General features: G+C 38.1%; 55 protein-coding genes (2 of these 55 cut by a window edge). 28 read left to right on the top strand and 27 right to left on the bottom strand.

Annotated elements, in window-relative coordinates:
• The 7 genes from nagZ to FXW34_RS16455 form a co-directional block, all read left to right on the top strand.
• Positions 1 to 845: the 3' portion of a beta-N-acetylhexosaminidase gene (nagZ, locus tag FXW34_RS16485; protein WP_246141122.1), read on the top strand. Its footprint begins 457 nt before the window's first position; 845 of the gene's 1,302 nt are visible here — the last part of the coding sequence; the start codon falls outside the window, past its left edge; it ends in the stop codon at positions 843 to 845.
• Between the two features lie 256 nt (positions 846 to 1,101).
• On the top strand, positions 1,102 to 1,371 hold the full coding sequence (locus FXW34_RS16480) for a CD3324 family protein (RefSeq protein WP_147535127.1): 270 nt from the start codon (positions 1,102 to 1,104) through the stop codon (positions 1,369 to 1,371).
• Positions 1,372 to 1,542: 171 nt separating this feature from the next.
• Positions 1,543 to 2,193: a FusB/FusC family EF-G-binding protein gene (locus FXW34_RS16475; protein WP_147535125.1), complete on the top strand. Its 651-nt coding sequence runs from the start codon at positions 1,543 to 1,545 to the stop codon at positions 2,191 to 2,193.
• A 325-nt stretch (positions 2,194 to 2,518) separates the two neighbouring features.
• Positions 2,519 to 4,030, top strand: a complete 1,512-nt coding sequence (locus FXW34_RS16470; protein ID WP_147535123.1) for a sodium-dependent transporter — start codon at positions 2,519 to 2,521, stop codon at positions 4,028 to 4,030.
• Positions 4,030 to 4,134: a methionine/alanine import family NSS transporter small subunit gene (locus tag FXW34_RS16465; RefSeq protein ID WP_147535122.1), complete on the top strand. Its 105-nt coding sequence runs from the start codon at positions 4,030 to 4,032 to the stop codon at positions 4,132 to 4,134. The genes FXW34_RS16470 and FXW34_RS16465 overlap by 1 nt, the downstream gene beginning before the upstream one ends.
• 145 nt (positions 4,135 to 4,279) lie before the next feature.
• On the top strand, positions 4,280 to 5,482 hold the full coding sequence (locus FXW34_RS16460; RefSeq protein WP_147535120.1) for a benzoate/H(+) symporter BenE family transporter: 1,203 nt from the start codon (positions 4,280 to 4,282) through the stop codon (positions 5,480 to 5,482).
• Positions 5,483 to 5,868: 386 nt separating this feature from the next.
• Positions 5,869 to 7,383, top strand: a complete 1,515-nt coding sequence (locus FXW34_RS16455) for a malate:quinone oxidoreductase (protein WP_147535118.1) — start codon at positions 5,869 to 5,871, stop codon at positions 7,381 to 7,383.
• 116 nt (positions 7,384 to 7,499) lie between these two features.
• Here FXW34_RS16455 and FXW34_RS16450 read toward each other — a convergent pair whose 3' ends face one another.
• Positions 7,500 to 8,435, bottom strand: coding sequence for an AEC family transporter (locus FXW34_RS16450; protein WP_147535116.1), 936 nt, complete (start codon positions 8,433 to 8,435; stop codon positions 7,500 to 7,502).
• Positions 8,436 to 9,061: 626 nt separating this feature from the next.
• Here FXW34_RS16450 and FXW34_RS16445 point away from each other — a divergent pair.
• Both FXW34_RS16445 and FXW34_RS16440 read left to right on the top strand, forming a co-directional pair.
• Positions 9,062 to 9,748, top strand: coding sequence for a response regulator transcription factor (locus tag FXW34_RS16445; RefSeq protein WP_147535115.1), 687 nt, complete (start codon positions 9,062 to 9,064; stop codon positions 9,746 to 9,748).
• Positions 9,723 to 11,792, top strand: a complete 2,070-nt coding sequence (locus FXW34_RS16440) for a HAMP domain-containing sensor histidine kinase (RefSeq protein ID WP_147535114.1) — start codon at positions 9,723 to 9,725, stop codon at positions 11,790 to 11,792. The genes FXW34_RS16445 and FXW34_RS16440 overlap by 26 nt, the downstream gene beginning before the upstream one ends.
• A gap of 86 nt (positions 11,793 to 11,878) precedes the next feature.
• Here FXW34_RS16440 and gnd read toward each other — a convergent pair whose 3' ends face one another.
• The 4 genes from gnd to FXW34_RS16420 all read right to left on the bottom strand — a co-directional run bounded on the left by gnd (position 11,879) and on the right by FXW34_RS16420 (position 17,020).
• A complete protein-coding gene (gnd, locus tag FXW34_RS16435) occupies positions 11,879 to 13,279 on the bottom strand; it encodes a decarboxylating NADP(+)-dependent phosphogluconate dehydrogenase (protein ID WP_147535113.1) in 1,401 nt (466 codons plus the stop codon).
• Between the two features lie 106 nt (positions 13,280 to 13,385).
• Positions 13,386 to 14,732: a GntP family permease gene (locus FXW34_RS16430; RefSeq protein WP_147535112.1), complete on the bottom strand. Its 1,347-nt coding sequence runs from the start codon at positions 14,730 to 14,732 to the stop codon at positions 13,386 to 13,388.
• Between the two features lie 22 nt (positions 14,733 to 14,754).
• Complete coding sequence (gene gntK, locus FXW34_RS16425; protein WP_147535111.1) at positions 14,755 to 16,296, bottom strand: gluconokinase; 1,542 nt, start codon at positions 16,294 to 16,296, stop codon at positions 14,755 to 14,757.
• Entirely contained in the window at positions 16,289 to 17,020 is a 732-nt protein-coding gene (locus FXW34_RS16420; protein ID WP_147535109.1) for a GntR family transcriptional regulator, read from the bottom strand. Before FXW34_RS16420 ends, gntK begins: the two co-directional genes overlap by 8 nt.
• A 207-nt stretch (positions 17,021 to 17,227) precedes the next feature.
• On the opposite strand from FXW34_RS16420, the gene FXW34_RS16415 reads away from it, so the two are divergent.
• Positions 17,228 to 17,503 carry a hypothetical protein gene (locus FXW34_RS16415; RefSeq protein WP_147535107.1) on the top strand — a complete coding sequence of 92 codons (276 nt, stop codon included), beginning with the start codon at positions 17,228 to 17,230 and terminating at the stop codon, positions 17,501 to 17,503.
• Positions 17,504 to 18,423: 920 nt separating this feature from the next.
• Here the strand turns inward: FXW34_RS16415 and FXW34_RS16410 are convergent.
• The 4 genes from FXW34_RS16410 to FXW34_RS16395 form a co-directional block, all read right to left on the bottom strand.
• Positions 18,424 to 19,434: a FecCD family ABC transporter permease gene (locus tag FXW34_RS16410; RefSeq protein ID WP_147535105.1), complete on the bottom strand. Its 1,011-nt coding sequence runs from the start codon at positions 19,432 to 19,434 to the stop codon at positions 18,424 to 18,426.
• On the bottom strand, positions 19,431 to 20,438 hold the full coding sequence (locus tag FXW34_RS16405) for a FecCD family ABC transporter permease (RefSeq protein WP_147535103.1): 1,008 nt from the start codon (positions 20,436 to 20,438) through the stop codon (positions 19,431 to 19,433). Before FXW34_RS16405 ends, FXW34_RS16410 begins: the two co-directional genes overlap by 4 nt.
• Before the next feature lie 62 nt (positions 20,439 to 20,500).
• Positions 20,501 to 21,427, bottom strand: a complete 927-nt coding sequence (locus FXW34_RS16400) for an iron-hydroxamate ABC transporter substrate-binding protein (RefSeq protein WP_147535102.1) — start codon at positions 21,425 to 21,427, stop codon at positions 20,501 to 20,503.
• Positions 21,378 to 22,223 (bottom strand): ABC transporter ATP-binding protein, encoded by an 846-nt coding sequence (locus tag FXW34_RS16395; protein ID WP_147535100.1) that lies wholly within the window; start codon positions 22,221 to 22,223, stop codon positions 21,378 to 21,380. The genes FXW34_RS16400 and FXW34_RS16395 overlap by 50 nt, the downstream gene beginning before the upstream one ends.
• 273 nt (positions 22,224 to 22,496) lie before the next feature.
• On the opposite strand from FXW34_RS16395, the gene FXW34_RS16390 reads away from it, so the two are divergent.
• Positions 22,497 to 23,723, top strand: a complete 1,227-nt coding sequence (locus FXW34_RS16390) for a sensor histidine kinase (protein ID WP_187118993.1) — start codon at positions 22,497 to 22,499, stop codon at positions 23,721 to 23,723.
• Between the two features lie 75 nt (positions 23,724 to 23,798).
• On the opposite strand, the gene gdhA is transcribed toward FXW34_RS16390, so the two are convergent.
• The gene (gdhA, locus tag FXW34_RS16385) at positions 23,799 to 25,181 is read right to left on the bottom strand and encodes an NADP-specific glutamate dehydrogenase (RefSeq protein ID WP_147535096.1); all 1,383 of its coding nucleotides are present in this window, start codon (positions 25,179 to 25,181) and stop codon (positions 23,799 to 23,801) included.
• A 418-nt stretch (positions 25,182 to 25,599) separates the two neighbouring features.
• Here gdhA and gltC point away from each other — a divergent pair, with 418 nt between their 5' ends.
• The 6 genes from gltC to FXW34_RS16355 all read left to right on the top strand — a co-directional run bounded on the left by gltC (position 25,600) and on the right by FXW34_RS16355 (position 31,427).
• Positions 25,600 to 26,502 carry a glutamate biosynthesis transcriptional regulator GltC gene (gene gltC / locus FXW34_RS16380; protein ID WP_147535094.1) on the top strand — a complete coding sequence of 301 codons (903 nt, stop codon included), beginning with the start codon at positions 25,600 to 25,602 and terminating at the stop codon, positions 26,500 to 26,502.
• 284 nt (positions 26,503 to 26,786) lie between these two features.
• Positions 26,787 to 27,065, top strand: a complete 279-nt coding sequence (locus FXW34_RS16375; RefSeq protein ID WP_147535092.1) for a zinc ribbon domain-containing protein — start codon at positions 26,787 to 26,789, stop codon at positions 27,063 to 27,065.
• Positions 27,066 to 27,927: 862 nt separating this feature from the next.
• Positions 27,928 to 29,220, top strand: coding sequence for a right-handed parallel beta-helix repeat-containing protein (locus FXW34_RS16370; protein WP_147535090.1), 1,293 nt, complete (start codon positions 27,928 to 27,930; stop codon positions 29,218 to 29,220).
• Positions 29,217 to 29,798, top strand: coding sequence for a nitrous oxide reductase accessory protein NosL (locus tag FXW34_RS16365; RefSeq protein ID WP_147535088.1), 582 nt, complete (start codon positions 29,217 to 29,219; stop codon positions 29,796 to 29,798). Before FXW34_RS16370 ends, FXW34_RS16365 begins: the two co-directional genes overlap by 4 nt.
• A gap of 97 nt (positions 29,799 to 29,895) precedes the next feature.
• Positions 29,896 to 30,714, top strand: a complete 819-nt coding sequence (locus tag FXW34_RS16360) for an ABC transporter permease (protein WP_187118992.1) — start codon at positions 29,896 to 29,898, stop codon at positions 30,712 to 30,714.
• Positions 30,711 to 31,427, top strand: coding sequence for an ABC transporter ATP-binding protein (locus FXW34_RS16355; protein WP_147535084.1), 717 nt, complete (start codon positions 30,711 to 30,713; stop codon positions 31,425 to 31,427). The genes FXW34_RS16360 and FXW34_RS16355 overlap by 4 nt, the downstream gene beginning before the upstream one ends.
• Positions 31,428 to 31,615: 188 nt before the next feature.
• Here the strand turns inward: FXW34_RS16355 and FXW34_RS16350 are convergent, their stop codons facing one another.
• Both FXW34_RS16350 and FXW34_RS16345 read right to left on the bottom strand, forming a co-directional pair.
• The gene (locus FXW34_RS16350) at positions 31,616 to 32,275 is read right to left on the bottom strand and encodes a response regulator (protein WP_147535082.1); all 660 of its coding nucleotides are present in this window, start codon (positions 32,273 to 32,275) and stop codon (positions 31,616 to 31,618) included.
• A gap of 3 nt (positions 32,276 to 32,278) precedes the next feature.
• Entirely contained in the window at positions 32,279 to 33,103 is an 825-nt protein-coding gene (locus FXW34_RS16345; protein WP_147535080.1) for a sensor histidine kinase, read from the bottom strand.
• A 230-nt stretch (positions 33,104 to 33,333) separates the two neighbouring features.
• Between FXW34_RS16345 and purU the strand changes: the two genes are divergently transcribed.
• Entirely contained in the window at positions 33,334 to 34,233 is a 900-nt protein-coding gene (gene purU, locus FXW34_RS16340; RefSeq protein ID WP_147535078.1) for a formyltetrahydrofolate deformylase, read from the top strand.
• A gap of 483 nt (positions 34,234 to 34,716) precedes the next feature.
• Here purU and FXW34_RS16335 read toward each other — a convergent pair whose 3' ends face one another.
• Positions 34,717 to 35,058, bottom strand: a complete 342-nt coding sequence (locus FXW34_RS16335) for a cupin domain-containing protein (protein ID WP_147535077.1) — start codon at positions 35,056 to 35,058, stop codon at positions 34,717 to 34,719.
• A gap of 181 nt (positions 35,059 to 35,239) precedes the next feature.
• Between FXW34_RS16335 and FXW34_RS16330 the strand changes: the two genes are divergently transcribed.
• Entirely contained in the window at positions 35,240 to 35,932 is a 693-nt protein-coding gene (locus tag FXW34_RS16330) for a Crp/Fnr family transcriptional regulator (RefSeq protein ID WP_246141121.1), read from the top strand.
• 63 nt (positions 35,933 to 35,995) lie between these two features.
• On the opposite strand, the gene FXW34_RS16325 is transcribed toward FXW34_RS16330, so the two are convergent.
• Positions 35,996 to 36,244, bottom strand: coding sequence for a DUF2249 domain-containing protein (locus tag FXW34_RS16325; RefSeq protein WP_147535075.1), 249 nt, complete (start codon positions 36,242 to 36,244; stop codon positions 35,996 to 35,998).
• Between the two features lie 3 nt (positions 36,245 to 36,247).
• The gene (locus tag FXW34_RS16320) at positions 36,248 to 37,903 is read right to left on the bottom strand and encodes a sensor domain-containing protein (protein ID WP_147535073.1); all 1,656 of its coding nucleotides are present in this window, start codon (positions 37,901 to 37,903) and stop codon (positions 36,248 to 36,250) included.
• A gap of 143 nt (positions 37,904 to 38,046) precedes the next feature.
• On the opposite strand from FXW34_RS16320, the gene FXW34_RS16315 reads away from it, so the two are divergent.
• Both FXW34_RS16315 and FXW34_RS16310 read left to right on the top strand, forming a co-directional pair.
• A complete protein-coding gene (locus FXW34_RS16315; protein WP_147535071.1) occupies positions 38,047 to 38,496 on the top strand; it encodes a V4R domain-containing protein in 450 nt (149 codons plus the stop codon).
• Positions 38,497 to 38,623: 127 nt separating this feature from the next.
• A complete protein-coding gene (locus tag FXW34_RS16310; protein WP_147535070.1) occupies positions 38,624 to 39,025 on the top strand; it encodes a YckD family protein in 402 nt (133 codons plus the stop codon).
• Positions 39,026 to 39,089: 64 nt separating this feature from the next.
• Here the strand turns inward: FXW34_RS16310 and FXW34_RS16305 are convergent, their stop codons facing one another.
• Entirely contained in the window at positions 39,090 to 40,622 is a 1,533-nt protein-coding gene (locus FXW34_RS16305) for an FAD-dependent oxidoreductase (RefSeq protein WP_147535068.1), read from the bottom strand.
• Positions 40,623 to 40,762: 140 nt separating this feature from the next.
• On the opposite strand from FXW34_RS16305, the gene ybaK reads away from it, so the two are divergent.
• The 3 genes from ybaK (at position 40,763) to FXW34_RS16290 (ending at position 43,431) form a co-directional block, all read left to right on the top strand.
• Entirely contained in the window at positions 40,763 to 41,239 is a 477-nt protein-coding gene (gene ybaK, locus FXW34_RS16300; RefSeq protein WP_147535067.1) for a Cys-tRNA(Pro) deacylase, read from the top strand.
• Positions 41,240 to 41,875: 636 nt separating this feature from the next.
• Complete coding sequence (locus FXW34_RS16295; RefSeq protein ID WP_147535066.1) at positions 41,876 to 42,967, top strand: PRK06851 family protein; 1,092 nt, start codon at positions 41,876 to 41,878, stop codon at positions 42,965 to 42,967.
• Positions 42,968 to 43,113: 146 nt separating this feature from the next.
• Complete coding sequence (locus FXW34_RS16290; RefSeq protein WP_147535065.1) at positions 43,114 to 43,431, top strand: hypothetical protein; 318 nt, start codon at positions 43,114 to 43,116, stop codon at positions 43,429 to 43,431.
• A gap of 55 nt (positions 43,432 to 43,486) precedes the next feature.
• Here the strand turns inward: FXW34_RS16290 and FXW34_RS16285 are convergent, their stop codons facing one another.
• Complete coding sequence (locus tag FXW34_RS16285; protein ID WP_147535064.1) at positions 43,487 to 44,854, bottom strand: YjiH family protein; 1,368 nt, start codon at positions 44,852 to 44,854, stop codon at positions 43,487 to 43,489.
• Between the two features lie 184 nt (positions 44,855 to 45,038).
• Here FXW34_RS16285 and FXW34_RS16280 point away from each other — a divergent pair, with 184 nt between their 5' ends.
• The 3 genes from FXW34_RS16280 (at position 45,039) to FXW34_RS16270 (ending at position 47,741) form a co-directional block, all read left to right on the top strand.
• Complete coding sequence (locus tag FXW34_RS16280; protein WP_425457443.1) at positions 45,039 to 45,698, top strand: DNA alkylation repair protein; 660 nt, start codon at positions 45,039 to 45,041, stop codon at positions 45,696 to 45,698.
• Positions 45,699 to 45,767: 69 nt separating this feature from the next.
• The gene (locus FXW34_RS16275; protein ID WP_147535063.1) at positions 45,768 to 46,628 is read left to right on the top strand and encodes an HAD family hydrolase; all 861 of its coding nucleotides are present in this window, start codon (positions 45,768 to 45,770) and stop codon (positions 46,626 to 46,628) included.
• 24 nt (positions 46,629 to 46,652) lie between these two features.
• Positions 46,653 to 47,741: a PQQ-dependent sugar dehydrogenase gene (locus tag FXW34_RS16270; protein ID WP_147535154.1), complete on the top strand. Its 1,089-nt coding sequence runs from the start codon at positions 46,653 to 46,655 to the stop codon at positions 47,739 to 47,741.
• Between the two features lie 59 nt (positions 47,742 to 47,800).
• Here FXW34_RS16270 and FXW34_RS16265 read toward each other — a convergent pair whose 3' ends face one another.
• From FXW34_RS16265 to FXW34_RS16220, 10 genes are all read right to left on the bottom strand, one after another.
• On the bottom strand, positions 47,801 to 48,451 hold the full coding sequence (locus FXW34_RS16265; protein WP_147535062.1) for a TetR/AcrR family transcriptional regulator: 651 nt from the start codon (positions 48,449 to 48,451) through the stop codon (positions 47,801 to 47,803).
• 59 nt (positions 48,452 to 48,510) lie between these two features.
• Positions 48,511 to 49,569: an ABC transporter permease gene (locus tag FXW34_RS16260; RefSeq protein WP_147535061.1), complete on the bottom strand. Its 1,059-nt coding sequence runs from the start codon at positions 49,567 to 49,569 to the stop codon at positions 48,511 to 48,513.
• Positions 49,566 to 50,297, bottom strand: a complete 732-nt coding sequence (locus tag FXW34_RS16255; RefSeq protein ID WP_147535060.1) for an ABC transporter ATP-binding protein — start codon at positions 50,295 to 50,297, stop codon at positions 49,566 to 49,568. Before FXW34_RS16255 ends, FXW34_RS16260 begins: the two co-directional genes overlap by 4 nt.
• A 305-nt stretch (positions 50,298 to 50,602) precedes the next feature.
• On the bottom strand, positions 50,603 to 51,514 hold the full coding sequence (locus FXW34_RS16250) for a FixH family protein (protein ID WP_147535059.1): 912 nt from the start codon (positions 51,512 to 51,514) through the stop codon (positions 50,603 to 50,605).
• 13 nt (positions 51,515 to 51,527) lie between these two features.
• Positions 51,528 to 52,151 (bottom strand): ABC transporter ATP-binding protein, encoded by a 624-nt coding sequence (locus FXW34_RS16245; protein ID WP_147535058.1) that lies wholly within the window; start codon positions 52,149 to 52,151, stop codon positions 51,528 to 51,530.
• On the bottom strand, positions 52,148 to 52,945 hold the full coding sequence (locus FXW34_RS16240) for an ABC transporter permease (RefSeq protein WP_187118991.1): 798 nt from the start codon (positions 52,943 to 52,945) through the stop codon (positions 52,148 to 52,150). Before FXW34_RS16240 ends, FXW34_RS16245 begins: the two co-directional genes overlap by 4 nt.
• On the bottom strand, positions 52,909 to 54,252 hold the full coding sequence (nosD, locus tag FXW34_RS16235; RefSeq protein WP_147535056.1) for a nitrous oxide reductase family maturation protein NosD: 1,344 nt from the start codon (positions 54,250 to 54,252) through the stop codon (positions 52,909 to 52,911). Before nosD ends, FXW34_RS16240 begins: the two co-directional genes overlap by 37 nt.
• Positions 54,249 to 54,815 carry a hypothetical protein gene (locus FXW34_RS16230; protein ID WP_147535055.1) on the bottom strand — a complete coding sequence of 189 codons (567 nt, stop codon included), beginning with the start codon at positions 54,813 to 54,815 and terminating at the stop codon, positions 54,249 to 54,251. Before FXW34_RS16230 ends, nosD begins: the two co-directional genes overlap by 4 nt.
• A 185-nt stretch (positions 54,816 to 55,000) precedes the next feature.
• On the bottom strand, positions 55,001 to 56,869 hold the full coding sequence (gene nosZ, locus FXW34_RS16225; protein ID WP_147535054.1) for a Sec-dependent nitrous-oxide reductase: 1,869 nt from the start codon (positions 56,867 to 56,869) through the stop codon (positions 55,001 to 55,003).
• Positions 56,870 to 56,892: 23 nt separating this feature from the next.
• Positions 56,893 to 57,348: a cytochrome C gene (locus FXW34_RS16220; protein WP_187118990.1), complete on the bottom strand. Its 456-nt coding sequence runs from the start codon at positions 57,346 to 57,348 to the stop codon at positions 56,893 to 56,895.
• A gap of 236 nt (positions 57,349 to 57,584) precedes the next feature.
• On the opposite strand from FXW34_RS16220, the gene FXW34_RS16215 reads away from it, so the two are divergent.
• Positions 57,585 to 57,671: the start of a Crp/Fnr family transcriptional regulator gene (locus tag FXW34_RS16215; RefSeq protein ID WP_147535053.1), read on the top strand. It continues 654 nt past the right edge of the window; 87 of the gene's 741 nt are visible here — the first part of the coding sequence; it begins with the start codon at positions 57,585 to 57,587; its stop codon lies off the right edge, out of view.

The raw sequence follows: 57,671 nt of genomic DNA, 5'->3' as shown, positions 1-57,671 counted from the left end.
GCTTAATAAATCTACCTACCAATATCGAAATTGGTAAGCTAAACAACCCGTCATTCTCCTTTGAAATAGGAAGTGTTCTTGCAAAACTAGTAAGTGCCTATGGTTTTAATATTAATTTTGCCCCAGTACTAGACGTCAATAGTAATCCTGAAAATCCAATCATTGGAGACCGTTCATTTGGCAAAACCACAAAACTTGTTAGTGAATTAGGAATTCAGACGTTGAAAGGACTCCAGTCAGAGAGAATTATCGCGACAATAAAGCATTTTCCAGGTCATGGAGATACCTCTGTTGATTCCCATTTGGAATTGCCAACAGTGAATAAATCACTTAAAGAACTTGAAAAGCTCGAGTTAATTCCATTTAATCGCGCTGTTAATGAAGGAGCTGATATGGTGATGATTGCACATATCATGCTGCCGAAAATTGATCAAGATTATCCATCATCACTATCCAAAGCTGTTATTACTGAGCTTTTAAGAAACAAAATAGGGTATGATGGTGTAATTATTACTGATGATATGACAATGAAGGCCATTACAGGTAACTTTGATATTGGAAGTGCTGCGGTTGAGTCGATAAAAGCAGGCAGCGATATAATCATGGTAGCTCATGATTACGAGAAAATGATTAAAGTGATTTCCACATTGAAAAAGGCTGTTGAGGATGGAGAAATATCAGAAGAAAGAATTGATGAAAGTGTTACAAGAATACTCCAGTTAAAAGAAAAATATGAATTAGATGATACATTGACTGAAAAGGTCAATATCAGTAAGCTTAATAATCTTATCAAATCTGTTTTGGATAAGTATCATGTAGAACCTTACCAAAAAAGCCTGAATTAGCTATGACTATTAAAATAACCCAAGCAAAAGCTGTTCAATTGATTAGCAATTTACGTTATAATGTAGAGCTAAAGGGGGTGCTTACAGATGGAGAATCACATAAGATTGTCTGGTACTTCTTCCACTCATGCAAAGCCTATTATTGGAAAGGCGATACTTTGCATGGGGCGAAACATTTAATACATCGCTGAAAAGTCTTTTCTAATATTTTGGCTTTGCACCTTATTTTCAAAAACAAAATAAGGAGCGGGCAAAAATGAAATATATTAATGCAAATAAAGTTTTACCAGATAAGTTAATTATGGAAATCCAAAAGTACGTTCAGGGGGAAACGCTCTACATTCCTAAGCAAGAGACAAAGTATCAAAAATGGGGTACTTCGAGTGGCGCAAGAAAGATGCTTGATCGACGCAATGAGGCCATTAGAAATTCGTTTTATCGTGGCAGCAGTATTGGGCAGCTTGCTGAGGAATACTTCCTTTCAACTGAAACGATTAAGAAAATAGTGTATTCACATAAAAAGTAAGGGAACCGCACTGGTGTTATCATCAGTGCGGTTTTTTGAAGAAAACCCTCACTGATGGAAGTTTCACTTTATGTAAAAAACGTTTATAAGTCATTATCTCCATTTTAGAAGTTTGCTGAACTGTATATGATAGTGTAGAAGGAAGGTAGTATCGTGATTGGAGATTGAGTGATGAAGGAAAATTTCATAAAAAATGAACAGTTAAATTTTATAAAAAAGCAGATTGCTTTAATTAAAGAAAGTGCTAAAAGTAACGTACCTCAAAACGTATTGGCTGCTGTAATTGATTTAGCCAATGCTAAAATTCTAGACCTTTTCCCAAATGCGACAAAGGAACAGCAAGAAATGTTGGACCTTTCTAAACCTAAAACAGAAAACGAGTACGAGCAATATATTCAGCGACTGTCGGAATATATGCTGCCTTTTCCAAAAATCACTGAGCAGCAGCTGAAAAAAATGTTTCCGAAGCAAAAAAAATTAAAACTGCCTGATTTAACACAGATAGACCATAGTCAACTAACCTATTTAAGCTGGAACGACCTGAGATCTAATAAGAAATTTATCGTATTTGAGTTAGATGGGAATATGGTCGGTATTGAATGTGAGTTTACATCAAATAGTAAAAAAAATGTATGTTCTATCTGTCATGGCATGGGTGAAGTTGTCTATTTCTCTACTGTAACAAAAGCGAAAAAGGCGAGGAACCCAGATTATTATAAGGCCATCGGCAATCTGATCTGCGCAGACAGCAGTGAATGTAATAAAAAAATAACCAATGTCGAGTACTTAACAACCTTTTTAAAAGAATCATTGGGAAGTTGATAAAATGAAGTGAAGCAAACAACCATTTGTGTTGGTTATTAATATTTGAATATGAATGTTAGGGAGCCTGTTTATCGTAAAGATAATCAGGCTCCTTTTATGTTTAATAATTTAAAAAAGGCGAAAGTATTGTAAAAAGGTGAATAAGCTTTAAAAAAGGGGGTGCAAGCCAGAGTATGAGTTATGTTAATGAAATCCCATAATTTTGGTAACGTTTTCATCGTCAGTTGCTATCGATATGCTACGCATGAATTAAATAATGTGCTGTTACTACTTCATTAATTTGTTTAAAGAGAAAATCAGAATAATAGGAGGTCAATACACAATGGAAAACCGACCACAGTGGGGGTCTCGTGCAGGGTTTATTTTAGCAGCTGCAGGTTCTGCGATTGGTTTAGGGAATATATGGCGTTTTCCGGCCGTTGCCTATGAAAATGGTGGCGGAGCATTCTTCTTACCATATTTATTTGCCTTATTGACCGCGGGTATTCCGCTTTTAATTATGGAATTCACCATTGGTCACAAGTACCGAGGGTCAGCTCCATTGTCATTAGCACGAATCAGTAGAAAGTATGAATGGATAGGATGGTGGCAATTAGGAATTTCATTCGTTATTTCCGTCTATTATGCCGCTATCATTGCTTGGGCTATGTCTTATTCTATTTTTTCGCTTAAATTAAGCTGGGGGGACGATACTGAGGGATTTTTATTTGGTGAATATTTAAAATTAGCAGAAACACCAGGCGAATTCGGCAGTTTGGTGCCAGGAGTACTAATTCCTCTTATTATTGTCTGGGTGATTACATTAGGAGTGTTGTTTAAGGGAGTTAAAAAAGGTATTGAGGTTGCTAATAAAATCATGTTACCTGCACTTTTTGTATTATTTTTAATTATAGTAATTCGTGCGATAACTTTAGATGGAGCTATCACAGGACTTAATGCCTTTTTTAAGCCTAATTGGGATGTGATTTTCGACGGTAAAGTATGGGTGGCAGCCTATGGCCAAATATTCTTTAGTTTATCAATTGGCTTTGCAATTATGGTAACGTACTCTAGCTATCTTCCGAAGAAATCAGATATTACTAATAATGCCTTTATAACCGGCTTTGCAAATTCTGGTTTTGAACTATTAGCCGGAATTGGTGTGTTTAGTATCCTTGGATTTATGGCTTTGCAGCAAGGGGTTGGCGTGGATGAAGTGGTATCTGGTGGTGTTGGCCTAGCCTTTGTTGTCTTCCCGCAAATTATCAATCAGTTTCCAGCCTTTAATGAATTTTTTGGATTCCTATTTTTTGGATCATTAGTGTTAGCGGGGTTAACATCGCTAATCTCGATTGTCGAAACATTCGTTGCCGGTGTTCAGGATAAATTCAACGTATCCCGCACTAAATCTGTATTAGTTGGTGGTGGCTTAGCAGCGATTATTTCGATTATGTTTGCTACAAAAGGTGGCTTATACTTCTTAGACGTAGCCGATTATTTCATCAATAATTTTGGTGTTGCATTAGCTGGATTAATAGAGGTAATTGCTATTGCCTGGTTTGCGAGAGAACTGAAAAACCTACAGCAGCATGCAAACTCTGTCTCAGACATAAAGCTTGGTGCTTGGTGGAGAATCTGTTTAAGTGTTATTACACCAATTATTTTAGGGTATATGATGTTTGATAATCTTAAAACAAACATAGCTGAAAACTATGGTGGATTTGAGACATGGTTTGTTACGGCATATGGTTGGGCTGTTGCAGTTGGCGTTATTTTGCTGGGAATTATATTCTCACTGATAAAATGGAAAAAATCCAATCTTGATATGAATGAGAGCGAGGAGGTTTCAGAATAATGGACGGAAGTGCGATTACTATGATGGTTATTGGAATCGTTGTTATTTGGGGCGGCCTGGCAGGAAGTATCGTGAATGCTATTTCAAAGTCTAAACAAAAATAAACTTTCGCTAGGAGAATGATAGGATGTTGGGATTTGTCTTTATTGGGCAAATCCCTTTTGCATGTTTTTAAAATGTTTTATATTATTAGGAAAAAACATAACTTGAGGAAATAAGCAAGACTTAAGTTTAAGGTGAGGGGAAATTATGGGGCAACCACAGCTGAAAAAATTATCGCATGAAAACAATCAGAAGTCTTTTTTTCGAGATTTTACAAGCCAAAATGTAAGTTCGGGATTAATCTCCTTTACCTTAATCATGACAGGCCCCGCATTAATTATTCTCCAAGCAGCTGCTGCCGGGCAGTTTTCTAATCAACAAACAATCAATTGGATTTTTTCTGTGTATTTCTTTGGTGGTTTATTTGGGATTATCCTTCCATTTTTGTTTAAAATCCCAATTACTGGAGGTCACTCTATTTCAGGAGTCGCCTTTTTAGCAACAGTTACAGCACAGTTTACATATTCGCAGTTAATTGGCGGATACCTCATGTCAGGTCTATTGATTCTGCTAATTGGATTATCAGGATTATTTACGAAAATGATTAAATGGGTTCCAAAAGAAATCATTTCGGCTATGTTAGCTGGTCTAGTAACCAATTACGTTGTTCAGCTCGTACAAGGTGTGGAGGCATTACCATTAGTAGGTGGTGCAGCCTTGTTTAGCTTTTTTATCAGCACGAGAATATCAAAAAAAATACCTGCCGTTATGATTGCAGTTGTTGTTGCATTTATTTTTTTATTTTTAACACAAGAAATCAATTTAGCCTCAAAAGGGATACCGTGGGAGCTCCCCTCAATTGCAATGCCGGAATTCACGTGGATGGGATTAGTAACACTGGCTATACCACTAGCTTTGTTAATTTTAAGCAATGATGTGGCTACTGGAATTGGGGCATTGGAAAGCGCCGATTTTGAACCTCCGATCCGTAAAATTGTTTCACTAAGTGGTGTTTTTTCAGTTATTGCTAGCATCTTTGGCGGGCAATGTTCAAATATCGCCGGAATGATGACGGCAATCTGTTCAAACTCGGATGCTGGAAAAAAATCAAAGCGCTATATCGCTTCAATGGTATCAGGAATTTTGACAGTATTATTTGGAATATTTGCATGGAAAATAGTCCCGTTTATTCAGGCATTGCCGCAAGCATTCGTAGCAATGCTAGCCGGTTTTTCGTTAATTGGTGTGCTTTTATCTAGTTTGCAAATGGGCTTCTCTAATAATAAATATCGACTAAGTTCACTATTTGCATTTCTTATCCCATTATCACAAATCTCTTTCTTGCATATTAGTGCTCCAGTGTGGGGCTTGATAGTTGGGGCAATTATTGCTAAAACAGTAGAAAAGTAGAATAGAAAATTTTTTTAGTGAATCCCCATTCTTTGCTGAATGGTAATGTTAATAAGTTTTGTTTGTATATTACTGGTTATAAGTGAAAATAGTACTTGATGAAAATTCTGAAAATAATGGTATAATGAAATTTGTATTAGGGGGTAAAAATCCTGTTTAAAAGTTGAATAAAGAGGAGAAAAGACATTCAGCTTTTAAATAGCTTTTAACTATTATATAATAGTAAATAAATATTTTAATATTTAGATAACAGTGATACACTTATAAAAGGTTATTATTGATCCAGAAAAGATGTGTGAATTGGTTTTGGGCCTAGCTTACTGCAAGCGCCTTTGTAGGAGCACATACATCCTTTCTGCAAATCTTAGAATATAGGGATGGGAAAAATGAGCAACAGACAAACTAAAACAGATGTTATCTTGATTGGTGCTGGAATCATGAGTGCCACTTTGGGGTCACTGCTGAAGGAATTAGTTCCAGACTGGAAAATTAAAGTGTTTGAAAAGCTCGCAACATCAGGGGAAGAAAGCTCTAACGAATGGAATAATGCGGGAACGGGACATGCAGCACTATGTGAGCTTAACTACACTAGTGAAAAACAGGATGGATCTATTGATATTAGCAAGGCTATCAGCATTAATGAACAGTTCCAAGTTTCAATGCAGTTTTGGTCTTATCTTGTAAAAAGTAATCTGATTCAAAATCCAGAAGACTTCATCATGCCATTACCTCATATGAGTTTAGTGCAAGGGGAAACAAATGTTGAGTTTTTGAAGAAGCGTTTTCAAGCGCTTTCAAACAATCCGCTCTTTCAAGGAATGGAATTTTCAGAAGACCATGATAAATTAATGGACTGGATTCCACTTATTATGAAAGATCGCCCAGCAAATGAACCAATAGCTGCTACAAAAATTGACACTGGTACAGATGTCAACTTTGGTGCGTTAACGCGTATGTTGTTTGACCACTTAAAGAATAATGATGTCGAAATCAATTACCAACATAGTGTTGATAATATCAAACGTACTAGTGATGGTTCATGGGAATTAAAAATCCGCAACCTTGAAACAGGCAACGTTGAACTTCATACTGCAAAGTTCGTCTTTATTGGCGGAGGCGGCGGAAGTCTGCACTTATTGCAAAAAACGGGTATTCCTGAAAGCAAACATATTGGCGGATTCCCTGTTAGTGGTATTTTCATGGTATGTAACAATCCAGAAGTTGTTGAACAGCATCATGCGAAAGTATACGGAAAAGCTAAGGTTGGTGCTCCACCAATGTCTGTTCCGCATCTTGATACTCGCTTTATTGATAATAAAAAATCGTTGCTATTTGGACCATTTGCCGGTTTCTCACCTAAGTTTTTAAAGAACGGCTCTATGATGGATTTAATCACATCTATTAAGTCTGATAATCTATTAACTATGTTAGCTGCAGGCGCAAAAGAGATGGCATTAACTAAATATCTCATTCAGCAAGTTATGTTATCAAAAGAACAACGTATGGAAGAACTACGTGAATTTATCCCAACTGCTAAGAGTGAGGATTGGGATTTAGTCGTAGCTGGTCAACGTGTACAAGTTATTAAAGATACTCCATCTGGCAAAGGAACACTTCAATTTGGTACCGAAGTTATTACTGCTGCTGATGGTTCTGTTGCAGCATTGCTTGGTGCTTCACCAGGTGCCTCAACTGCTGTTCACGTTATGCTAGAGGTCATTAAAAAATGCTTCCCAGGACAATTAAAAGAATGGGAGCCAAAAATAAAAGAAATGATTCCGTCATTTGGCGAATCATTACTGAAAAATCCAGCTCTATTACAAGAAGTCAAAACATCGACTTCAGAGGTACTAGGCTTAGCAGGCAAACAACAAGAAGAGAAAGTACCAGAATTGGTTTAATGATAAAATAAGAAGATCCCTACGCTTCATGCGAGGGATCTTTTTGTATTTGTTTACATAAGAGATTTTTCTTAAGGAGGGCAATGTTTCATGTGAAACATTTTTCTTTTTGAACGCTATTTTCCAATTATATACACTGTTGTATAAAGCAGAGGGATGGTTAAGGTGCAAAGTAGGGTCGTTAAAAGTACCCCCAATGTGGCAAAATGAAGATCTCCACCATATTGTTTTGCATAAAGAAAAATTGTGGGTGCTGAGGGCATTCCAGAAACGAGCACGGCAATTAAAAGCAAGGAACTGGGAACGTCCACAAGGGAAAACGGCAGTAGTAGTGCTGGAATAATCAGAAGCCTGAGTAAGACAATCTTCCATAATTGTATATTTTTCAGTTGTGCTGTAACCTCCTTTAATTCAATATTGGCAATTAACATGCCAATCATCATCATCGATAGCGGTATAGTCATTTTACCAACAAGCTCAAGAGCTGATGAAATAGTTATCGACCAACTAATCGGCAATAACAATATACCTAAGCCAATTAATGTAGAAATAATGCCAGGGTTAAATATGATATTTTTCCAGTTGATAAACCCCTTATTTTTACTAAAAAGGAAGATGCCGTATGTCCAAATAAGAATCAAATAATAGACATTATATAAGGTTAAATAGAATACACCTTGTTCACCAAGTACAATATAGCTAATGGCGTAGCCGATAAAGCCTTGATTACCGAATATGATCAATCCTTCAAAAACTGATTTTTGTGGTATTAATAAATCTTTGTGTCTACTCAACCACATTGCGAGAAAAATAGAAATAGTAAGAACGTAAACAGACATCGAAACGAGCCACAGAAAATCAATGACAATGTCCATTGAAAACGATGCATCTAATGTATATAGGATAAGGGCAGGTAAAGTAATATTGAGCAACAGTTGGGTAATAACTGTGGTAGCATGCTCGTTCATCACTCCGATTCTCCTCATAATGAAACCTAACAGTGCAATACTGTAAAGGACCAACATTTCCTGAATAAAAACTGCAGTATTCATACTATCCCCCCACCACTACAGTATGTGAAGTAAGCACTACTGGTTAATCAGTTGTGAAAACGTGTGACAAACCGATGAACTTTCGTGAATAGACGCTGTTTTTTAGAGAAAATGGAAAGAGAGTATAATAATCTATATAAAAAAAGTGTGAACTTTAAATGAATCTAATTAATAAATGGAAATCTTCCTAAAATACATTGATTAATTGAAGTAGTATAAATGATTTCTAATATACTTTCTCGATTTCTGATGTGATATGCTCGACTTTTAAAGATTTATGCTCGGCTTTTTGAAATATATGCTCGGCTTTTAAAATTTTATGCTCAACTTTAATATCGGAACACAAAGATATGCTCAGTCGAAAGAGTATTTGCCCAGTTGAATGCGTATTTGCTCACCTTAATCAAGAATTGCTCGGTGTAGCACTGATATGCTCAACTTTAACTTTAACTTTAATTTCAACTTCAACTTCATCTTCGACCTCGCCATCGCTATTATGTGCTAAAACAATAAGAAAATCTTAAGATTTGCATCAGGAGTTTGTTAAGATTTAATTGATATCATTCCTTTAGAAGATAAGCTTAAGGGGTGATGAATGATAAAAAGTCAATTTAGGAGTGAGTTCCATGAACATATTGGTTTGTGATGATGATAAAGCGATTGTTGATGCAATTGGAATTTATTTAGAAAACGAAGGCTATCAAGTTTTTAAGGTGTTTGATGGCCTTGAGGCCTTGCAAATTGTCGAACAAAAAGAACTTCACTTAATCATTATGGATATCATGATGCCAAAGCTTGATGGTATTAGAGCAACAGCGAAGATTAGAGAGGAACATAATATCCCGCTCATCATGCTCTCTGCCAAATCAGAGGATACCGATAAAATTCTAGGACTAAACTTGGGCGCGGATGACTACATTACGAAGCCGTTTAACCCACTCGAGCTCATTGCGAGGGTTAAATCGCAGCTAAGAAGGTACACAACCTTTGGCGGAATGGAAACAAAAAGCAATGTGTATAAAACTGGAGGACTCGAGATTGACGATGAAACAAAAACCATCACGGTCGATGGTGAAAGTGTTCATCTGACGCCGGTCCAATATAAAATACTAAAGCTGTTGACGGCGAACGCAGGTAGAGTTTTTTCGATTGAGGAAATTTATGAAAAAGTTTGGAATGAACCATCATTTAACCCGGAAAATACGGTAACTGTTCATATCCGTAAAATCAGGGAAAAAATCGAAATCAATCCGCGCGAGCCAAAATATTTGAAGGTGGTGTGGGGAGTTGGCTACAAAGTCGAGAAGTTATAGCCATTCAATAATTATAAAAGTTGTGGTTTTCATGATCATGATTACCTGTTTCTCGTTATTACTAAAACAAATTATTGAAGTTGAAGTGAAAAATGATGGTGATTTCGGCGTTATTTTTGAAGAGAACTATTTTCAAAGTGATGCCATCGTTCGTGAAAATGAGCTGCTAATTAGTGAGTTAACATGGTTAATTACTAATTATAAGAGTGAAGAGCATATCTTAAGCGGGGCTACAATCGATGAGGGTGAATTAAGAGCTGCGGAAGATGAATTGTATTTTCAGTTTCAAGGAAATTCCAGGAGTTATAACCCCCAATTAGCAGATGGAGAAAACCGTCAAGTGTTTAACGAAGAATATGCTGAAAAAATTAAACAGGCTAAGGATCAATTAATCAAAGAGGATTTGAAAGAATATCACCGTCTGCTTCAAAATATTAAGGAATACAAAAATCCACTGTACTTTGCCAGTGATGGGGTCAATGAGTTTTCTAATACAACCAAAAAAGAAAAGAATCAATTTAAGGACTATCCAGCGTATCTATTATTTGATCAATATCAACACGAGTTTTATCCGCAGAAGCTGAACGATAACAGGGAAGTATACCGATTTATTGATACAAAGGATTCCATGATAACGGATGATACGGTAGTGTATATTGGCTTTACTGATAAGTTTCTCAATCAACAAATAAATGAATGGGAAAAGGATCAAGCTGAGGTTAAGGACAGCTTAGTTGTTTTATTTGCATATTTGGCCGGTTTCCTAGCAGCCTTTATCTATCTTGTTATTGTCATCGGCCGAGATTCGTTTAAGGATGAAAAGTTACACTTAAATACTCTAGATCATTTATTTAATGATATCAATTTAGCTATCTGCTTTGGTCTAATTGTATTATGGGTGGCCATGCTTGAAAATACTTTTCCTAATTTGGATTATATCATTCCAATCTCACTTCCAATTGCAGCACTAGGGTTTCTGCTAATCATGACACTTGTTAAGCATGTGAAAAATAGAAGCCTGTTCAAGCATTCGTTATTATACTGGCTATTTGCAAAGCTTGTTGGGTTTGTCGGTCAAGTGTACAAAGGTGGAAATATTGCCGTTAAAACGGTGCTAATCGTAGTCGGCTATCCATTAGTAGTGGCGGCAACATTCTTTATTTTTCCGATTACACTTGGTGTGGCAGCTTGGTTCGCTATGAAAAAAATCAAGACCTTTAATGCAATCAAAGCTGGGGTCGAGAGAATCAAGAATGGTGATTCCTATCATCGAATTGAAGTCGAAGGAAAAGGTGAATTTGCTGACCTTGCCGAAAATATTAACTCAATTTCCGATGGTCTAAAGAATGCTGTTCATAATGAGCTAAAAAGTGAGCGACTCAAAACAGAGCTTATCACGAATGTATCACACGATATCCGAACACCATTAACCTCAATTATCACGTATGTGGACTTATTAAAGCAGGAAAAAGATCCTGCAAAAGTGGACGAGTATATAGAAGTGCTTGTTCAAAAATCGAATCGCTTAAAGGTATTAACGGATGATTTATTTGAAGCAGCGAAAGCATCAAGTGGTAATATACCAGTTCATCTTGAGCGGATTGATGTAGAATCATTAATTACCCAAGGCTTAGGCGAAATGAACGATAAGATTGAGGATTTAGGTTTGCAGTTTAAGCTTAATCATCCTAACGATAAGGTTTATGTCAGTGCGGATGGGAAGTTGCTGTGGAGATCAATTGAAAACCTGCTTTCCAATATCTTCAAATATGCACTTGGGAATTCTAGGGTTTACGTCGATATTGAGGATTTAGGAAATGAAGTTCGTCTTTCTTTTAAAAATATTTCAGCTTACGAGTTAAATATTTCTGAGGAAGAATTAATGGAACGGTTTAAGCGTGGAGATGAGGCACGCTCAAGCCAAGGCAGTGGCTTAGGCTTATCGATTGCCAAAAGTTTAATTGAAAATCAACATGGCAAATTTGAGATTCAAATTGATGGAGATTTGTTTAAGGCAATGATTACTCTACCAAAATATAACTAGAGAAATACCTTTCCAGTCAATAATATAAAGCCAAAAAATAAGGGAATCCCAGTCATCAATTGGGATTCCCTTATTATGTTTACGGTTTACCAGTTTGTATGAAATGTCCCCGGTCTATCGTTACGTTCATAAGTATGTGCTCCAAAATAGTCACGCTGTGCTTGTACTAGGCTGGCGTTTGAGTTGCCAGTTCGATAGCTATCATAATAGGCTAACGAAGCACTTAAACAAGGGAATGAAATACCATTAACAATCCCTTCACAGACTACTTTACGTAAACCAGGCTGATACTCTTTCACTTTTTCTGAGAAATAAGGAGAGAGTAATAGATTTACTAGCTGCGGATCCTTTTGATAGCACTCGCTAATGGTGTTTAAAAATTCAGCCCTGATAATACAGCCACCGCGGAAAATGAGGGCAATATCCTGTAACGGTAGGTCCCATCCATATGTTTCTGCAGCTGTTTTATATTGCGAAAATCCTTGAGTGTAGGCACAAATTTTCCCCAAATATAATGCTTGTCTAACATTCTCAATCCAAGTAGATCGATCAAGGGCGACCTGCTCCATTTCTGGACCGGCCAAAATATCCGCTGCAACGATTCGTTCTTCTTTTAATGAAGAAAGATAACGCGCAAACAATGACTCTGTAATGATGGATGCAGGGACCCCGTTATCAATTGCTTGGATGCTTGTCCATTTCCCTGTTCCTTTTTGGCCTGTTTTGTCTAAGATCACATCAATAAGCGGTAAGCCTGTTATTTCATCCTTTTTTCGTAAAATCTCTGTTGTGATTTCAATTAAATAGCTTTTTAGCTCACCTTGGTTCCATTCATCAAAAATATCAGCAATCTCAAGAATAGATAGATTAAGTCGATTTCTTAAGAAAGTATACGCTTCTGTAATTAGCTGCATATCAGCATATTCGATTCCGTTGTGGACCATTTTAACAAAATGACCGGCCCCTTTAGGACCTAAATAAACACAACATGGGTCTTGTTCTACTTGGGCGGCAATTTTAGTGAAGATGGGAGCCACTTTTTCATACACTTCTTGATCACCGCCGGGCATAATCGATGGTCCGTTTAGTGCGCCAACTTCACCACCTGATATACCAATTCCTAGATAACCAATACCTTTTGCTTTTAATTCATCATAACGGCGTTCCGTATCAAGAAAATGTGAATTGCCGCCATCCATGATGATGTCATTTGCTTCAAGATGTGGAAGTAATAGATTAATAACTGAATCAATAGCCTTCCCAGCTGTAACCATTAGAAAAATCTTTCTAGGGGCCTCTAACGACTGAACAAACTCATGAATGTCGTAATAAGCGCGGAACGATTTACCTTCGTTATTTTTAACAAAAAGATCAGTTAAATCTCTTGTATAGTTATAAACGGCAACCTGTTCACCTTTATTGGCCATATTTAACGCAATATTGCTCCCCATGACACCTAATCCAATTACACCAATTGTATTGATCATTTCACCTGCTCCTTATGTTAAAGTAAAAGGCAGTGAAACCCTCATCTATTTCCTGAAAAATGTCAGGGATAAGAGAGGACTTTACTGCCTTTAGTTCTGCATCAAATTAAACGAATAAGCTTAATAATAGAATAAATCCAAGTCCTGCTACAGAAATAATCGTTTCGAGTAAAGTCCATGTTGCAAACGTTTCTTTCATGCTTAGGCCAAAATACTCTTTAAACATCCAGAAACCTGCATCGTTAACGTGAGAGGCAATTAAGCTTCCAGCTCCGGTTGCTAATACAACTAAGGCGAGGTTAACATCTGATTGACCTAACATTGGAATCACTAAACCAGCAGTAGTTAAAGCAGCTACAGTAGCTGAGCCAAGTGAGATTCGCAAGATTGCTGCGATAATCCAAGCGAGTAGGATAGGTGAAAGGGAAGTTCCCTTAAAAATTTCTGCAACGTAGTCACCTACACCACCGTCAATTAATACTTGTTTGAAGGCACCGCCGCCTCCGATAATTAACAGCATCATTCCTATATGAGTAATGGCAGTTGTACAAGAATTCATGACTTCTTTAATTGGGATTTTTCTAGCAATCCCCATTGTATAAACGGCAACTAATAAAGAAATTAACATCGAAGTTCCTGCTTCACCAATAAAACGAATCGCTGCGAGCAAGCTATTATCTTCAAATCCGATTGTTTTTTGGAGCAAAGTAATAACAGTCGCAATCGACATTAAAATAACAGGTAGTAAAGAAGTGAAAACGCTGATACCAAAGCCAGGAGTATCTTCAAGCTTGAACACCTTTTGTTCACCTAAAGAAGCAATATTACCAGTTTTGTTGAATGAAGCGGGTACTAGTTTCTTGGCAATTTTGGTAAAAATCGGTCCAGCTATAATGACGGTTGGAACAGCGATGATGAAGCCATAAAGTAATACTTCGCCAATATTTGCCCCATACTCACCGGCAATAACAGTTGGTCCTGGATGCGGCGGTAGGAAACCATGTGTAACAGATAAAGCGGCTGTCATCGGAATTCCGAGATATAAAATAGAAATCTTTAATTCTTTTGAAATAGCAAATACGATTGGAATCAATAAAACTAAGCCAACTTCGAAAAATAAAGCAATACCGATAATAAATGAAGCAGCAACGACTGCCCATTGAATATTCTTTTCACCAAATTTATTAACAAGCGTTGTCGCAATCCGTTGTGCTCCACCAGAGTCTGCGATTAATTTCCCTAACATCGCACCGAGTCCAAAAATAAGCGCGATATGGCCGAGTGTTCCGCCCAAACCTGCTTCGATGGTTTTGACAATTGCATCAAGCGGCATTCCGAGAGCTAACGCAACTCCAAATGAGACAATAATTAATGAGATAAACGTGTTTAATTTTAGCCCCATGATTAAAACGAGTAGTGCAATAATGCCAAGGGCAACTATAAATAATGGCATGTGATTTCCCCCTAAAGTAATTCTAGTTGTGTTTAATTAAACTTCTTTGATAGTTTGCAATGCGGGTATAATCTTCTTCTAAATTCCTCGATAAATGAATAAAAATTGGCAATAATTCTCGATATTCCTTAACGGCTTCTTGTTGTGGCGTATGCTTGAGGGTGCTGCCAATCATTTCGCCTGCCACTTCAAAGGAGTCAATTTTCCCAATAGCATATAACCCCAATAAACACGCACCAAGACAAGAGCTTTCATAGCTTTCTGGAACTACGACTTCCGATTCAAAGATATCTGACATCATTTGCCGCCAGACATTTGAGCGGGCAAAGCCGCCAGTTGCCTGAATCCTTGTTACTGGACCATCCATGCATTCAGTTAATGCGAGGAATACAGTGTATAGATTGTAAATGACACCTTCTAATGCGGCGCGAATCATGTGTTCCTTTTTATGTGATAGAGTTAATCCGAAAAATGAACCACGTACATCTGGGTTCCATAATGGAGCACGTTCACCTGCTAAATATGGATGGAATAGTAATCCATCAGCACCTGGTCTCACGCGTTCAGCGATTTTCGTTAAAACTTCATACGGGTCAATTCCTAATCGTTTTGCTGTTTCAACTTCAGCGGATGCAAATTCATCTCGAATCCAGCGCAGCACCATGCCACCATTGTTCACTGGACCGCCAATAACCCAGTGTTTTTCCGTCAAGGCATAACAAAAGATTCTTCCTTTGTCATCCGTTTGTGGTCGGTCGATGATGGTACGAATCGCACCGCTTGTCCCAATCGTTACGGCAATTTCACCTTTTCGAATCGCGTTTACGCCAAGATTGGACAGTACACCATCACTTGCGCCTATGATGAATGGAGTTTGTGGATCAATACCAATTTGCTTTGCTAGTTCTGTATTGCAGTTGCTAAAGCTTTTTGTAGTTGGAACTAACTCTGATAACTGATCCTTTGAGATTCCAGCGATAGTTAACGCTTCCTCATCCCAATCTAATGCGGTAAGGTTCATCATTCCCATTGCTGAAGCCAAGGAGTAATCAACGACATATTGGTCAAAGAACTTTTTGAAGACATATTCTTTAATACCAATGTATTTTTTGGTTTTCTCGGCAATCTCAGGTCGTTCATTTACAATCCACGTGATTTTGCTTAGTGGTGACATCGGGTGAATCGGGGTCCCCGTACGTTTATAAACCTCGTGACCATTTAATTCATGTTTGATTTTATGGGCCCAAGCTTCACTTCGATTATCAGCCCAGGTAATACATGGTGTTAATGGTTGGTCATTTTCATCCATGGCAATAACGCTATGCATCGCACTACTAAACGAAATAAACAAAAGCTGCTTTTGGGAATGCTGCTTCATAATATTAGAGATTGCTTGTAAAACCGCTTGATAAATTTCATCCGGGTTTTGTTCAGCTGTTGAGATATCCGGTGTGTAAAGGGGATATCCGATATTTTCAGTTTGAATGACTTCACCTTTTTCAGTGAATAGTACGGCCTTTGTGCTAGTCGTACCAATGTCAATTCCCAACATGTAATTAGTCATCTTGTTGCTCAACACCTTTCGAGAGCATTTGTTGTGACAGCCATAAGTCTTCAACCTTGTCTTGTACATCATCGAAATTTTGATGTAAGGACTGAATCATAAGCTGCCGATCCTTTGTTCTAATAGCATCAATATATAGCTCATGATTTGTAATAATCCTTGCAAAGTCATCGTATTTGTCCTGGAAACGAACCCGCATAGACAATAGGATGAAACTTTCCATAACAGGTTTTAAGTTATTCCAAATCATCATGACATACGAATGATCTATGGCACGGATGATTGTTTCATGAAACAAAACATCTTGAAACGAAAACTCATCTGCATCTCGATATTTGATTGCGACTTTCATCATTTCTAAAATTTTATTTAACTCGTTTGTTAATTGGGATACATCAATTCTAACTAATCGTTCAAATACAAACGTTTCTATTAGTAAACGCACATCGTAGATTTCCTTCACTTCCTTTTCGGATAATCCAATCACGATTGCACCCATTCTTTCTAATCGGATAATATTTTCAGCTGCAAGAGCTTTAAGTGCTTCACGGATAGGCGAGCGACTAACGGCAAAGTCCGCAGCTAATTTATTTTCAGATAAGGTGGTACCGCTTTCAATCATTCCAGAAATAATTCGCATTCTAAGCTCACAAGCAATGCGATCTCCAGTAGATGCTTTTGAAAGCCACTTTTTTGGATATAAAAATTCATTTGTGTTAGACATATATCCACCTCTTTATATTCAAGTATACTTGTATACAAGTATTTTAATATAATTTTTAGATTTTGCAAACGCTTTAACTCAAGAAATTTTTGGCAGGTAATAAATGAAGGTTTTTTCTCCTAATGCTTGTACTTTCCTCATTTACGCTATACGATTATTCATAAAATAATATTGTTTGAAATTTCAGTTGATTTGTGAGAGGTGTATATGAAGCCATTTTTAATTATTACCCAAATAATCTATTCATTAAGTCTGCTACCTTGGTACGTCATTTGGATGATGTCGTTTATGAGTTTTGATAGTGGAATTGGTTTTGGAAATTCCGCATTCGTGTTAGTGATAACATTGTATCCAGTAGCGATTATTATTTGTTCGTTGATTGCGTGGAAGTTACGAGGAGGAAATACGCGATTGGCGGTAATAATCAATTTAGTACCACTATTATGGGTTGCGGCATTCTGCGGATTCATGATTTTCGTATAGTGGGAAGTTAGTAAGTTGGAGATTGTTTTTGAGTTTTAAGTAAGTTGTGCAAAAACTTGATTTGGTGTGCATATATGTCGTTTGACGTTCATAAACACAATTTCTTGTGCATAAAAGTAGCTCAATCTTAAAAAGTCGTGCATATATTTGAAAAGTCGTGCATATATCCAAAAAGTTGTATCATATAATTTTTCAAATGAAGCATATACACAAAATGTTGTGCATATACCAACTTTTGTGTGCAAATAGTACCTGGTCAACCGGCTTATGATGTGCTTTTAAGCGAAAACTAACCGATTTTTTCTGAAAAAATGACCTGATTTAAGAAAAATCAAGAAGTATTAGCTCAATTTTTTCAAGAAAACATATAAAGGTTTCTAAAAACCAAAAAAAAGAGGCTGGGACAAAAGTATTTCAGCTAAACAAAAAACCGAACTATCATGCGAAATTCTACTTTGAATTTCCTAATAGTTCGATTTTCTTATTCCTATTTACTATAGAGCTACCCTGAAATAAATGTGGATTGGATCACACATTAAGTGCAGTTTTTTTGCTTGAGGGTTTGTTAACCCGAATGTTGATTTCCTTGTGTTTGAAAATAAGCGGAGGAATTACGCTTATTTTGGAAAAGACCCATATTTCCCTTAGAATAACGGGAGTTTTTTCGCTTATTTCATAAAAATCGATTGATTTTATCTTTTGGGGAGTAGTTAAGCGGAAAATCTACTCTTATTTTAGCTCATTTAGCCCCCCTTACATACAATAAGAGGAAATTCTACTCTTATTTAGATTCTCATACCTACATGAAAATCAACACTGAACTTTAATATAGTCCTGCATAAAAATCATTTAGTTCTGTCCCAGCTTCTTACTTTTTAAAATCGACTATTTAACTGCTGCTGCTAAAACACCATCATATTCTATTTCTGCTTCATCAATAGATAAATGAAGTATGGTGCACCGATGATCGCTACCATGATTCCGGCTGGTAAGCCATCGGGCTCAACTAAATTACGTCCGACTGTATCAGCGAATAACAGGAGCCAACCACCAATTAATATGGCAACAGGAATGAATAATTGGTTACGAGGACCGACCAATGCCTTCGCAATATGTGGAGATAATAAACCGATGAAGGCGATACCTCCTGTTACTGCAACTGCCGATGCTGCTAAGGCAACTGCCGTGAACAATAAGATGATTCGTTCTCTTTCGATTGAGAGGCCGACGCCAATCGACACAGGCTCGCTCAAGCCTAGCAAATTCAAACGGTTCGCTTTATATAAAGTAAACGGTATAAGAACGATTAACCAAGGTAGGAGCGCCCATATAAACGGCCAATCAGTGCCCCAAATGTTTCCCGCGAGCCATTTTGCGATAAAATCAACCTTTTCCCGGGGGGCTGATGAAATTAACACAACTGATACTCCAGCTAGGGCAAAGGCAAATCCGATACCTACTAAAACTAGACGAACAGGCTGCAGTCCAGTTTTACGGCTATAAGAGAACAAATAAATGAGGATGGTAGTAATCAATGCTCCAGCGAATGCAACAAGCGGGAGCAAGTATATAAGTGATCCAGGTTCAATTGGCGAGAAAAGAAAGAATATCGAGATGGCGACACCTGCGCCGTTATTTATTCCCATAACCCCAGGGTCAGCTAAATCGTTGCGTGTTAAGCCTTGTAAAATCGAGCCAGACAAAGCAAGTGCCATCCCAGCTAGTACAGTAATAATGATGCGAGGAAGGCGAATCGAAAACAGGATAAATTCCTCTTTAAAAGTCCCCTCACCGAATATTGTTGGAAGTATTCGGTCGTACGAAACCGACGAAAAACCTAAACCTAAGCTGACGAATATCGTTGTTATGATTAAAGTAAATAATAAAACAAGAATGATGCGTTGCTTTCTAATGATTGATGGATGAATCATGAGAATGCCTTCCCTCCTTTACGGACAATTAACAGGAAAAATGGCAATCCCATCGTCACGACGATGGCGGTAACTGGTGTTTCAAACGGAGCGTTTATCGTTCGCCCTAATGTATCAGCAAACAACATGAATGTTGCGCCAACAATTGCGGCCATCGGTATAATATAACGGTAATCCGTACCGACGATAGAACGGACGATATGTGGAATCATTAATCCGATAAATACCATATTTCCGACTAGGGCAACAGCTGCACCAGCTAATAAAATAATCGTGATAAACAGGATAATTTTTATTTTTGCGATATTTTGACCTAATCCAATCGCTACCTCTTCATTTAAGCTTAATACGGTGAGTTGCTTCGAGAACATAATCGCGATAATAATCCCAATGGTAATAAAGGGAACAATGATTTTGAGCTGGGTCCAAGAGGTTCCAATCATACCTCCAGCTGTCCACATTGACACATTCTTTGAGATTTTAAAATAAATTCCAACCCCTTCGGCAACCGCATAAAGGAAAGTGGAAACAGCCGTACCAGCAAGCACGATACGGATTGGTGAAAACCCACCTTTATTTAAGGCGCCAATGCCAAATACTAATAGCGTTCCAAGTGCAGCGCCAAAAAAGCAGGCAATCGTAATTCCAAAATAATTAATCGTAGGAATAAAGGCAATTGTAATCGCTAAAGTGGCATTTGCACCAGCAGTTAGACCAAGAATTCCTGGGTCTGCCAATGGATTTCGTGTTAAGCCTTGCATGATTGCACCAGCAACTGCTAAAGCGGCACCTACAAAAATGGCAGCAATTTCACGAGGTAAGCGGATTTCGCGGATGATTGAGAGCTTTTCTCCAGTTGCATTTGTTGAGAGCGCTTGCCAAACATCCTTGAAAGAAATATCGGCAGCACCAAAAATCATCGCCATGACAAACATAATCAAAAAGGCCATGATACTAACGATAAGTTTAATAATAAATGGGATGGAAGCTTGATTTTTCGTCATCTGTCTCATCTTTTCTTTCTTAGAATAGGGAAGAGGATGACAATGTCACCCTCTTTATGGGATTAATTTTCTAAAAATGATTTTTTAAAGAATTTCAGTTGCATTTCTAATGTAATTGGATCAGTGAAGGAAGCACCGTTACCATTCATCTCAAAGACTTGATTGTTTTTAACTGCTGGAATATTTTTGTAAGTTTCAGTTTCTTGGTATGAACTGTCGGCATCCTTATACTTACTTAAAATGATATAATCTCCAGCGTACTCAGGTAATACTTCAACTGACATCGCAAAATAGCCTGCATCTAAAGCAACTTGCTTAACCTTTTCAGGCATTTTTAATTTCATACCTGTATATAAAATTTCTGTTCCGCGGGCCCAGTTATCACCGAATACATAAATATCCTTGTCGAAGCTTTCAAAGACAGATACGGTAGCGTCTTCACCAATTTTGGCTCTAATTTCATCGCCAGCTTCAGCGACGCGTTTTTCGAAGTCATCTACCCAAGCTTGAGCTTCTTTTTCCTTGTTTAAAAGCTTACCAATCTCTACGTGCTGGGTTAAATAATCAACTTTACCCCAAGTATAGGTAACTGTTGGTGCAATCTTGCTTAATTTATCAAGGTTTTTAGCTGTAGATAATGCAATGATAAGATCTGGCTCAAGTTCAATGATTTTTTCAAGATTATCTTCTGAAACTTCTGCAACATCTTTTAACTCAGCTGCAAATTGCGGGCTATTTTTAGACCAAGTATCAGCACCTACAACATTGACACCTAAATCTAGTACGTTTCCAGCAAATCCAGATAGAAGGACAACTCTTTGTGGGTCAGCTGGTACTTCAATCGGGCCTGTTTCAGATTGATATGTGATAGTTTCTGCTTTTTTGTTTGCATCATCATTTGAGTTTTTTTCAGTATCAGTAGAATCATTGCTACATGCACTAATAATTAACAAGAGTACGATCATAAATGGAACTAATAGCTTTTTCATTTGTAGTTTCTCCTTTAATTAAGTTGTAAGTAAGACACATTGGTTTTTTCGTACGCGGATCGATTCCGATTTCGGCGTCAATATTAAATACTTTTTTCAAAACTTCATGATTAATGACTTCTTCGCATGCTCCTGCTTTGACAATTTCACCATTTTTTAAAGCAATGATATAGTCGGCAAAGCGAGCAGCTTGATTTAAATCATGAAGAACCATAACAATTGTACGTTGTTGCTCGTGATTTAGCTTTTGCAATAGCTCTAATACTTCGAGCTGGTGAGCCATGTCCAAGTACGTAGTTGGTTCATCTAGAAAAATAATTTCGGTTTCTTGTGCCAAGGCCATCGCAATCCAAACGCGCTGACGTTGTCCTCCAGATAAGGCATCAACAGGTCGGTATTTGAAGTCAATTGTCCCTGTAACCTCTAGTGCCCAATCAATTACTTCATAATCCTTTTTAGTTAATCGTCCGAATCCATTTTGATAAGGAAAACGACCATAGGATACAAGTTCACCGACAGTTAATCCACTTGCACTTTCTGGAGATTGCGGAAGGATTGCCATTTTTTTCGCAAGTAGCTTAGTATTCTCTTTCGTAATGTTTTTTCCATCTAATACAACAGAGCCAGATTGATGGGTGATGATTCGGGTAATCGCTTTTAACAAGGTTGATTTTCCACAACCGTTTGAACCAATAATCGTTGTAATTTGTTTATCTGGAATGCGAACACTAAGATTTTTAACGATTAACCGTTCCCCATAGCCAATGTTAAGATCATCTGTATATAGGCGAACCATATTAACCTCCTAAAATGTGTGAATGTTTATACTTGTCAGTGATAATGATTATCAATGTCGATAATTAAACTATATTATTCGACGTTTTTAAAGTCAATAAGTATTTTTACAATAAAAATGAGGCTTTTGTGAATAATGATTTTGAGTGTGAATTTTATTACAGAAAATTATTGGATACTATATTAATATAAAAATGGGGAGCTAGCACTTTTTGCGCTACATAGTATAATTTGCTTCAAACTCACCAATAAATTCATCTGAAGGATGACATATATGAAGGACCTTCATAGCTTTGCAAACTTAAAATATTACCGACTTTCGATAATCTTAATCATATTATTCATGTTTTCAGGGGTATATGTAGTATTTACGAGATCAAGTGCTATATCATTACAGTTTTATGTTCATTTAATTCTTGTTATGGCTTTGGCATTCTCGTTATGGGTGTATCCAAGACGTGAGTCGCTTATGATTAAAGCGACGATTACGATATTATCTATGATTTACTTTTATGCTCTGTTTATTATGTATCCAGAAACAACTTCTACATTTGTTTTATTGTGTTTAAGCCCTGGAATTGCGATATTATTTTTTGATCCAAGAGTTTTTTACTTCTCGCTTGGCCTAAATGTGCTAGGTCTTAGCTCTATCTTTTGCTATGTAAACTTTATTGATAAAGGGCAATCTTATTCAAATTTGTATAATGACTTAACTGGAAATGTATTGAACTCCTTGGCCAGTCAAGCAACGGTTTTTCTTATTTTTTTTATCATGAATTCCAGAATAAAAAAAATGCAAGTATATTATGAACAAATTCAACAGGCGGAACGATTGAAAACAACTGGTCAGCTTGTTGCTGCAGTAGCACATGAAATCAGGAACCCAATCACTGTTGTTAAGGGGTTTTTGCAGCTATTTAATGAGGACAAAGCTTTTGTTGAGAAACGGGAGCATTTTCGGTTAATGCTTGATGAGTTAAACATCGCAGAAACAGTAATTTCCGACTTTTTAACAATTGCAAAGGAAAAAGATACTAGAGATGCTACTCAGGTGATTAACGTTAAGCAATCATTGTATAGTGTAGTTGATTTAATCCAATCTTTTGCGTTAATAAATAATATTTCCATACAAATAGATATAAAAGAGGATAGCTACATCAATTGTAGTTTGATTGAATTTAAACAATTAATGATTAATTTACTAAAGAATGCAATAGAAGCCTCGCCATATGGCTCTACTGTTTCTGTTCAAGCAAAACAAAACAAGCTAACGGTCGATATCTCAATTACAGATTTCGGTTCAGGGATGACAGATGAGGAATTAAAGGTAATTGGCACCCCATTTTATTCGTTAAAAAGCAAAGGAACGGGCTTGGGCTTGATGATTTGCTTCAATATTATTGAAAAATATAACGGTGCAATTCGTTATAATAGTGAGATTGGTAAAGGAACAATGGTAACGGTAAGCTTTCCAGCTAAAATTGAACCGGATAATGGATAGCACAAAAAAAGAGGATAATTTTCCCGGATCTAGCCGGTAAATCATCCTCTTCTATTATATAGTGTGAATTAATGTTTAATATACACCTTGTGCAAGCATTGCTTCTGCTACTTTAAGGAATCCGGCAATATTGGCACCTACAACAAGGTTTCCAGGATAGCCATATTCTTTAGAAGCGCTCACGCTTTCACGATAAATGTTTGTCATGATGTTGTGTAATTTTGAATCAACTTCTTCGAATGACCATGGATATCTCATGCTGTTTTGAGCCATTTCTAATGCTGAAACGGCTACTCCGCCTGCATTTGCAGCTTTAGCAGGAGCAAATAATACATTATTTTTTAAGAATACATCGATTGCCTCAAGTGTTGAAGGCATGTTTGCACCTTCACCAACTGCTTTAACACCATTATCAACTAATGTTTGAGCAGCAGTTTCATCAATTTCGTTTTGAGTTGCACATGGAAGTGCGATATCACATGGAATAGTCCAAATGCCACTGCAGCCTTCTGTGTAAACTGCTTCTGGGTGATAATTTACATACTCACTAATACGAGCACGTTTAACTTCTTTAAGTTCTTTAACAGTATCTAAATTGATACCATTTTCGTCGTAGATGTAACCATTAGAATCACTACATGCTACTACTTTTGCACCAAGTTCAGTTGCCTTTTGGATAGCGTAAATAGATACGTTACCAGAACCTGAAACAACTACTTTGCTGCCGTGGAAAGTCTTGCCATTATCTTGAAGCATTTCTTCTACAAAATAAACTGTACCGAATCCTGTAGCTTCAGTTCTTGCTAAGCTACCGCCATAGCCAACACCTTTACCTGTTAGTACTCCTGCTTCATAAGCATTGCGCATTCTTTTATATTGTCCAAATAAATATCCGATTTCTCTTCCACCAACACCGATGTCACCAGCTGGTACGTCTGTGTCTTGTCCGATATGTCTTGAAAGCTCAGTCATGAAGCTTTGGCAGAAACGCATAACTTCTGCATCTGATTTACCTTTAGGATCGAAGTCAGATCCACCTTTACCACCGCCGATAGGTTGGCCAGTAAGTGAGTTTTTAAGGATTTGTTCGAAGCCTAAGAATTTGATGATACTTGCATTTACTGATGGGTGGAAACGTAAACCACCTTTGTAAGGTCCAATTGCAGAGCTGAATTGTACGCGGAAACCACGGTTAACCTGTACTTTACCAGCATCGTCAACCCATGCTACACGGAAGTTAAGCATTCTTTCTGGCTCAACCATACGCTCTAAAATTCCAGCTTCTTTGTATTTTGGATGCTTAGCGAATACTGGTACTAGTGAATCAAAAATTTCTTTAACTGCTTGGTGGAATTCACTTTCACCTGGATTTCTTTCGATTACTTTGCCGTACACTTCATTTACGTACTCTTTAGACGCTTGTAATTCTGGGCTTAATTTTTCCGCAACTACACTCATGGATTTCACTATCTCCTTTTTAGTTAAATTAATTATATTAATAAGGTATTTAAAAAATCAGAATTTTTATATTATTTCTTATCCACTTGTATTCTATTCTAATCTGTGGTTAGAAACAATAATAAATTCTGATATTCATGCTGGTATTTGATGGAGTTTGTCGAATTTGTTAACATCCTGTAAAAAAATAACCATTTACAAGTCATATAGTATCTTTTTAAAATAGCATAAACAATATATAATTTAGATAATAACTATCTCAAAACGAGAATGATTGAAAAGCAAAAGCGGCTCGTTCAGCCCCGACAAGCTTAAGCCGAGCCGACTGGAAGGTTGTTATTTAACCTTCAAGACGGATTGGCTTAAGACCTCGAGGGGCTGCCGCTGAAGCTAGACATATTGAAAAAGGGGTAAAGCAATGGAGCTTCGACAATTACGTTACTTTATAGAAGTGGCGAAACGAGAACATGTTTCTGAAGCAGCACAGCAAATCCATGTCGCCCAATCAGCGCTAAGCAGACAGATTGGCAACTTAGAGGATGAGCTAGGCGTTCAACTATTTGAAAAAGATGGACGGAATGTTAAATTAACACCGGTTGGAAAGCTCTTTTTAGAGCATGCAGAAACAGCATTAAAAGCAATCGATTATGCCAAAATGCAAATCGATGAATATTTAAACCCAGAAAAAGGAACGATTAAAATTGGATTTCCAACTAGCTTGGCAAGTCACTTTATGCCAACTGTTATTTCTGCATTTAAAGAAAAACATCAAAATGTTTCATTTCAACTTAGACAAGGTTCATATAAATTTTTAATTGATGCAGTGAAAAATCGGGAAATAAACATAGCCTTTTTAGGCCCAGTTCCGCCCGAGGATGCTGATATTGAAGTTCATATTTTATTTTCCGAAAGAATTACGGCGTTATTACCTGCTAGCCATCCATTAGCAAATCAAAAAAGCATTAGACTGAATGATTTAAGGGATGAAGAGTTTGTTTTGTTTCCAGAAGGAATGATCCTTCATAGAATTGCCATAGACGCTTGTAAGCAAGCTGGTTTTACCCCAAAAACATCTTCAGAGGGAGAAGATCTAGATGCAATTAAAGGTCTCGTGGCAGCAGGGATGGGAGTTACATTGCTTCCGGAAAGTACATTTGATGTAAAGCCACCTCGTTTTACGGTTAAAATCCCAATTGAGTTTCCAGTAGTCAGAAGAACGGTTGGAGTCATTGTTCCAAAGAAACGGGAACTTTCACCGTCAGAGAAGGCCTTTTATGGTTTTATTAAAGATTTCTTCCATAGATTAGAGCAATATCAATAAGGTAAGAAACATACAAGGGCTTATGAACTTAGCCGCTTTTTGCATGAACTAAACAATATAAATTATATTCAAGGCAGTCTTAGTCGAGACTGTCTTTATTTTGTTCTGTAAATGTCTAATTATGAATACTTTTCTAACTTTTTGGAGGGATGTGTAAATCATGGTATTTATTTTAGTATAATAATAATTGTGTAAACATTTTATATTTTATAACAATCGGATAGCTAAAACTTAGAGACTTGCACAAGGTTCGTTCATATCTTTGTTTATGGGGGGAAGAAAAATTGTATTGTTCCAATTGTGGAGTCGTGATAGCTAACACTACAGAGATTTGTCCCAAATGTGGTGTAAAACCATTCCGGACAAAAGCATATTGCTATAGTTGTGGGGAAAAGAACTACAATAAGTACCAAATTGAGTGTAAAAGCTGCGGCACAGATTTAAATGAAAGAACTGTAAGCGCTTCAATTGGCGTTGATATGAATGCCTCCTGGTTCTCGGCACTTCAATTGTCACTGCCACCTGGCTTAAAGCAATTAATGGTTAAATTAAAACGTGAGTAGCAATAATGTAAGTACATAGGTAAAGGATCTGAAGCTGAATTCAGGTCTTTTTATTTTGCTGTTTTCGCAAAGAAAGTTGTTTTTGATATACAAAAAGCGTTTGAATTTTCAACGGACACTGAATACCTTATTTTCAATATAGAGGCTCCATTTATCAGTTTTGCGGACATCAGATACCTTATTTGGTCAAAATTTTGAAAGTTAAACAGTCTTTTTTACAAATAGAGGATTCAGTGTCCGCTTCCTCCTCAAAAATACTGTTATTAGCATAAATAAGGGATTGAGTGTCCGCTAATGATAGTTTTCTTTTAGTTAAGAGCCTTTTATGTTATTCTCAGGCCGGCTCGTCTTAAGCTTGTCGGGGCTGAGCAAGCCCCCTCCGCTTTTCTTGTCTAGCTGCGGTGGCTAGGAGCTCGGGGTCATAAGCCAAATCCCTCCAGAGACTGTCGTCTCTTCCGAGATCCGTCTTATGCCTTTCGCTCCTGAGCAAGCCCCCTCCGCTTTTCTTGTCTAGCTGCGGCGGCTAGCCCCTCGAGGTCTTAAGCCAATCCGTCCAAAAGGTCAAAGAACGACCTTTCGGCCGGCTCGTCTTAAGCTTGTCGGGGCTGAACGAGCCGCCTCCGCTTTTCTTGTCCAGCTGCGGCGGCTAGCCCCTCGAGGTCTTAAGCCAATCCGTCCAAAAGGTAAAGTTCGACCTTTCGGCCAGCTCGTCTTAAGCTTGTCGGGGCTGAGCAAGCCCCCTCCGCTTTTCTTACTTCACATTTCTTCATGTTTTCGTCATTTGTTTGTCACAATTATAGCCATAAAGAGTCATATGTCACCAAAAATCCACATGCTATATTTATGGTGAGAGGTGTGAGAAATGCAACTTTTTCAAAGAATGATCTCATTGTTCATACTGCTTTATATAGCCTTTGGATTTACAAGTGTTGCCGCAGAAGAAAACTTGCAAGACCTTATCAATCATAGTCAGGATGGTGATACGGTTGAATTGCCAAGCGGGACATATACGGGACCCATCGTAATCAATAAGGCAATAACAGTCACTGGGCAAAATAAGGTAACAATTAAATCGGATGGGGAATCACCGGCGATTATCATTAAAAATAAAGGTGCCACCGTTCAAAATCTAAGTGTGGAAAATAAGAATTCTGATTACGCTATTTTTATCTCGGGACGGGAGCATACACTCCAAAATGTCACAGTTAAGACAGCGCTGATAGGGGTTCGATTAAATGAAGCCAGCAATATCAAAGTTCGAAATGTAAAAGTTGAGGGTTACGCAGGTGCTAGTGAAGTTGGTAACGGTATTGATTTGTACCGTTCAATTAATAATGAAATTGCCGATAACACGGTACAGGATATACGTGACGGGATTTATGTTGAGTATAGTAACGCCAACCAAATTCACGGTAATACGATTACCCGTTCTCGATATGGTCTACATTTTATGTATACCGAGGATAATGTAGTTAGGAACAACACATTTATAAACAACCATACGGGCAGCATGATAATGGTTTCCTATAATGAGTTATATGAGAATAATAAGTTGCTGGAAAATAGACAAAATGTTAATTCGCAAGGTCTATATTTATATGACGTTCACGACTCGAAATTTCAAAATAATCTGATTAAGGATAATCGAATTGGGATTATGATTGACAATTGCTTTACCAATCTAATTACCAAGAATGATGTTCAAGGAAATGCTTTAGGGATTATTTTTAAACAGTCTACAGACAATGATATTACAAATAATGATTTTAAAATCAATGCAACGACGATCCTTACCTATGGAGATGGTTCAAATCAGAACAATCTTGCAAAAAACTATTGGGATAACCAACAAGGTTTGGATGTGAATGGTGATGACTTAAGTGATTTAAAAGTTGTTGCTGATCCATATTTTATGGAGATAACGGATAAGAATTCTGCTTTTGGACTGCTATTTCAATCGCCAGGAATGATGTTGATGGAAAAGCTGTTTAAAAGCGATGAGGCTACATTGATTAAGGATTTATCACCAACAATGGAGCCTAACATTGAACAAGCAAGCTCGTCAGGCTTAAACATGGGTATAATGTATATTTCTATACTATTCATACTAGCAAGTATTATTTTATTTTCTTTGGGGAGGAAGAAATTGCAATGAAAAAAAAATTGGGGATTTTAATGTTACTATTTGTGTTAATGTTTGCTGTAGCAGGCTGTAATTCAGACGATTCAGCGAAAGACACTGAAAAGAAAGAGGATCCAAAAACAGAGGAAAAGGCAGCAGTTGAGCCAAAACCAATTGATGAAGCTGTCGACAAATGTGAAAACTGTAAAATGGCTGTTGGAGACAATGCAGATGCAACTGAGATTGTGTTAAAGGATGGAAAAACTTTAGTATTTGATGATATCGGCTGTATGGTAAATAAATGGATTAGAACAAATGGTACTGATGATATTGATGAAGCATTCGTTCGTAGTCACCATGATAAAGAATGGTTAGATTATGATAAAGCTGTATACGTATTTGATCCAAAAATTACAACTGCAATGGGTTATGGTGTTATTGCTTTTAAAGATGAAGCTGGTGCACAAAAGTTCATCGATAAAAACGGTATGGGAACTATTATGACTAAGGCTGAATTAGATAAACATGAATGGCCACAAGATAAAAGCAATATGACAATGAAAATGCATAATGACAGCATGGATGGTATGCATTCTGATGAGAGCATGTAAATGGATGAAGGCATGAACCATGCTGAATAATCTATAAAGGATGAGGCTGATTTTTCAGCCTCATTCCATTGCATTCAATAGAAAGGGGGAGTTTTACATGGATACATATGTTTTCTTTCGCCAAGAATGGAAATCGTCCTTAAGGCAAAAGTCTTTTTACTTGTTTGCCGGTTTGTTTCTATTGATAATGGCGTTTATTTTTATGATTCAGCTCAATATCGATGGATTAAACAGCTTCACAAATGTTACCGCAACAGCTTTCAATGTGCTGCTTTACTCACTGCCGCTCATTGTCATGTTGCTAGGTGCTTTCTCGATAACCGAAGAGAGAGAAGCAGGACGATTTGCACTTTTGTTAACGTATCCCTTTAAGATGACATCCTTTATTATGGGGAAATTTTTAGGTCAATTTGTTACACATCTAATTGTTATTACGTTTAGCTTCGGTGTATTCACCGCTATGAGCTTCATTTTTAATGGATCCACTTCAGTAAACGGAATTCTACTTATTTTTCTTTTTGCCATTTTGGTCACCGCAGCATTTTTAGCTATCGGTATTCTAATTGGTGTTCTTTCTTCGACACGCTGGCAGTCAATGATGATTGCAATTGCCCTCTGGTTTATTTTTATTATGATATGGCCGATGTTGTTGATTGGTAGCCTAAGCTTTTTAAAATATAATTTGGTAAAACCAATCTTATTAGGTTTAACAGTTTTAAATCCAGCAGAGCTTTTAAGGGTTTTCTTTGTTATACAATTTGAGGGTGGTTCGATTTTTGGACAGCAATACTATCAAATCATCGATTTCTTAAAAGGCACTCAGTCATTTCTGTATTTACTGATATACGTTCTACTCTATGTTTTTGGAATGCTAGCAATATCTACTTTTCTAATAGGAAGGAAAGTTAGAAAATGAGCCAACCTATTTTAGAGATTAAAAATCTAACAAAGAGTTTTAATAAAAAGCAAGTTCTAGCCCCATTTTCGTTACAGTTGGATGAGGGTCAAATTGGAGTATTAGTCGGTGGAAATGGCGCCGGCAAGAGTACAATTATCAAAATGATTGGTGGAATTTTTAAGCCCTCGAGCGGAGAGGTTACTGTTGGTGGTTTAGATTATCTAAATCGTAAAAGCTATCTAAATAAAATCAGTTATATGCCTGACGATTTTCATTTTCCGACTGGTTTAACAGTAAAAGAATGGCTAACATTTTATGCGAAACTTGCTCGAGCTCCTAAAGGACAAATCGAGAAGGCTTTGAAATTAGTTGGTTTAGATATAAAAAGCAATGAAAAGCTAGGTCATCTGTCAAAAGGGATGAGACAGCGTTTAGTGTTCGCGCAAAGTTATATTCGTGACAGTGATTTGATTTTGCTTGATGAGCCGACCAATGGACTCGATCCATTTTGGGTGTCAACCTTTGCTGATATTTTGCTACAGCTTCGCGCACAAGGTAAGACGATTTTATTATCAACTCATCAGCTTGATGTAGCCGCACAGATTGCTGATGTGATTGTATTTTTGCATCAAGGTCAAATTTATCATGTCATTGAAGTAAACGATGTAGATCGTGACCACTTACATTCAAGACTTTATCAAATAAATAAGGAAATTTATGGATTCAAATAAAAAACAGAGACTAATCCGTCTCTGTTTTTATTATTTTATTTAGGCTGAGCAAGCCCCCTTCGCTTTTCTATTTGTCTAGCTGCGGTGGCTAGGAGCTCGGGGTCATAAGCCAAATCCCTCCAGAGACTATCGTCTCTTGCGTGATTCGTCTTATGCCTGTCGCTCCTGAGCAAGCCCCCTCCGCTTTTCTATGGTTCAATCCAGCCATTTTCGATAGCATGTCTTGTTAAATGGACTCGATTTTTGATACCTAGCTTTTTGGTGATATTCTTTAAATGATTTTTCACGGTATTTTCTGATATGAAGCTGATGTTTGAAATCTCTTTGTTTGTATAGCCCTTTGCGACCAGTTTTAATATTTCCATTTCGCGCTGTGATAATGGATTTGGTATGGTGCTAGTGTTTTTCTTAGGATGGCTTGACATCGTTTGCAGCACTTCATTAACAAATTCATAAGAAACAGGAATGTTATCCGATACGACTGATTTCAAATATGGATACCAATCGCCGGGGTTAACCTTTTTGATTAAAAAGCCTTGTGCCCCTTGCTTTAAAGCCTCAAACAAATGTGTGCTATCTTCGGAAACGGTTAAGATGACAATTATGATATTTGGGTGCTGTTCTTTAATAAGCTTTGTCGTTTTTAGGCCATCGATACCAGGCATATTTATATCCATCAAAATTAGGTCAGGATTGAGCTCATCAGCTAAAAAGATGGCTTCTTCACCGTTCTGTGCTTCACCGATAATAAGAAAGTCTTTATATTCACTTAGTTGCTCCCTAATAGCTTCTCTAGCGTGGGCATGGTCATCAACGATCAAAATTTTTGTTATTTTTATATCGTTCATGGTCTATCCCCCTTTTACAATCGAAAGCATCGTTCCGCAAGTGTCAGTTTCAATATTAAAGTTCCAGCCAATACTGCGGGCACGATTACTCATAATCTTTACACCATGATGGCTATCTTTATCCTCTGTTGGTTTATAGCCAATTCCGTCATCCTTAATTTTACAAATTAACTTAAGGTCTTGCTCCTTCGCTGTGATGTACAGATTTTTACATTGCGAATGCTTACGGACATTCATAAACGCCTCTTTCATAATAGAAAGAAGCTCGAGCTTTTCTTTATAGGATAATGATCTTTCAGGAAAATCCCAATCTAAGTGAACTTTTATATTAGTTTCTGTTTTAAGCTCTTTTAACATTTTCTTTAATGTTTGGTATAAATAAATTTGTTCTTCTTCATGCGGAGGAGTCCGTAAATTTTGAATCGACGTACGAATATCCTCGTAAATGTGTTGGACTGTTTGCTTAATTTTATGGACTTCACTTAATTGTTCACCTGTAACTTTTTTCTCTAATTTATTCACTTTTACAGATAATAAAAATAACGACTGTGAAATTCCATCATGAAGCTCCTGAGAAATATTTTGTCTTTCCTCCATCATCGCTTTATACTCGTGTTCTTGATTAAGCTCATCTTGCATTTTCTCAAGTTTCCGAAACAACGGAGTAGAGAAGATTAATGTAAAGAAAACGACAATTAAAGGTGACAGCCAGTTCCCTGCATCCATTGAAATATAGGGAAGTAGATATTCATGTCGAACGTACTCCCAAATTCCCACCATCAAGGCTGGTGATAGTAATATGGACCATTTAATAAATGAATAGGACATGTCATTACCCCTTTATTTGCTCTTTTATCATTAATTCTGAATAATTTGTCTGTTCGCATCGGTTTTAGTATATCATAAAAATGAATATGCTCAATAAATTCCAAATCTTGTTGTTGGGGAGACTTCAACTTTAACGCAAGTCGTTTTGTTGAAGTTTTTGAAAAAATATTTAAATTAATGCGTCACTGCTTTATAATTTGAACTAAAAAGTGAAAAAGAGGACTGTGTGTATGAACCAGGACATTTATTCTAAATTAACAACCTTTAAGGAAGCACGTAAGAATCGTGGCCGACTATTGGTCAATTGCCCGGACCAGCCCGGAATAGTTGCTGCTGTATCAAAGTTTTTATTTGATCACAACGCTAATATTATTGAATCAAGTCAATATTCTACGAATCCAGTTGGAGGAACTTTCTTTATTCGGATTGAGTTTGAATGTCCGGGCTTACAAGCAAAAAAGGAAGAATTGAAGCAGGAATTTAGTAAAATTGCTGAAGGCTTCAAAATGGAGTGGCAGCTATCCCTTGTATCTGAATTAAAGAAAATCGCGATATTCGTATCAAAAGAACTTCATGCCCTAAGAGAATTGCTCTGGGAATGGCAAAGCGGTGATATGATGGCCGAGATTGCTTTAGTGGTAAGCAATCATGACGATTCACGTGAAATTATTGAATCGTTAGGTATTCCGTATTATTATATTCCTGCTAGCCGCGAGAATCGGGCTGAGGTGGAAGCGCAGCAGCTTAAGCTGTTGGAAGAATATGAGGTTGATACGATTGTGCTAGCGCGTTATATGCAAATTTTGACTCCTAATTTTGTTGCAGCACATCCGTTTCGAATCATTAATATCCACCATTCGTTTTTACCTGCGTTTGTTGGAGCGCGACCTTACGACCGTGCCTATCAGCGTGGTGTAAAGTTAATTGGTGCAACCAGTCATTATGTAACAAATGATTTGGATGAGGGACCAATTATTGAACAGGATATAATGCGCGTCGATCACCGTGATGGGGTGGAGGATTTGAAGAAAATCGGTCGCTCGATTGAACGTAGTGTATTGGCACGTGCAGTACGCTGGCACTTAGAAGACCGCATCATTGTACACGGAAATAAGACGATTGTGTTTTAAATGATAAAAGAAGGCTGACTAGCTCTTGGGCAAGTCAGCCTTTAATTGGTTTGGGGAGGAGGGCGAAACAGTGGTCTTGTTTTCGCTCATATCGCATAATAGTCGAGCAAACCTTCCAAAAACACCTCATATTGCTCTTAAGTCGAGCAAATACTAAAAAAGTTCAGCGTTGAATTTTTGAAGTCGAGCATAAATTTTAAAAAGCCGAGCATAAATTTTAAAAAGCCGAGCATAAATTCCTGAAAGTCGAGCATATTTTCCGAAAAGCCGAGCATAAAATTTTCTTCATTTAAAAATTTATAGTTCAAATCGTTAATTTTTATTTGTTTTTGCATTTTTGGTTAGATTTTGGTGCTAATTTGCAATTTTTCATATCACGCAATTTCGATTTTTAAGAAAAACAGCCCAATTTTCATAAAAAACAACAAAATATCATCCAAATACTCATGACAATTTAAGATTCAATCGAAGCCACACAAGGCCTTAAATATTCTGCACATAGCGCTCGTCTGGGACTTTGTTTAGCATGACATATAAGCTAGTTGGCTCGCTCCCTGTGCTCTTAAACGCGAGGCTTTCGTCCCCGGCACAATGGACGATGTCATTTGCACTGACCTCTGTATCAATTCCATTAATAGTAAATGTTCCGGATCCATTAAGAACAAGCAAATACACTTCTGTTCCTGGATGGTTATGTGCCGGCAGTTCTTGGCCTGGCATAAAGTTTAGGATAAAAACGGTGCTGTCCCCTTTTTGAAAAATCACCCTTTTTGTAAAACGCTCTTCATTATAGGTAATAGCTTCATTAATTGATTTCTTATCCATATGGTAATCCCTCCAAGGAAGTTTAAATTGATAATGCTGCTTACAATCTTATGATACTTGTTATCATCTCCAAAAACCTTGACATACATCAAGAAACTCTTCGTAAAGGTGATTTATTGCACAATTTTTTCAAATTAAATCGGTTATGCTAAGAAATATGGATAAAACTAGAGGTGAGTTTATGAACTGCCAATGCCATACGTCGACCGGTTCTTGCGTAAGAAATGTGCCAATTTTTAAAGGGCTTAATGATGAGGAAATTTGCCAAATTCAACAGGCCATAAACAGTCAAACCTTTCAAAAGGGAGAATATATTTTTCAAGAAGGTGAACAGTCTGATACACTGTATATCGTCCATAAAGGCATGGTAAAGGTATCAAAGCTATCGGATGAGGGTAAGGAACAAATTATTCGCTTGCTCTTTCCAGGAGATTTCTTCGGACAATACGCGTTGCTTGAAAATAAGCAGCACCATGCTCATGCCGAAGTGCTTGAGCAAGCTTCGGTTTGCAGTATTCATAAGGACGATTTCCGCTTAATTCTTGAACGCAATCCGAATATTGCAATGAAGTTTATGATGGTATTAAGCGAACGACTTCAGGCTGCCGACGAGTGGATTAGCGCAATCAGCTTGATGGAGGTAGAAAGGCGTCTTGCAAAAGCTCTTCTTACCTTTTATGAAAAAGAAAAAAAGCTTACGTTCGACCTACCAGTTTCAAAGAAAGACTTTGCGTCATTAATCGGTACAACTCCGGAAACGCTGAGCAGGAAACTAGTCTCATTGCAAGAGCTCAAGCTACTCAAGCTCAACGGGCGCAAAGGGATAGAACTTTTTGATATTGCAGAACTAAAGGAAATTGCTGGATTAGCATAGAAAATTCGTTTCAATATTAAATAGTAAAAGGCTGGTCTCAATTAAGAGATCAGCCTTATTTAATTAGTCCATTTTTAATGTTAGTAATCGGAAATGTCCAGGGCCAAGTTGGTTGACGACACAGTCCTGACCTAGACTTTCAATGGCAGCTACGAGTGGCTGAGCTGCATGTGGCAGATGAATTTCAAAGATAGTACCCTTTTGGGCATGTTGAATCGTCTCAAGAATTTCCCGCTTCGGATGCATCCCCTGCTTTACTAATTCCCGAATATCAATAACCATCCGAACTCCATCCTGTTTAATATTTAACATCATTCATTCCCCTTTCTTGTTACAAAAAAAATCACAGACTTGAGTAGGCTCTAAGGGTTTACTAATTAAATATCCTTGCAGCACATCACAATCCATATTTGTAACCTCATCCATTTGGCTATCGTTTTCAATTCCTTCAGCAACTACGCCTAGCTCTAAAGCATGAGCAAGTGAAATCATCGCCTTTGTTAACACTTTGTTCTTTTGATTTGTTTCAATATCGCAAATAAATGAACGATCTATTTTTAAATAATCAATCGGCAATTTACTTAAATAATGTAAGGAAGAGTAACCTGTCCCAAAGTCATCAATAGAAATACAAATTCCGAGTGTTTTAAGCTGATTAAGGTTTTCAGTAGCAACTTCAAAATCTTGAATAATGGCGTTTTCGGTAATTTCGATAATTAATTGTTTGGGGTCCATGCTAGTTTTCTTGATAATATCTTTAACTGTTGCTGGAAAATCCCTCCTTAAAAATTGACTTGGCGATACATTTACAGCAATTTTTACGGAGGAAAAACCTTGAGCGGTCCATTTCCTTTTTTGTTTACAAGCCTCAAGTAGCACCCAATTGCCGATTGGTATAATCATGCCAGTATCCTCAGCGATTGGAATAAAGTCATTAGGTGGAATTTGACCGTATTCAGGATGATTCCAGCGTATTAGTGCTTCAACACTTGAAATTTTCCTATTTTTAAGGCTAAGTAGCGGCTGATAATGCAAGGTAAACTCATTATTTTGGATCGCTTTTCGTAAATGATTTTCCAAAATAAATGTTTCGAATTGGCTTGCCTGGTGTTCTGCTTGAAACCAACGCCACTGATTTTTGCCCAATCGTTTTGCTTGATACATCGCCATATCGGCATTTGTAATCAGTGCCTCAAAGGTTTCTCCATCAAAAGGATAAAGGCTTAAGCCAATAGTGACAGAAATGTAGACCTCCTGATTTAATAAGTAAAAGGGCTTGGAAAAGGCATCAATTATTCGCACGGCAATGCTTTCTGCTACCTTTTTGTCAATGAGGTTCGTTAAGAGGCAGATAAATTCATCTCCACCGAGCCTAGCTACAACATCCTTTTTACGAATACTGGCGCGAATTCTTTTGGCTGCCTCAACAAGCAATTCATCGCCATATCTATGTCCGAGAGTATCGTTAATCTTTTTAAAGTGGTCTAAATCCAAATACATAATCGTAAAACCATCGCGGAATTGTTTCTGTTTAATGATCTTATCTATGCATTGAAGGAAACAACGTCGATTAGGCAAATTAGTGAGCGGATCCTTATATGCCAAAGGATGAAGCTCTCTAAATAAATAAAGGCGATAATGTTTTTTTCCTTGAGACTGGTAACTTAGTACCTCCAACCAAAGATGGATGGACTCCTCACTTTTACGAGTGAATGGAATTTCCCCCTTCCATTTACCAGCTCGACTTATATGTTCATTTTTGGGTAAACCAAAAGCGTAATCTTCAAGATTTTTATGAAAAAGTTCATTTGCTGTATATTGCGATAATAATTCAAAGGCTTGGTTAATCTTAAGGATTTTCCCATTATCATCAGCAATCAACACCCCTTGGCTAAACTGTTGAAATAAATTCTCAAGCGGGCCATCGCTAGTTCTATCTTCGAAAAAAGCTACTATGTCTGATTCTGTCATGAAAATCCCCCAAACTCCTTTTCCATTACTATCTAACCTATTTATACAACCTATTCATTGTTTGAACATTGATTTAAATCAAGTACATTTTGCTTTGAATCTAAGACAATAGAAGAAATTAGTGTTTCAAGGAGAGAATTTCGATGACATTTGAATTTACTGATATGAAAAAAATTAAACGAAGCCGACTTGGCAAAGATGTACCACTCGAACTGTTTCGAGCCATTCGTTTAATCGGAATGTATGAGGGACTCCCAATGAACGGGAAAAGTACGACACTTGCCATCGGCAGAAAGATTGGTACTAGCCTACCCGCAAATTCTGTAGAGGATATTTTAAATATGTTTGTGGAACTGAAAATTGGTATTCCATCAATAGTCCGCGACACTGACAAAGAGATGGAGATAGTCGTTAACGATTGTTTCTGTGAAGGCTTACCTGCTCATGAAGGGAAAATGGTTTGTGATTTAGAAGGAGCGATTTTGGAAGGTGCCCTTTCAAAGGTTTGGAACAAACAGTTCATATTGCGAGAAGTGCAATGCAATGTAAATGGTGATGAGCATTGTAAATACTTAATTAAAAAGCTGGCTTAAAAGTTAGAGGATTAGAATCCGGATGCCTCCTGGCACTTTATGTATTTTTTTAATTGGAAAAACATACATAAAAAAACTTTAGTTGGAAAATAATAAATCGACCAACAAAAAAGGAGGATTTCTAAAGATGCGTAAATATTTATGGAGTGTCATGGTCACAGTGTTCCTATCTGCTATGGTGATTTCGGTAGCATACGCTGAAAAAAATGCTGTCAATAAACCTGTTCAACCTGCTCAGCCACAAGTTCAGCTTAATGAGCAACAAAAGGCAGAACTAGCCAAGCTACATAAGGACATTCTCGAAAAAAAGAAAGAAATGATTCAGAAGTATGTGGAGTTTGGTGTGATTGAAGAAGAAAAGGGTCAAATGATGATTGCTCACTTTGAGAAACATTACGAAATGATGGAGCAAAATGGTTTCACCATGCCACATCATCCGATGAAAACCCAAAAACCTGGTCAAGAAAATGACCAAAACGATCAAGATGATCAGGATGACCAAAACGAACAAAAGGAAGACCAAGATTAAACAAGAGCTCAGTCGCAGACTGAGCTCTTTCGTGTTTATAAATTGGCTTAATCATTTCTTTGAGCTAGTCCAGTTTTTGTAATGGATATTCGGCTGGACCTTCGAGGACATCACCATCTACTGAAAATCTAGACCCATGGCAAGGACAATCCCATGAACGGTCACCATTATTCCATTCTAGCTCACAGCCCATGTGGGTACAGGTTGTATCGACAATGTGCAGATTGCCTTGTTCATCCCGATAAGCGCCAGCTCGCTTGCCATTTACTGAAACAACAGCACCTTCATCGTTAGCGAGGTCCTCAGGCTGGCGTTTAACCAATTCAAGTTTCCCTTTAATTAAATGTTTGGCCACATCTAAATTGTCTGTAACGAGCTGTTTTAAATCAGGATCGGCATGAAAACGGTACGGACGATATAGCTCCTCATATGGTGTTTCTTTTCCTAGTATCATATCAGATAACATTAGCGCAGCTACCGTGCCATTTGTCATACCCCATTTTCGATACCCAGTTGCGAGGAAAATATGATTGTATTGGTCTGTCATTTTTCCAATATACGGAACTTTGTCAGAGGTAGTTAGATCTTGGGCAGACCAGCGATATGGAATTTTTTCAATTCCAAACGTACTGTCTGCGAATGCTTCAAGTGCCTCGTAATGCTTGAACGTGTCAATTCCCTGCCCAGTCTTATGATGATCTCCACCAAATAGAACAAGTTTTTCGCCATTTATCATTGTATACCGGAGTGAGCGGGTTGGCTGTTCAGCGTTTATATACATTCCTCCTGGAAACTCCTGCTTCGTTTTTACAGCAAGCACATACGAACGGTCTGCATGCATCCTCGCAAAAAAGAAACCAAGCTTGTCTTCAAATGGGAAATGGGTGGCGATAATCATATGGTTGCAGGATAATTTATTCCCATTTTTCGCAATAACCTGAGCCCGTGGTCCAGTCGTAATATCAACGGCTGGTGTTTGTTCGAAAATAAGCCCACCATTTTCGGTGATTTTATTAATAAAATAAATCAAATATTTTAACGGATGAAATTGGGCCTGATTTTTCATAATAACAGCACCATTAACCGGAAAAGGAAGTGGTGTGGAGGAAACAAATTCTCCCGGAATACCTAATTTTTCATACGCATTTATTTCATTAGTAAGCTGTTGAATATAATCCGCTGATTGCGTATAGATGTAGGCGTCTTCCTCTTGAAGCTCACAGTCGATTTGCTGCTCTTTGACCACACTTTTAACAAAGTCCATCGCTTGTTTATTACTTTCATAATAGAGCTTTGCTTTTTCTTCACCAAGGGTCGTAATGAGTTCGTCATAAATAAGCCCATGTTGTGCTGTTACCTTTGCGGTTGTACTGCCAGTAGTCCCGTTTAACAGCCTTCCCGATTCAATTAAGCCCACCTTTACCCCTTTTTGTGATAATAAATAGGCACTAGTTATACCGGTAATTCCACCACCGACAATGGCCACGTCGACATCGACATCCTCTGTTAAGCTTGGAAATGATGGAATGCTGACTGAATCAAGCCAGTAGGCTTTTGGATATTGGGGCATTCTTCCTTGGCTGTAGCTTTTCGTCATATAGTACTCCTCCTAAAATAGCTTATAGTGGATAATTTCTCCTATATCGGAAAATTCATGTGTCATTGTTTGGCATTATGTTTGCTGATAAAAGGAAATTAGCTATACTGTTGTTGTAGATTATTTAAGGAGCGGAGAATATGGCTCAGCCTAAAACAAATGCAATGCGAATTCTCGATTCGCACAAAGTCGAATATCAATACTACACCTATGAAAATAAAGACGGAAAAATTGATGGCATCTCAGTTGCCCAAAAAATAGGTAAAGACGTCAATACGGTATTTAAAACGCTCGTGGCACGTGGGGCAAGCAAAAATATTTATGTATTTGTGATTCCAGTAGAATTAGAGCTAGATTTAAAGAAAGCAGCTAAAGCTGCAGGTGAAAAGAAGCTAGAAATGCTACCAGTCAAGGATATCCAAGCCAATACAGGCTATATCCGCGGCGGCTGCTCGCCAATCGGCATGAAAAAGCAATATCCAACATTTATTGATGAACATGCTTTAAGTCTTGAGACAATGGTCGTGAGTGGTGGCAAAATCGGACTGCAAATCGAAGTCAGTGTAAACAACCTAGCTGAGCTTACCGCAGCAACAATGCTTGATATAGTAAAATAACAAGGCCTAATGATCGGACTGAAAGAAAGTATCTTATGGACCAAAGCCCCCGTGAAAAAAGCGAGAAGTGTCCCATAGGAAGGCTCTATGGGCCAAAACCCGTATGAAAAAAGCGAGAAGTGTCCCATAGGAAGGCTCTATGGGTCAAAACCCGCACGAAAAAAGCGAGAAGTGTCCCATAGGAAGGCTCTATGGGCCAAAACCCACACGAAAAAGGCGAGAAGTGTCCCATAGGGATGTTCTATGGGACAAAACCCGCTCGAAAAAAGCGAGAAGTGTCCCATAGGAAGGCTCTATGGACCAAAACCCACACGAAAAAAGCGAGAAGTGTCCCATAGGGATGCTCTATGGACCAAAAACCTCGCGAAAAAAGCGAGAAAGTCCCATAGAGGCTCGTAATGTACCCCAATCTCATTGTGAAATTCCCAATTCAACTTCCGCAGCATCAATTTACATCCAAACCTCAAATTCAAAAACGAAAACACCCCCAATCCTTAGAATGTTATTGCATAAGGAAGTTAACACCCCTTCTCTTCCTAAGGGAAAATCCCACACTGTGGGCAATCACCTAAGTCATACTCTACGCATAAATTGGATTGAGTGTAAGAACTCTTTACGAAACGAGGGAGTGTGAGTATGACGGCAAAGGTATTAAATTATTACGCTGGCGGAAATACAGCACGAGGCTTTTATAGCTTATATGAATCAAGCCTTCAAGACTTAAATAAATTGTTTATTTTAAAAGGTGGTCCAGGCACAGGTAAGTCAACCTTGATGAAAAGAATCGGGAAAGCCTTCTCAGAACAAGGCTTTGATGTAGAATATTTACATTGTCCTTCCGACAACGACTCAATTGATGGAGTCAAAATCCCAGCACTCAAAGCCGGCATCGTCGATGGAACTGCACCACATGTAATTGAGCCGAAGGCACCAGGAGCTGTAGAGGAATATGTAAATATTGGTGTAGCTTGGGACTCTAGCAAACTATCCCCTCATAAAGAAAGAATCCTTGAGCTTTCAAATAAGATTAACGCTACAACTCAAAAGGCTTATAGCACCTTTGCCGAAGCATTAAGGGTCCATGATGAGTGGGAGAAAATTTATATCGAAAATATGGATTTTGAAAAGACGAACCAATTTACAGACCAGCTTATTGAAGAACTATTCGGTACTCAGCGTGGCAGTGGAGCAGCGATCGTTCGGCATCGTTTCTTAGGTGCAGCTACGCCAAAGGGAGCTGTTGATTTCGTTCAAAACTTAACTGAAGAAACTCCGCATCGTTATTTTATTAAAGGTCGTCCAGGCTCTGGAAAGTCAACCTTGTTGAAAAAATTAGTAGCTCATGCAGAATCACGGGACTTTGAGGTAGAGGTATACCATTGCGGCTTCGACCCCAATAGCCTTGATATGGTTATTGTTCGAGAATTAGGCTTTTCTATCTTTGATAGCACGGCGCCACATGAATATTTTCCAAATCGTCAAGGTGATGAAATCATCGATATGTATGAACACTTAATCACGCCAGGAACGGATGAAAAACATAGCGAGGAGATAGCTGAGATTTCAGGTCGCTATAAGGCGAAAATGAAGGAAGCGATTGGGTTATTAGCAGAAGCGAAGGATCTAAATGATGAATTAGAGGCTATTTACACCCCGGCAATGGATTTTGAAAAACTAGACCAGATTACCCAGGAAATAAAAAACAAATTATTACAGATAGCAAAATAAACCCAAATTGATTGGAGTTTAAAGTCAAAGTCACCCTCCTAAACAAAATTTTATAGATATGTTCATTATGTTATCTACATCACAGTACACAATCTGAAGTGAATGTAAAATAGTAACGAATCTTAAAACGTTTAGGAGGTTGCACCTTGATTAAAATACTAATGGTCTTGCTAATCCTAATCACCTTTTTCTTGTTGAGTATGTTTATCGATGGTCTGTTGAAATTACATAAGCAGGAACAAGATGGTAAACTAAATCAGATCAGAGAAGGCATTGAAGGATATTTAGACCAAATATTTGGCTACAACACTGTTACACTTTTCAACACACTGGTGGATGCCGAGGGTACTTTATCCTATGTTGTGTATCAACCAAAACATGAATGGTTTAAATCGCCAGAGTATCACTGGTACGAAGTATTTGAAACTGAAAAAGGCTTTAAACACGAAAAAATCAAATCATAAATTTCATAGTAATAAAAGAACACCCCAGTCCTTTGCGACTGGGGTGTCCTTATTATTAAAATAGTATATGTGCGACAATGACTATTATTGGTAGTGTAATCAGTGTCCGCTGTAGGAAGATAATGACTAATTCCTTGAATGTGACTGGGATTTTCGAGCCTAATAGCAGGCCGCCTACTTCTGACATATAGATAAGCTGTGTAACTGAAACCGCGGCAATCACAAATCGAGTCAATTCGCTTTCAATACTGGCCGCCATTACAGATGGAAGAAACATATCCGCGAAACCAACCACCAGTGTAGCAGCTGCAGCTTTTGCCTCTGGAATTTGCATCAATTCTAATAACGGAATAAACGGTGTGCCAAGCCATTGGAAAATTGGCGTATACTCAGCAATCATTAGTGCAGTCGTACCAAGTGCCATCACAATTGGTGCTACACCCATCCACATATCTAGGATGTTTTTAGTACCGTCAATGAAGAACTTATTAACATCTTTACTTGTCTCTGCTTTTTCGAGTGCCTGCTTCATTCCCCATTGAAATGGCGTATAGTCGTTAGGAATGACTTCTGAGTACTCATCCTTTGATTCCGTAATAAATGTATCTGGTTTTCTAGATAACGGTGGGATGCGCGGGCTAATAACGGCAGCCGCAAACCCAGCAAGAGTAACAGTCAAATAAAAAGGAACAAATAGGTGTGCTAAGCCAACCTGGGAAATAACAACTAAGCTGAATGTAATCGAAACAACTGAAAATGTTGTACCAATAATGGAGGCTTCACGCTTTGTATAATATCCTTCTTCATATTGCTTGCTCGTTAATAAAACACCAATTGTACCGTCACCGAGCCACGAAGCAACACAGTCGACAGCGGAGCGACCTGGTAATTTAAAGATAGGTCGCATCACTTTTACTAGTAATGCACCAAATAGTTCTAGTAAACCAAAATTTAATAGTAAAGGTAAGAAAAGACCAGCAAATAGAAACACTGAGAATAAAATTGGTAATAGGCTGTTTAGCAGTAAGCCGCCGGTATTCTCAGACCAAATAAATTCTGGACCAATTTGAAATACTGTAAGCACAGCGTACACTGCACCTAGTCCTCTTGCAAAAAACCAAACAGGTGTTACATCAAACAAAGTTTTTAAAAACGGATTTCGAGCAAGAATGGCTGGGCGGATCATTTTTGCCATTGCTGTACAAATAAAGGTTAGCACAATGATGACAGTCATGATTTGTGGCAAATAACCTTCTAAACCAGATTGCACTAAGCCAGATAGGATGGCAATAGGAATAGTCATTTGTCCTTGATATGATATAGGTAGCATAAACAATACAATTCCTATTAATGATGGTATTAGAAATAGGAGAATGTTTGTGTTCGATTTTGATTTTTTTAATGTAATGCTAGATTCTTTCATTCTATATTCTCTCCTGGAGTATATTTATAAGTCGAAACTTATTTTAATGCAATAATGTTTTTTTGCCAACCCAATTTACTATAGTCGCAATCTTTCTTTATTTTTGAAAAAGGGAGATAGTTGAGAGAAAGGATTTATTTTTTCGTAAAATAATAAAATGAGGGCATGAAGGAGGAGGATTAATTTGAAGTTGGATATGGTTAAAACTACGTTAGAACAGCATAGGAATCCTGAAAATGCAATCCCGATGGCCAATTACATGAAGAATTTGTTTCCATATTTAGGAATTAAAACGCCTGAACGGCGAAAGTTAACCCGAGAAATATTTAACAAAATTGGTATTAAAAAAGAGCCATTTGATGAGGCTTTTGTCTTGGGCTTATGGGAACTGCCTGAGCGGGAGTACCAATATCTTGCATTAGATTATCTTGCAAAATCAGTCAAGAAGTTAAATAAACAGCACATTGGTTTAATTCAAACATTAATAACGACAAAATCTTGGTGGGATACTGTCGATCTTCTTGCAGCAAATATCGCTGGTCCAGTTGTTGCAGAAGCGAAGGAATTAATACCTGAAGTGGTCGATGGCTGGGCTCATCATGAGAATATGTGGCTACGGCGCAGTGCGATTTTAATACAACTAAAATATAAGCAAGAGACTGATGCGGATCTGCTTTATCGTTATATCGTTGCAAATGCTGATAGCCAGGAGTTTTTTATTCAAAAAGCAATCGGATGGGCGCTGCGGGAGTATTCAAAGACAAACCCTGACTCAGTGAAGCAGTTTATTAACAGTCATACCTTAAAGCCGCTAAGTGTTCGTGAAGGCTCAAAGTATATTTAATTAGGTTATTAACACACTCATGTTAATATAGTAATATAGCAATTCGCTAAGAAGAGGAGAACAACATATATGATTAAATGCATCGCAAGTGATATGGATGGAACTTTATTAACAGGAAGTGGGAGCATTTCGGAGGGAAATAAGCAGGCAATACAGCTCGCACAAGCTAAGGGAATCGAATTCATTGTTGCCACCGGACGTTCTTATCAAGAAGCTCAATATGCTTTGAAACAGGTGGGAATTGTTTGCCCAGTGATTAGTGTGAATGGTGCCGTCGTGGTAGGAAACGATGGGAAAATGATTACCTCTCAGCAGCTTTCCAAAGAGGATGCAACCGCAATCGCGGCAATTTTAGCAAATGATGATATTTATTTTGAGGTTTATACGAATGATGGGACATATACGAATAACTTAGAAAAGGCCATCTCAGTAATGGTTGACGTTTTTACAAGCGCAAATCATCACATATCAAAGGAACAGGTGGAAGCTTTCGCAAAGGGGCGCATTTCTGAAGGCTTTGTGCATTCCGTTGAAAATTTTGAAGAGATCTTTAAGGATGAGAGCAAGGAGGTTTATAAGCTTCTGGCCTTCTCATCTAAATTAGAGAAACTTAAGGAAGCGCGGTCAGCATTAGCAGCATTTACAAATATCGCTGTTAGTTCGTCAGGGGATGGAAACTTGGAAATAACTTCTGTCCAAGCCCAAAAAGGCATTGCATTACAAAAATTTGTGAGCAGTAAAGGGATTTCCCTTATAGAAACAATGGCAATTGGAGATAACGATAATGATTTATCCATGTTAAAGCTTGTAGGGAAAGCGGTGGCAATGGGTAATGCACCAGCGCATATTAAAGCCCAAGCTCATTATGTTACTGAAACAAATGAGCTTGATGGTGTGGCAAAAGCTATCCAGGCGGTGTTGGAATCGTAGCTTAATGAATTTGAGGTGAGCCTTATCGTTAAATCAAAACTATTGCTGATTTTATTATTGTCCACTTTGATTGGATGTAGTGCGAATACTGAGCAACCGCGTAAAAATCAAGAGGAGTCAGTTATTGCCGATCGCAGCCAGCCAACAGTAGTTGCTGAAAACATAAAGATTCCATGGTCGATTGCCAAATCAGGAGATACGTTTTACATTAGTGAGCGTAATGGCCATGTGGTGAAAGTAGCACCTAACGGGGAAATGACGCGCCAAAAGGTGAAGTTGACCAAACGCCTAGCGACAGCAGCTGAAGCGGGATTATTAGGATTTGTATTGGCGCCTGATTTCCAAAAGACGCACAAAGCGTTTGCTTATTACACTTATGAGAACGGTTCGGGACAATATAATCGGATTATTGAGCTGCAGTTAACGGGGAATGAATGGAGCGAGGTAAAAGTGTTGCTTGATAAAATCCCTAGTGGTGCCTATCATCATGGTGGTCGATTGGAGCTTGGTCCAGACGGTTATCTGTATGCTACAACTGGTGATGCTGCGCGTGATCCAAAAGTCGCCCAGGATATTGCTTCACTTGGCGGGAAAATTCTACGCATGAACCTAGACGGAACCATTCCGAGTGACAATCCTATTCCAAATTCTTATGTTTATAGTTTAGGACATCGCAATCCACAGGGACTTGCCTGGAGTGCGGAGGGAGTGCTGTTTGAAAGTGAACACGGACCATCAGCTCATGATGAAATAAACAAAATTGAGCCAGGGAAAAATTATGGCTGGCCAGAAATTGTCGGAGGAGAAGAAAAGATTGGAATGGAGAGCCCTTTGTTTGAATCCGGCGAGGAGACTTGGGCACCATCAGGTATGGCTTATGATAAAAATAAGTTATATGTTGCCACATTAAGAGGCAATGCGGTACGGGAATTTGACGTTGAGAACAAAACCACTCGGATTTTAGTTAACGGACTAGGCCGTATTCGTGATGTGTTCATCGTGGGAGACACGCTTTATTTTATCTCCAACAATACCGATGGTCGAGGCACACCCACTAAAAATGCCGACAAGCTCTACAAGATTGAGCTCACTAGTGCTACTAGCGACCTATAAATTGTTTCATGTGAAACAAAAAGGGGTCTGAACCTAATTGGGTTCAGACCCCTTTTTTCTTATTCCTTTGTGGCAAGTCCGTGCATGATGAATTGAATGGTTCGCTCTATCTCAGCTTCTTCATCCCAATCTATTTCTGGAAAAAGCAAATAGCGGCCGATCAAATAACCAAATATCGTCGAGGCAATTAGCCTTACCACGGAATACGGTGGTATTTCGATAATGCTCCCATTTTGCTGATAATGCTTGATCAGTCCTTTAATCCGGTCATAAACGGTTGGCAGAATATGTGCTTTAAACTGTGCTTGAAGCTCGGGCTGGAACGGAAGCTCTTGTAGTATGATTTTAAATAGAGATAGATTTTGCTGTAGAAAAACCTTTCGATTTTCAATCATTGCCCTTAAAAAATCCTCAAAACAATCATAATCAGTCTTTAACACCTTGCTAATATCCTTTATGATAAATGGTGCTAAAAATTTGGCCATCGTTGGTGCGACAATTGCCATTAATAAATCCTTTTTCGTTTTGTAGTGGCGAAAAATGGTTCCTTCGGCCACTCCGGCTTTTTTGGCAATCTCGCTTGTTGAGGTTGCAGCATAGCCTTTTTCTGAAAAAGAATCAATTGCTGCCAGGAGGATCTGCTTTTGTTTATCAGTTAATTCATCAGCATCTTCGAACCATTGTGATAGCAATAAGTCTTGATCTGTCATGACAGTGATTCTCCTAACTTACAAACTTATTTTTTTTATTTTAACATAAGCTAGATTTCTTAAACCTTCCGATACTTTCTAAGCGCTAAGATGTTTAGAGTAATAAACAATACCGAAAAGCCTATTAGAATAAAAATATCTTGATAAATTGATTCCCAACCAAGTCCGCGAACCATAACATCGCGGAGTGCATTGGCAGCGTAGTACAACGGTGTCACCACGCCAATCCAGCTTAACCAATCAGTAATTGTTTCCAGATTAAATAATCCGGAAAAGAACACCTGCGGTACGACAACAAGCGGAATAAATTGAATCATTTGCAGCTCGTTGTTAGCAAAAGCTGATAGTAGTGTACCGAGCGTTAACGCTGACATTGATAGCAATAAGATAATCAGGAGCACAAACCAAAATGTACCGACCATTTGCATGTCTAAAATATAGATGGCATAGCTGGCGATAATCGTTGCTTGGAGCATTGTGAACACGCCAAAACCTAATACATAACCGATAACAATTTCCCATTTTCTTAGTGGACTAGATAATAAGCGCTCAAGCGTTCCGCTCGTCCGTTCACGTAAAAATGAAACACCAGCAATCAAGAAAACAAAGAAGAATACGAAGAATCCTAATAAGACCGGACCGAAATAATCAAATTGACTCATATCTGAAGAGCCGTGCAAAAACTCGATTTCGGGTTCAATTACTGGAGCCTGACCTTGACCTTGACTTTGGCCTTGGCCTACTGATTGTAACGGCTTAAATGCCGTTTGCACCCATTTCATCACTGCTCCATTTATAGATGGATCACTGCCTTCGAGCATGATGGACGGAGTACCATTAGCAAATTCAATATAGCCGTCGATATCTCGTTCCTCTAATGCTGCTCTAGCTTTCTCAGATGAATCAAAATCTGTTATTTTTGCATCGTCTAGTTCTAATTTAGCTTCAATTGGTTCAGGTATATTGACCATTCCAATTTTAGGAGTATAAGCTTCGCCATTAAAAACTAAATCCATCATCGTTAAAATTAAGATAGGTGCCATAATCATTAGAGCCATTGTGCGCTTATCACGAACAATTTGTCGCAATATCCGAACCATCAATGCTTTAACCCTCATAGTTGAGCACCTCCGTAAGCTAGAAAGGCATCTTCAAGCGACGCGCTATTCGTGTTAGTTTTCAGTTCTTCTGGAGTGCCGACAGCAATTAATTCACCTTGACGGATCATCCCGAGCCGGTGACATTTTTCGGCTTCGTCCATAACATGTGTCGTGACAATAATCGTTACGCCCTTTTTATTGAGCTCATTAAAGCTATCCCAAATGCCTTTTCTCAGCAATGGATCAATCCCGACGGTCGGCTCATCTAAGATGAGAAGCTCAGGCTCATGCAATAGGGCCGCTGCAAGCGAAAGTCGGCGCTTCATGCCACCAGAATAATTAGAAACAAGCTTGTTTAAGTCATCGTGAAGGTTTACGATTTCCATCACGGTTTTTATTCGAGCCTCTTGCTGTTTACCCTTTAGTCCGTAGAGGGAAGCAAAAAACTGCAGATTTTCCTTTGCAGTAAGCTCACCATACAAAGCGTCGGATTGAGCCATATAGCCGATTCGCTGCATAAGTGCGAGCGATGGCATTTTATCGTTGAAGACAAGGTTTTCCCCAGTTGATGGGGTATCAAGACCTGCAAGCTCTTTTACTAATGTGGTTTTGCCAGCACCGGATGGACCTAGGAACCCAAAAATTTCCCCTTTCGCAATCTCGAGGGATACATTCTTTAACACTTGTTGCTTACCAAATGACTTTGAGACATCTTTAATACTGACTATGCTCTCGCGTTTACTCATGGTATGTCACCTCGTTTTGTTTGGAGTGAGTAATCACTCACTTAGATAATAAAATAAAAAGAGTGATTTGTAAAGTGAGTAATCACTCACTTTGTGAATGATGAGTTTGACGGACATATATGCCGCTATTTCATTAAAATAGGATGAATTTTATTGGCGAACGGACACCAGAATCCTTATTCTATAAAAATCGGTAATGATTTAGTGATTTTTTAATCAATAAGGTAATCTATGTCCGCTAAATACAAATATAGAGTAGAATTTATCCAAATAAGGTCATCTGTGTCCGTCAAATGGCTGAGATCCTACAAAATCACGATATCCAAAGAACTTACTTGGGAAACGAGCAGCTCTTCGTAATCTTTTTGTGCTAAGAAATTAATCTCCTGTTCACCGACATTGGGATTTTCCTTTTTCACTTTTTCAGTTACGTCCTTTTGCACCTTTTGCGTTAATACAATATATTCATATTGCTTCTGTTCTTTGCTCCAAAACTTATCCTCGCCAAACTTATTAATCATGTCTTTCGCCACTTCAGACTGATAATACTTGTCGCGAATGGCTTCGACTTCTTTATTAATTTCAGCATCCGAAGCAGTATAGCCTTTTTCTTTTCCAAGTAGTGCCATTGCGCGGAGGCGGATGATCTGGGTTAACAGCTGGTTATTATTTTGAATTTGTTGTTGCTGATCATCCCAATGAGCCATCCGCTGCTCGAGCTCAGCTCCAGAAAATTTTTTTTTATCATCTTCGCGATTAATGGCGATATGCAACTCGTTAATAAACTTGTAGAACTCGAGGTCATCTGAATTTATGGGCTCACCATTAATGGTGGCGACCCCTTCGACCTTCTCGACCTCTACATCAACTATCTTTTCAACTGTGTAGCCTTCTTTTTTAAGTGTGAATGTTGCAGTGTATTTACCGGCCATCGGGAATTCTGCTTTACCGCTATAAATACCCTCACCTTGCTCCTCGAGCTTAATATCAACACTGCCATGACTCATGGAACTCATTTCAAAGTGCGCTCTGACGCTCACATCAACAACGGGCTCATTTTCTTCAATAATTTTAACCTCAATTTGCGTTTCTGCGCCTTTCGTATAGCGGAGTGGCTCAGTGAAATCAACAACCCAATTTTCCCCGGGTGTTCCACAAGAGCTTAATAACAGTAATACAAGTCCGAGAAGCATATAATGTAATGATTTTTTCAACATAGGGATTGCCCTCCTAGCCGTTCATTTGTAGAAATTGTTCAACCGTATATTTCTCAAGTTTATTGTTTTCTAGAAACGCAACATGCGTACAAATTTGTTTAATTTCATCAAGATGATGAGAGGAAAGCAAAATCGTTTTATCAGTCAGTGATCTCAAAACCTCGAGGATTTCCTTGCGACCGATTGGATCGATTCCGCTGGTTGGCTCATCCAAGATCAGGATTTCGCTATTTTGGTAAAGCGTAATGGCGAGCCCGAGCCGTTGAAGCATCCCTTTTGAATAGCCCTTTATCTGCATATCCCGATCGTCCCAGAGCCTTACCGATCGCAAAAGCTCCTCTATGCGCTCTGCGTCAGCTTTTTTATCGATAGCCTCAGCAAAAAATTGCATGTTTTCCATTCCAGTTAATGCAGGATAAAGCATAAATTTTTCAGGAAGATAGCTGATTTTTCCTTTGATATTAATCTTCCCTTTTTTGATAGGGAGTAATCCCAGCAGGCTATTAATGAGCGTTGATTTGCCAGCGCCATTACGGCCGACGAGTGCGGTTATTTCATTTTTTTCAATCACCATATTTACATCGTCTAATACTTGTTTATTTCCAAAGGATTGATAAAGATTTTTTACTTCAATCATTCTACGCCCTCCTTCCGATGGAACAAGACTGCGCTAAGATAAGAAAGTAACATTAACAGGGTGGCGTTAATGAGTAAAAATAGCCCTGGTTTTAGCCAAATAAATGATTGTAAAAGCTTTGACATATGGTCAAAGGAGTATACACCAAGCGACGATTCCAAAAAGACACGTGCAGCTTGGAGAGGATTAAGAAAATAAATGCTAGAAAACCATTTAACATTCTCATATGTAACATCAGCAAGAAATGAAAGCAGAATAAAGTCATGTAAAAAGAAAAAGTAAAACCAAACAGCAATTGTTGCCCCGACAATTTGCATTTTTGAGCGGCTAATACTGCCTATTAGCATCCCGATCTGGCCGAAAATAATCACGATACAAATGAGCGAGATTAAAAACGAAAGATAGCTGGCAAAATCGAGCTCAAATAAAAATTTTAACGGTAACAGGTACACTAAAAACCAAATGATAATTGGTCCGAGTAGGCAAAGGTGGATAGCCAAGCTTTTTCTCAATAGAAAGCTTTTAAAGTCATCGCGTCGCGTCAGGAGCATGATGAGTGTTTTCTGTTCTTTTTCTTGAAAAATCGCAAAGGCACCCAAAAATAAACAAAGGATCGGTATGAAGTAAATAAAAGCATCAAATAAATTGATTAATAGTACATAAAAGCCTTGCTCAAAGGAAAGAGTGGAAGCATTGAACAATAAACTAGTAGAAACAAGCACAATAATTCCAAGTGAGAGCCAAAAGCCTTTTCCCCTTATGTTTTCCTTCCATTCCTTCCAAATATAATGCATAGTGGATATCTCCCTTTTAGTAAAATAACCGCTAGTATAACGATAGCTGCAGCTAGAAACCAAGGCCATCGTCCGGTTGATTCATCATGCACGACCAGTGGCGCGGAATCCTCAAACATGGTTTTTGATTGGTTGAAGAACTGATTGATTTTTTCATAAATTCCTATCGCAGGGCTTTTTAAAAATAAATAAGTCAATTCCTGATCCTCGATAAGCTCATACAAAGACGATTGGTAGGCTACTGTCTGATCGCCAAGTCCGTCTTGATTTAAGTCGAGAACAGGGAATTCATTCCCCCAGTTATTTCCCTGATTGTCCTTTGTCCAGTAGTTACGCCCTTGGCCACCAAGCGCGAACACCGGAATCGTATTTTCCGAAATATTATTTAACGTAAAGGTTTGATCATTGGAGCTGGCCCAGAGCTCGACCCCAATTTGATTACGAATAATCGTATTGTTTTTTATTAAATTATTGGTTGATTGGTCAATATACAGTCCGCGCTGATTGAGGATAAAGGTATTGTTGGTGATTTCCGTATCAATCGCCGAGAGTAAAAATAACCCGAAAGACTTGTGACCATAATTAAAGATAAAATCGTTGTTATTGAGCTTATTTCCGTTCGATTCCATTATGGCCGCGCCACCGGTATTAAACGTAAACGTATTTCCTTGGAAATCATTCTCATTTGAATACATGAAATGCAGACCGTATCGCGTTTCGCTTAATTTGTTTCCGACAATTTTATTGTTATTGGCATAATCAAAATACATGCCGTCGCGCGTTCCTGTTACGATATTATTTTTCAAGAGATTATCATTCGAGTAATAAATATGTAAGCCATTGCCCTGTTTAGCAATGATGCCGTAACCATGCCCCGTTATGTTAGAGTTTTCTATCGTATTATGATGGGACTGGCTTAGATAAATGCCATGGAATGAATCAGTAACAGCGATGTGATCAACGGTATTCCCATTACTATATAGCTTAATTGCTGCATATTCCTCAGCAGAATTGCGGTTCATGCTGCCGTTTGTGACAGTTAAATTCCGCAAAGTTACATTTGGAGCGGTCACAGAGATGACATTCCCTGTACCGTCCCCTTTAATAATGGTTTTCTTATTCCCGATGATTTGAATCTCTTTATCAATCACGATATTTCCTTCATACGTCCTATTATCAAGCTGGAGAACTGCTCCCTCCTCAGCAGAATCAATCATAGCCTGCAAATTTTCAGCAGCAGTGCTTTCCTGCGGCATGGCAATCATCAATATTGAACTGAACATGAGGAGGAGCAGAGTTTTTGTCATCTTTGTCGGTCCTTCCATAGCGGAATTAAAATCAAAATGAATGCAGCGACAATCAGATAAGAGCCTGTTTGCAATAAGCTGTAGGTCGTGAAATTTGCAACGATATTTTCACCAATAATCGGTGGTACGAACGGATCCATTGTAATTGGTGCTTTTGGGTCAAGGTCTGTACCGAAGCTCACGAGCCAACGTCGTAAATCCCAAACGCCGACTGCACCACCTACGGCAAAAAGGATGATTGTTCCGTATAAATACGATTTCTTTCTAATTAGTGCAGCTGATAAGACAATGACAGCTAAACCACCGATTAAATAAGTTAAGTATTGTAGCTCAGGGAAACTCTCCTCGCTAAATTTATTCATACCAATATAATGGTTTAAGGCATTGATATTATCAATTTCGCCTTCCAGCTTATCAGGATAAACGACGATGTTTAATCCCTCTGGATATTGAGGTGCAAAGAATTCCATTTTCCACCATGGGAAAAATAGTGATGAGGCAATCAGTAAAGCAGAAATCGCAATCATTAGACTAGAAAATAGTGAAAGTTTTTTTCCGTTCATCGTAAACGCGCCTTCTTTCATCAATCCTACGTATTTTGTAACAGAAAGAAAAAGAGGCTGGTTTAGCTATTTTGGGTGTTCCAGCAAAACAGGAATTCTATGACTACTTTGAGCCATTGTTTGAATTCGCAGTTTGATGGTCTAACCTTAATAGTTTTAAGCCAGCCTCTTTGCTTTATTCATGCTTATTGTGGTTTTACTAAAAGATATCCTGACATTTCTTGGTGTAATGCTGAGCAGAAGTTCGTACAGTAAAGTGGGTAGGTACCCGCTTTATCTGCGGTAAAGGCCAATGTATTGGTTTGACCAGGCTGGACTTCCATATTTAAGTCATATTGGTTGATACCAAATCCATGAGTAATATCCTGATCAAGGTCGATATTAGTTAAGTGTATGAATACTTTATCTCCTTGATTTACTTCAATAGCATCAGGACGTTTTGCTTTTGCGTCAAAGATAAACTTAGAACGCATTGCAATACCGTATACGTGAACTTCATTTCCTTTCCGTTCAATTCGTGCATCCTCTTGCTTATAAACGGCTAGCTTATTATTTTCATTTTTTGGATATACAGAAATCGTTTTGATTTTGTCAGCTTTAATCATCTGAGCATAGTGTGGTTCAGGATCTACTGGTGCAGATTGAATTACTTTCATTTTTGAACCTGCTAAGTCAATTAACTGCATTGATTCTGGATGAGATGGACCTACTGATAAATAGGAATCCTTGGCAATTTTATTAAGTGCAACGATATATTTACCATCAGGAGTAGCTGTATCACCCTCTGCAGCAGCAGCGTGACCTGGTGAGTATTGTACCGGAACACGGTCTAAAGTTTCACCAGTCTTAGGATCCCATTTAACTATCTCAGAAGAGATAAACATTGTTGTGTAAGCCATACCTTTATCATCGAATTGCGTATGAAGTGGTCCAAGTGCGTTTTCTGGGTCAACTTCACGTTCCATTACTGAATCATATTTTAGAACTGGAATACCGTTTCTTTCACCGTCAAATTGACCTTTTTCAATTGCTTCAAATGCTTTTTCAAAAGAGAAGACGGTCATTGCCGGTGCTAATTTTCCAGAAGCGATAAAGTATTTTCCATCCGGAGTTACATCAACACCGTGTGGAGATTTTGCAACTGGTACAAGATAAATTCCGCCTTTATGCTTTTCAGGGAAAATCATTTTTTGCCCAGTAACATTATCATATTCACCTTTAGCAACTTTTTCTTCAAGCTCTTTCCAGTTAAAAAGAACGATATAGTCACGGTCAGCTTGAGATGCGTTAATTTCAAGATTTGTTGTCGCCTCTTCAGTATTGTATGTGGTCATAACTGCCCAATCTTTAGAAATCTTTTTACCTGCATCTGATAAGTCATATGACCAAGGTGGAAGTGCCACCTGATAAGCAATATTTAATTCTTCTTTCTCTTCATTAAACGTTACAGCGGACATAACGCCGCGATATTTATCGCTATAATCATCTAAGCTTGCATACTCACTACCAATTGGCACTGCAAAGCGAGTAGGTAGGAACATATATTCAGTGTTTTCCGTAACAAAGGCCGCACAGTGTGGACCGCTTGTATTCGGTACATTAATAATATCTTTCGTTGTAAAAGTTTCTAAGTTTACGACTGCTGCACGGCTATTGGCTACGTCTGTAGCGAAAAGGTACTTCCCATCGTATTCCCCATTTGTTTCAGATATTGCTGGGTGATGGAGGTCGCCCCAAGTGTAATCGCCTAGCATTTCTTTAGAATGTTCATCAAAACCATAGCCTGTTGCAGAATCTGGTGAGAATACTGGAATCGTTCTAATTTTACGCATGGAAGGAACACCGTAAACAAACATTTGACCAGAGTGTCCACCTGATGCCATTAAATAATATTCGTCTTTTTCACCAAATGGGACATAAACTTTTTCTGCGTTTGATTTATTGTCATTCGATGCTGTTTCAGTTTTAGCTCCTGAAGTAAAATCTCCAAAAAATACGGTTGCCGCTAACAATCCTGCAACTAACCCGCTTGAGATTGGGATCCAACTTTTCATCTATAAAGCACCACCTTATTGATTTAGTTTGCTTCTGCTGCTTTTTGTAGCAATTCAGTTATTTTAGAGATTTCATCATCTGATAATGGACTTCCGCTAATTACCCCAGACATAACTGCTGAAGTTGGTTCTTTTAAGAATTCGTTAACAGGTTTACCATGCTTTCCTTCGACATTATTAAATGCTTGAGAAAGGTCAGGACCTGTTGCACCACCGCTTAAATCTAGTGATGAAACAGCGTGGCATCCAAGGCATCCTTTTTGGTTAAGGATCTCAGCCTCAGCTGATACAGCCGTTTCTGTACCTTTAGATTCTTCCGTCGTTGCATCAGTTGTACTACTTGATTCCTCCGAACTCGTGTCAGAGCTTGCTATCGCATCCGTTTGGCTGTTTTTGCCCAACATGACATCAAAAACAAGATATCCTATGCCAAGTCCGATTAAGGCACTAATAAGAAAATAGATAGTCGCTTTTTTCAAGTTGTTTTCCCCCCTAGACTTAATTACATGAATCATCTTAACGCGCATGCCATTCTCGTATTGTGACGTAGTTCACAGTTTTTCAGGCCTTTAGTGACGTTTTTGTGTCAGTGTGCCTTATTGGTTAAAATCGTCAAAAAATGTTCGTAAATGACGAAACTGTGAAAAACCTCACTTAATTAGTGTTTGAATTTCGTTACAATAAGGAAAAGTGACGGTGGGAAGGAATGGGGTAAATGAGCAATGGTTTAATTAATTCAACTATATACAATCAAGAAAAGACTACAGTTGAAGAGTTTTTGGGGAAAATCGAAGTGTTCAAA

Origin of the sequence: Bacillus marasmi (genome assembly GCF_902168435.1) — a bacterium.
GTDB classification, from domain to species: domain Bacteria; phylum Bacillota; class Bacilli; order Bacillales; family Cytobacillaceae; genus Bacillus_BU; species Bacillus_BU marasmi.
The sequence above is the reverse complement of the archived record's forward strand: the minus strand, read 5'-3'. Positions and strand labels throughout refer to the sequence as shown.

Bases quoted from the DNA above. Each gene is read 5' to 3' on its own strand.
- FXW34_RS16350 (WP_147535082.1), bottom strand. From the start codon at position 32,275: ATGAACGATATAAAAATAACAAAAATTTTGATCGTTGATGACCATGCC.
- FXW34_RS16325 (WP_147535075.1), bottom strand. From the start codon at position 36,244: ATGTTAAATATTAAACAGGATGGAGTTCGGATGGTTATTGATATTCGG.
- purU (WP_147535078.1), top strand. From the start codon at position 33,334: ATGAACCAGGACATTTATTCTAAATTAACAACCTTTAAGGAAGCACGT.
- FXW34_RS16365 (WP_147535088.1), top strand. From the start codon at position 29,217: ATGAAAAAAAAATTGGGGATTTTAATGTTACTATTTGTGTTAATGTTT.
- FXW34_RS16335 (WP_147535077.1), bottom strand. From the start codon at position 35,058: ATGGATAAGAAATCAATTAATGAAGCTATTACCTATAATGAAGAGCGT.
- FXW34_RS16390 (WP_187118993.1), top strand. From the start codon at position 22,497: ATGAAGGACCTTCATAGCTTTGCAAACTTAAAATATTACCGACTTTCG.
- FXW34_RS16460 (WP_147535120.1), top strand. From the start codon at position 4,280: ATGGGGCAACCACAGCTGAAAAAATTATCGCATGAAAACAATCAGAAG.
- gltC (WP_147535094.1), top strand. From the start codon at position 25,600: ATGGAGCTTCGACAATTACGTTACTTTATAGAAGTGGCGAAACGAGAA.
- FXW34_RS16395 (WP_147535100.1), bottom strand. From the start codon at position 22,223: ATGGTTCGCCTATATACAGATGATCTTAACATTGGCTATGGGGAACGG.
- FXW34_RS16445 (WP_147535115.1), top strand. From the start codon at position 9,062: ATGAACATATTGGTTTGTGATGATGATAAAGCGATTGTTGATGCAATT.
- FXW34_RS16465 (WP_147535122.1), top strand. From the start codon at position 4,030: ATGGACGGAAGTGCGATTACTATGATGGTTATTGGAATCGTTGTTATT.
- FXW34_RS16320 (WP_147535073.1), bottom strand. From the start codon at position 37,903: ATGACAGAATCAGACATAGTAGCTTTTTTCGAAGATAGAACTAGCGAT.
- FXW34_RS16245 (WP_147535058.1), bottom strand. From the start codon at position 52,151: ATGATTGAAGTAAAAAATCTTTATCAATCCTTTGGAAATAAACAAGTA.
- FXW34_RS16255 (WP_147535060.1), bottom strand. From the start codon at position 50,297: ATGAGTAAACGCGAGAGCATAGTCAGTATTAAAGATGTCTCAAAGTCA.
- FXW34_RS16250 (WP_147535059.1), bottom strand. From the start codon at position 51,514: ATGTTGAAAAAATCATTACATTATATGCTTCTCGGACTTGTATTACTG.
- FXW34_RS16275 (WP_147535063.1), top strand. From the start codon at position 45,768: ATGATTAAATGCATCGCAAGTGATATGGATGGAACTTTATTAACAGGA.
- FXW34_RS16415 (WP_147535107.1), top strand. From the start codon at position 17,228: ATGAAGCCATTTTTAATTATTACCCAAATAATCTATTCATTAAGTCTG.
- FXW34_RS16455 (WP_147535118.1), top strand. From the start codon at position 5,869: ATGAGCAACAGACAAACTAAAACAGATGTTATCTTGATTGGTGCTGGA.
- FXW34_RS16315 (WP_147535071.1), top strand. From the start codon at position 38,047: ATGACATTTGAATTTACTGATATGAAAAAAATTAAACGAAGCCGACTT.
- gdhA (WP_147535096.1), bottom strand. From the start codon at position 25,181: ATGAGTGTAGTTGCGGAAAAATTAAGCCCAGAATTACAAGCGTCTAAA.
- FXW34_RS16355 (WP_147535084.1), top strand. From the start codon at position 30,711: ATGAGCCAACCTATTTTAGAGATTAAAAATCTAACAAAGAGTTTTAAT.
- FXW34_RS16405 (WP_147535103.1), bottom strand. From the start codon at position 20,438: ATGACGAAAAATCAAGCTTCCATCCCATTTATTATTAAACTTATCGTT.
- FXW34_RS16470 (WP_147535123.1), top strand. From the start codon at position 2,519: ATGGAAAACCGACCACAGTGGGGGTCTCGTGCAGGGTTTATTTTAGCA.
- FXW34_RS16480 (WP_147535127.1), top strand. From the start codon at position 1,102: ATGAAATATATTAATGCAAATAAAGTTTTACCAGATAAGTTAATTATG.
- FXW34_RS16295 (WP_147535066.1), top strand. From the start codon at position 41,876: ATGACGGCAAAGGTATTAAATTATTACGCTGGCGGAAATACAGCACGA.
- FXW34_RS16450 (WP_147535116.1), bottom strand. From the start codon at position 8,435: ATGAATACTGCAGTTTTTATTCAGGAAATGTTGGTCCTTTACAGTATT.
- FXW34_RS16260 (WP_147535061.1), bottom strand. From the start codon at position 49,569: ATGAGGGTTAAAGCATTGATGGTTCGGATATTGCGACAAATTGTTCGT.
- nosD (WP_147535056.1), bottom strand. From the start codon at position 54,252: ATGACAAAAACTCTGCTCCTCCTCATGTTCAGTTCAATATTGATGATT.
- gnd (WP_147535113.1), bottom strand. From the start codon at position 13,279: ATGATCAATACAATTGGTGTAATTGGATTAGGTGTCATGGGGAGCAAT.
- FXW34_RS16370 (WP_147535090.1), top strand. From the start codon at position 27,928: ATGCAACTTTTTCAAAGAATGATCTCATTGTTCATACTGCTTTATATA.
- FXW34_RS16420 (WP_147535109.1), bottom strand. From the start codon at position 17,020: ATGTCTAACACAAATGAATTTTTATATCCAAAAAAGTGGCTTTCAAAA.
- FXW34_RS16230 (WP_147535055.1), bottom strand. From the start codon at position 54,815: ATGAACGGAAAAAAACTTTCACTATTTTCTAGTCTAATGATTGCGATT.
- FXW34_RS16400 (WP_147535102.1), bottom strand. From the start codon at position 21,427: ATGAAAAAGCTATTAGTTCCATTTATGATCGTACTCTTGTTAATTATT.
- FXW34_RS16430 (WP_147535112.1), bottom strand. From the start codon at position 14,732: ATGCCATTATTTATAGTTGCCCTTGGCATTATTGCACTACTCGTTTTA.
- FXW34_RS16240 (WP_187118991.1), bottom strand. From the start codon at position 52,945: ATGCATTATATTTGGAAGGAATGGAAGGAAAACATAAGGGGAAAAGGC.
- FXW34_RS16265 (WP_147535062.1), bottom strand. From the start codon at position 48,451: ATGACAGATCAAGACTTATTGCTATCACAATGGTTCGAAGATGCTGAT.
- FXW34_RS16310 (WP_147535070.1), top strand. From the start codon at position 38,624: ATGCGTAAATATTTATGGAGTGTCATGGTCACAGTGTTCCTATCTGCT.
- FXW34_RS16330 (WP_246141121.1), top strand. From the start codon at position 35,240: ATGAACTGCCAATGCCATACGTCGACCGGTTCTTGCGTAAGAAATGTG.
- FXW34_RS16360 (WP_187118992.1), top strand. From the start codon at position 29,896: ATGGATACATATGTTTTCTTTCGCCAAGAATGGAAATCGTCCTTAAGG.
- ybaK (WP_147535067.1), top strand. From the start codon at position 40,763: ATGGCTCAGCCTAAAACAAATGCAATGCGAATTCTCGATTCGCACAAA.
- FXW34_RS16285 (WP_147535064.1), bottom strand. From the start codon at position 44,854: ATGAAAGAATCTAGCATTACATTAAAAAAATCAAAATCGAACACAAAC.
- FXW34_RS16475 (WP_147535125.1), top strand. From the start codon at position 1,543: ATGAAGGAAAATTTCATAAAAAATGAACAGTTAAATTTTATAAAAAAG.
- FXW34_RS16345 (WP_147535080.1), bottom strand. From the start codon at position 33,103: ATGTCCTATTCATTTATTAAATGGTCCATATTACTATCACCAGCCTTG.
- FXW34_RS16305 (WP_147535068.1), bottom strand. From the start codon at position 40,622: ATGACGAAAAGCTACAGCCAAGGAAGAATGCCCCAATATCCAAAAGCC.
- gntK (WP_147535111.1), bottom strand. From the start codon at position 16,296: ATGACTAATTACATGTTGGGAATTGACATTGGTACGACTAGCACAAAG.
- FXW34_RS16410 (WP_147535105.1), bottom strand. From the start codon at position 19,434: ATGATTCATCCATCAATCATTAGAAAGCAACGCATCATTCTTGTTTTA.
- nosZ (WP_147535054.1), bottom strand. From the start codon at position 56,869: ATGAAAAGTTGGATCCCAATCTCAAGCGGGTTAGTTGCAGGATTGTTA.